The sequence below is a fragment of the Streptomyces sp. NPDC052773 genome (assembly GCF_044547145.1).
Lineage (GTDB): Bacteria > Actinomycetota > Actinomycetes > Streptomycetales > Streptomycetaceae > Streptomyces.
Map to the genome: position 1 here is coordinate 113,757 of NZ_JBITZX010000004.1, position 55,134 is coordinate 168,890.

The 55,134-nt window shown below is 72.8% G+C and carries 54 protein-coding genes and 1 pseudogene (2 of these 55 running past the window's edge); 28 read left to right on the forward strand and 27 right to left on the reverse strand.

Translation table 11 applies throughout. From position 1 onward, the window contains the following. The 4 genes in view from ACIG0D_RS10985 to ACIG0D_RS11000 are tightly spaced (each overlapping or abutting the next) and all read left to right on the forward strand, a layout consistent with a single transcriptional unit that may run on beyond the window. Window positions 1-231, forward strand: the 3' portion of a protein-coding gene (locus ACIG0D_RS10985) for an L-fuconate dehydratase (RefSeq protein ID WP_399798445.1). 1,119 nt of this gene lie to the left of the window's left edge; 231 of the gene's 1,350 nt are visible here — the last part of the coding sequence; its start codon lies beyond the left edge, outside the window; its stop codon occupies window positions 229-231. Then, the gene (locus tag ACIG0D_RS10990) at window positions 228-983 is read left to right on the forward strand and encodes an SDR family NAD(P)-dependent oxidoreductase (protein WP_399798447.1); all 756 of its coding nucleotides are present in this window, start codon (window positions 228-230) and stop codon (window positions 981-983) included. Before ACIG0D_RS10985 ends, ACIG0D_RS10990 begins: the two co-directional genes overlap by 4 nt. Then, a complete protein-coding gene (locus tag ACIG0D_RS10995) occupies window positions 980-1,939 on the forward strand; it encodes an aldo/keto reductase (RefSeq protein ID WP_399798450.1) in 960 nt (319 codons plus the stop codon). The genes ACIG0D_RS10990 and ACIG0D_RS10995 overlap by 4 nt, the downstream gene beginning before the upstream one ends. Next, window positions 1,936-2,775 (forward strand): amidohydrolase family protein, encoded by an 840-nt coding sequence (locus ACIG0D_RS11000; RefSeq protein WP_399798452.1) that lies wholly within the window; start codon window positions 1,936-1,938, stop codon window positions 2,773-2,775. Before ACIG0D_RS10995 ends, ACIG0D_RS11000 begins: the two co-directional genes overlap by 4 nt. On the opposite strand, the gene ACIG0D_RS11005 is transcribed toward ACIG0D_RS11000, so the two are convergent. Further along, window positions 2,763-4,184, reverse strand: a complete 1,422-nt coding sequence (locus tag ACIG0D_RS11005; protein ID WP_399798454.1) for a lipase maturation factor family protein — start codon at window positions 4,182-4,184, stop codon at window positions 2,763-2,765. The two genes, ACIG0D_RS11000 and ACIG0D_RS11005, sit on opposite strands and share 13 nt — an antisense overlap. A gap of 156 nt (window positions 4,185-4,340) precedes the next feature. On the opposite strand from ACIG0D_RS11005, the gene ACIG0D_RS11010 reads away from it, so the two are divergent. The 3 genes from ACIG0D_RS11010 (at window position 4,341) to ACIG0D_RS11020 (ending at window position 8,750) form a co-directional block, all read left to right on the forward strand. Beyond that, the gene (locus ACIG0D_RS11010; RefSeq protein WP_399798456.1) at window positions 4,341-5,657 is read left to right on the forward strand and encodes a DUF6777 domain-containing protein; all 1,317 of its coding nucleotides are present in this window, start codon (window positions 4,341-4,343) and stop codon (window positions 5,655-5,657) included. A gap of 69 nt (window positions 5,658-5,726) precedes the next feature. After that, a complete protein-coding gene (locus ACIG0D_RS11015) occupies window positions 5,727-7,823 on the forward strand; it encodes a SpoIIE family protein phosphatase (RefSeq protein ID WP_399798459.1) in 2,097 nt (698 codons plus the stop codon). A gap of 63 nt (window positions 7,824-7,886) precedes the next feature. Then, entirely contained in the window at window positions 7,887-8,750 is an 864-nt protein-coding gene (locus ACIG0D_RS11020) for an Fpg/Nei family DNA glycosylase (RefSeq protein ID WP_399798461.1), read from the forward strand. 19 nt (window positions 8,751-8,769) lie between these two features. Here ACIG0D_RS11020 and ACIG0D_RS11025 read toward each other — a convergent pair whose 3' ends face one another. Then, window positions 8,770-9,951: a PP2C family protein-serine/threonine phosphatase gene (locus ACIG0D_RS11025; protein WP_399798463.1), complete on the reverse strand. Its 1,182-nt coding sequence runs from the start codon at window positions 9,949-9,951 to the stop codon at window positions 8,770-8,772. Window positions 9,952-10,175: 224 nt separating this feature from the next. Here ACIG0D_RS11025 and ACIG0D_RS11030 point away from each other — a divergent pair, with 224 nt between their 5' ends. Next, window positions 10,176-10,721, forward strand: coding sequence for a sigma-70 family RNA polymerase sigma factor (locus ACIG0D_RS11030; RefSeq protein ID WP_399798465.1), 546 nt, complete (start codon window positions 10,176-10,178; stop codon window positions 10,719-10,721). A gap of 19 nt (window positions 10,722-10,740) precedes the next feature. On the opposite strand, the gene ACIG0D_RS11035 is transcribed toward ACIG0D_RS11030, so the two are convergent. The 3 genes from ACIG0D_RS11035 to ACIG0D_RS11045 form a co-directional block, all read right to left on the reverse strand. Then, window positions 10,741-11,394, reverse strand: a complete 654-nt coding sequence (locus ACIG0D_RS11035; RefSeq protein WP_399798467.1) for a zf-HC2 domain-containing protein — start codon at window positions 11,392-11,394, stop codon at window positions 10,741-10,743. A 415-nt stretch (window positions 11,395-11,809) separates the two neighbouring features. Further along, entirely contained in the window at window positions 11,810-12,325 is a 516-nt protein-coding gene (locus ACIG0D_RS11040) for a hypothetical protein (protein WP_399798469.1), read from the reverse strand. Between the two features lie 149 nt (window positions 12,326-12,474). Next, window positions 12,475-13,023: a sigma-70 family RNA polymerase sigma factor gene (locus ACIG0D_RS11045; RefSeq protein ID WP_399798472.1), complete on the reverse strand. Its 549-nt coding sequence runs from the start codon at window positions 13,021-13,023 to the stop codon at window positions 12,475-12,477. Between the two features lie 222 nt (window positions 13,024-13,245). Between ACIG0D_RS11045 and ACIG0D_RS11050 the strand changes: the two genes are divergently transcribed. Next, window positions 13,246-14,412 carry a CapA family protein gene (locus ACIG0D_RS11050; RefSeq protein WP_399798475.1) on the forward strand — a complete coding sequence of 389 codons (1,167 nt, stop codon included), beginning with the start codon at window positions 13,246-13,248 and terminating at the stop codon, window positions 14,410-14,412. 32 nt (window positions 14,413-14,444) lie between these two features. On the opposite strand, the gene ACIG0D_RS11055 is transcribed toward ACIG0D_RS11050, so the two are convergent. After that, window positions 14,445-14,924, reverse strand: a complete 480-nt coding sequence (locus ACIG0D_RS11055; RefSeq protein WP_399798477.1) for a MarR family winged helix-turn-helix transcriptional regulator — start codon at window positions 14,922-14,924, stop codon at window positions 14,445-14,447. Window positions 14,925-14,981: 57 nt separating this feature from the next. Here ACIG0D_RS11055 and ACIG0D_RS11060 point away from each other — a divergent pair, with 57 nt between their 5' ends. Further along, the gene (locus ACIG0D_RS11060) at window positions 14,982-15,809 is read left to right on the forward strand and encodes an alpha/beta fold hydrolase (protein WP_399798480.1); all 828 of its coding nucleotides are present in this window, start codon (window positions 14,982-14,984) and stop codon (window positions 15,807-15,809) included. A gap of 26 nt (window positions 15,810-15,835) precedes the next feature. Here ACIG0D_RS11060 and ACIG0D_RS11065 read toward each other — a convergent pair whose 3' ends face one another. The 4 genes from ACIG0D_RS11065 to ACIG0D_RS11080 form a co-directional block, all read right to left on the reverse strand. After that, a complete protein-coding gene (locus tag ACIG0D_RS11065) occupies window positions 15,836-16,177 on the reverse strand; it encodes a hypothetical protein (protein WP_399798483.1) in 342 nt (113 codons plus the stop codon). Between the two features lie 2 nt (window positions 16,178-16,179). Next, window positions 16,180-16,458 (reverse strand): hypothetical protein, encoded by a 279-nt coding sequence (locus ACIG0D_RS11070; RefSeq protein WP_399798485.1) that lies wholly within the window; start codon window positions 16,456-16,458, stop codon window positions 16,180-16,182. A gap of 247 nt (window positions 16,459-16,705) precedes the next feature. After that, window positions 16,706-18,115, reverse strand: a complete 1,410-nt coding sequence (locus ACIG0D_RS11075; RefSeq protein ID WP_399798487.1) for an amino acid permease — start codon at window positions 18,113-18,115, stop codon at window positions 16,706-16,708. A gap of 96 nt (window positions 18,116-18,211) precedes the next feature. After that, window positions 18,212-18,673, reverse strand: a complete 462-nt coding sequence (locus ACIG0D_RS11080) for a universal stress protein (RefSeq protein WP_365765746.1) — start codon at window positions 18,671-18,673, stop codon at window positions 18,212-18,214. A gap of 147 nt (window positions 18,674-18,820) precedes the next feature. Between ACIG0D_RS11080 and ACIG0D_RS11085 the strand changes: the two genes are divergently transcribed. Beyond that, entirely contained in the window at window positions 18,821-19,657 is an 837-nt protein-coding gene (locus tag ACIG0D_RS11085) for a polysaccharide deacetylase family protein (protein ID WP_399798489.1), read from the forward strand. 37 nt (window positions 19,658-19,694) lie between these two features. On the opposite strand, the gene ACIG0D_RS11090 is transcribed toward ACIG0D_RS11085, so the two are convergent. Beyond that, window positions 19,695-20,369, reverse strand: a complete 675-nt coding sequence (locus ACIG0D_RS11090; protein WP_399798491.1) for a class F sortase — start codon at window positions 20,367-20,369, stop codon at window positions 19,695-19,697. 866 nt (window positions 20,370-21,235) lie between these two features. Here ACIG0D_RS11090 and ACIG0D_RS11095 point away from each other — a divergent pair. Further along, window positions 21,236-21,649 (forward strand): annotated as a pseudogene (locus ACIG0D_RS11095) (hypothetical protein); the annotation flags it as partial. A 153-nt stretch (window positions 21,650-21,802) separates the two neighbouring features. Here ACIG0D_RS11095 and ACIG0D_RS11100 read toward each other — a convergent pair. The 3 genes from ACIG0D_RS11100 to ACIG0D_RS11110 form a co-directional block, all read right to left on the reverse strand. Next, on the reverse strand, window positions 21,803-22,048 hold the full coding sequence (locus tag ACIG0D_RS11100) for a hypothetical protein (RefSeq protein ID WP_399798494.1): 246 nt from the start codon (window positions 22,046-22,048) through the stop codon (window positions 21,803-21,805). A 234-nt stretch (window positions 22,049-22,282) separates the two neighbouring features. Next, window positions 22,283-23,047, reverse strand: a complete 765-nt coding sequence (locus ACIG0D_RS11105; RefSeq protein ID WP_399798496.1) for a DUF4239 domain-containing protein — start codon at window positions 23,045-23,047, stop codon at window positions 22,283-22,285. Window positions 23,048-23,063: 16 nt separating this feature from the next. Continuing rightward, the gene (locus ACIG0D_RS11110; protein WP_365766658.1) at window positions 23,064-23,192 is read right to left on the reverse strand and encodes a hypothetical protein; all 129 of its coding nucleotides are present in this window, start codon (window positions 23,190-23,192) and stop codon (window positions 23,064-23,066) included. 868 nt (window positions 23,193-24,060) lie between these two features. Between ACIG0D_RS11110 and ACIG0D_RS11115 the strand changes: the two genes are divergently transcribed. The 4 genes from ACIG0D_RS11115 (at window position 24,061) to ACIG0D_RS11130 (ending at window position 28,918) form a co-directional block, all read left to right on the forward strand. After that, a complete protein-coding gene (locus ACIG0D_RS11115; protein ID WP_399799259.1) occupies window positions 24,061-25,035 on the forward strand; it encodes an SCO0930 family lipoprotein in 975 nt (324 codons plus the stop codon). Between the two features lie 384 nt (window positions 25,036-25,419). Continuing rightward, complete coding sequence (locus tag ACIG0D_RS11120; protein ID WP_399798499.1) at window positions 25,420-26,232, forward strand: SAM-dependent methyltransferase; 813 nt, start codon at window positions 25,420-25,422, stop codon at window positions 26,230-26,232. Next, window positions 26,229-28,370 (forward strand): putative bifunctional diguanylate cyclase/phosphodiesterase, encoded by a 2,142-nt coding sequence (locus ACIG0D_RS11125; protein ID WP_399798501.1) that lies wholly within the window; start codon window positions 26,229-26,231, stop codon window positions 28,368-28,370. The genes ACIG0D_RS11120 and ACIG0D_RS11125 overlap by 4 nt, the downstream gene beginning before the upstream one ends. 95 nt (window positions 28,371-28,465) lie before the next feature. Continuing rightward, the gene (locus ACIG0D_RS11130) at window positions 28,466-28,918 is read left to right on the forward strand and encodes an ester cyclase (protein ID WP_399798502.1); all 453 of its coding nucleotides are present in this window, start codon (window positions 28,466-28,468) and stop codon (window positions 28,916-28,918) included. 126 nt (window positions 28,919-29,044) lie between these two features. On the opposite strand, the gene ACIG0D_RS11135 is transcribed toward ACIG0D_RS11130, so the two are convergent. Continuing rightward, on the reverse strand, window positions 29,045-29,929 hold the full coding sequence (locus ACIG0D_RS11135) for a LysR family transcriptional regulator (RefSeq protein ID WP_399798505.1): 885 nt from the start codon (window positions 29,927-29,929) through the stop codon (window positions 29,045-29,047). A gap of 120 nt (window positions 29,930-30,049) precedes the next feature. Here ACIG0D_RS11135 and ACIG0D_RS11140 point away from each other — a divergent pair, with 120 nt between their 5' ends. The 5 genes from ACIG0D_RS11140 to ACIG0D_RS11160 all read left to right on the forward strand — a co-directional run bounded on the left by ACIG0D_RS11140 (window position 30,050) and on the right by ACIG0D_RS11160 (window position 35,209). Next, window positions 30,050-30,721 (forward strand): succinate dehydrogenase, encoded by a 672-nt coding sequence (locus ACIG0D_RS11140; protein ID WP_399799262.1) that lies wholly within the window; start codon window positions 30,050-30,052, stop codon window positions 30,719-30,721. A gap of 2 nt (window positions 30,722-30,723) precedes the next feature. Beyond that, a complete protein-coding gene (locus tag ACIG0D_RS11145) occupies window positions 30,724-32,673 on the forward strand; it encodes a fumarate reductase/succinate dehydrogenase flavoprotein subunit (RefSeq protein ID WP_399798507.1) in 1,950 nt (649 codons plus the stop codon). Next, a complete protein-coding gene (locus ACIG0D_RS11150) occupies window positions 32,670-33,416 on the forward strand; it encodes a succinate dehydrogenase/fumarate reductase iron-sulfur subunit (protein WP_399798509.1) in 747 nt (248 codons plus the stop codon). Before ACIG0D_RS11145 ends, ACIG0D_RS11150 begins: the two co-directional genes overlap by 4 nt. Window positions 33,417-33,626: 210 nt before the next feature. Next, window positions 33,627-34,400: a GNAT family N-acyltransferase gene (locus ACIG0D_RS11155; RefSeq protein ID WP_399798511.1), complete on the forward strand. Its 774-nt coding sequence runs from the start codon at window positions 33,627-33,629 to the stop codon at window positions 34,398-34,400. Next, the gene (locus tag ACIG0D_RS11160) at window positions 34,400-35,209 is read left to right on the forward strand and encodes a lysophospholipid acyltransferase family protein (RefSeq protein WP_399798514.1); all 810 of its coding nucleotides are present in this window, start codon (window positions 34,400-34,402) and stop codon (window positions 35,207-35,209) included. Before ACIG0D_RS11155 ends, ACIG0D_RS11160 begins: the two co-directional genes overlap by 1 nt. Before the next feature lie 13 nt (window positions 35,210-35,222). On the opposite strand, the gene ACIG0D_RS11165 is transcribed toward ACIG0D_RS11160, so the two are convergent. Beyond that, window positions 35,223-37,553, reverse strand: a complete 2,331-nt coding sequence (locus ACIG0D_RS11165) for an ATP-binding cassette domain-containing protein (RefSeq protein WP_399798516.1) — start codon at window positions 37,551-37,553, stop codon at window positions 35,223-35,225. 50 nt (window positions 37,554-37,603) lie between these two features. Further along, window positions 37,604-38,647, reverse strand: a complete 1,044-nt coding sequence (locus ACIG0D_RS11170; protein ID WP_399798518.1) for an LLM class flavin-dependent oxidoreductase — start codon at window positions 38,645-38,647, stop codon at window positions 37,604-37,606. Between the two features lie 285 nt (window positions 38,648-38,932). Here ACIG0D_RS11170 and ACIG0D_RS11175 point away from each other — a divergent pair, with 285 nt between their 5' ends. Continuing rightward, a complete protein-coding gene (locus ACIG0D_RS11175; protein ID WP_399798521.1) occupies window positions 38,933-39,445 on the forward strand; it encodes a hypothetical protein in 513 nt (170 codons plus the stop codon). A gap of 22 nt (window positions 39,446-39,467) precedes the next feature. On the opposite strand, the gene ACIG0D_RS11180 is transcribed toward ACIG0D_RS11175, so the two are convergent. Continuing rightward, entirely contained in the window at window positions 39,468-39,683 is a 216-nt protein-coding gene (locus tag ACIG0D_RS11180) for a dodecin (protein ID WP_365767944.1), read from the reverse strand. Window positions 39,684-39,929: 246 nt separating this feature from the next. Here ACIG0D_RS11180 and ACIG0D_RS11185 point away from each other — a divergent pair, with 246 nt between their 5' ends. Then, window positions 39,930-41,162 carry an extracellular solute-binding protein gene (locus ACIG0D_RS11185; protein WP_399799264.1) on the forward strand — a complete coding sequence of 411 codons (1,233 nt, stop codon included), beginning with the start codon at window positions 39,930-39,932 and terminating at the stop codon, window positions 41,160-41,162. Between the two features lie 38 nt (window positions 41,163-41,200). Here ACIG0D_RS11185 and egtD read toward each other — a convergent pair whose 3' ends face one another. Genes egtD through egtA form a run of 4 tightly spaced genes read right to left on the reverse strand, consistent with a single transcriptional unit; the run spans window position 41,201 to window position 45,643 of the window. Continuing rightward, window positions 41,201-42,163 (reverse strand): L-histidine N(alpha)-methyltransferase, encoded by a 963-nt coding sequence (gene egtD, locus ACIG0D_RS11190; protein WP_399798524.1) that lies wholly within the window; start codon window positions 42,161-42,163, stop codon window positions 41,201-41,203. Next, complete coding sequence (gene egtC, locus ACIG0D_RS11195) at window positions 42,160-42,951, reverse strand: ergothioneine biosynthesis protein EgtC (protein WP_399798526.1); 792 nt, start codon at window positions 42,949-42,951, stop codon at window positions 42,160-42,162. The genes egtD and egtC overlap by 4 nt, the downstream gene beginning before the upstream one ends. Beyond that, complete coding sequence (egtB, locus tag ACIG0D_RS11200; protein WP_399798529.1) at window positions 42,951-44,309, reverse strand: ergothioneine biosynthesis protein EgtB; 1,359 nt, start codon at window positions 44,307-44,309, stop codon at window positions 42,951-42,953. Before egtB ends, egtC begins: the two co-directional genes overlap by 1 nt. Next, complete coding sequence (gene egtA / locus ACIG0D_RS11205; protein ID WP_399798531.1) at window positions 44,306-45,643, reverse strand: ergothioneine biosynthesis glutamate--cysteine ligase EgtA; 1,338 nt, start codon at window positions 45,641-45,643, stop codon at window positions 44,306-44,308. The genes egtB and egtA overlap by 4 nt, the downstream gene beginning before the upstream one ends. A gap of 301 nt (window positions 45,644-45,944) precedes the next feature. Here egtA and ACIG0D_RS11210 point away from each other — a divergent pair, with 301 nt between their 5' ends. Beyond that, window positions 45,945-46,802 carry a TIGR02452 family protein gene (locus tag ACIG0D_RS11210; RefSeq protein ID WP_399798533.1) on the forward strand — a complete coding sequence of 286 codons (858 nt, stop codon included), beginning with the start codon at window positions 45,945-45,947 and terminating at the stop codon, window positions 46,800-46,802. Here ACIG0D_RS11210 and ACIG0D_RS11215 read toward each other — a convergent pair. Together ACIG0D_RS11215 and ACIG0D_RS11220 are read right to left on the reverse strand one after the other, a co-directional pair. After that, the gene (locus ACIG0D_RS11215; RefSeq protein ID WP_399798535.1) at window positions 46,771-47,847 is read right to left on the reverse strand and encodes a glycoside hydrolase family 5 protein; all 1,077 of its coding nucleotides are present in this window, start codon (window positions 47,845-47,847) and stop codon (window positions 46,771-46,773) included. The two genes, ACIG0D_RS11210 and ACIG0D_RS11215, sit on opposite strands and share 32 nt — an antisense overlap. A gap of 155 nt (window positions 47,848-48,002) precedes the next feature. Next, window positions 48,003-49,427, reverse strand: a complete 1,425-nt coding sequence (locus ACIG0D_RS11220) for an amidase (RefSeq protein ID WP_399798538.1) — start codon at window positions 49,425-49,427, stop codon at window positions 48,003-48,005. Between the two features lie 251 nt (window positions 49,428-49,678). On the opposite strand from ACIG0D_RS11220, the gene ACIG0D_RS11225 reads away from it, so the two are divergent. Then, the gene (locus tag ACIG0D_RS11225) at window positions 49,679-50,479 is read left to right on the forward strand and encodes a methyltransferase (protein ID WP_399798540.1); all 801 of its coding nucleotides are present in this window, start codon (window positions 49,679-49,681) and stop codon (window positions 50,477-50,479) included. Here ACIG0D_RS11225 and ACIG0D_RS11230 read toward each other — a convergent pair. Continuing rightward, window positions 50,454-50,873, reverse strand: coding sequence for a VOC family protein (locus tag ACIG0D_RS11230; RefSeq protein WP_399798542.1), 420 nt, complete (start codon window positions 50,871-50,873; stop codon window positions 50,454-50,456). The two genes, ACIG0D_RS11225 and ACIG0D_RS11230, sit on opposite strands and share 26 nt — an antisense overlap. A gap of 369 nt (window positions 50,874-51,242) precedes the next feature. Between ACIG0D_RS11230 and ACIG0D_RS11235 the strand changes: the two genes are divergently transcribed. Both ACIG0D_RS11235 and ACIG0D_RS11240 read left to right on the forward strand, forming a co-directional pair. Continuing rightward, window positions 51,243-52,055, forward strand: a complete 813-nt coding sequence (locus ACIG0D_RS11235; protein WP_399799266.1) for a methylenetetrahydrofolate reductase — start codon at window positions 51,243-51,245, stop codon at window positions 52,053-52,055. A gap of 60 nt (window positions 52,056-52,115) precedes the next feature. Further along, the gene (locus tag ACIG0D_RS11240) at window positions 52,116-53,084 is read left to right on the forward strand and encodes a TerC family protein (RefSeq protein WP_399798545.1); all 969 of its coding nucleotides are present in this window, start codon (window positions 52,116-52,118) and stop codon (window positions 53,082-53,084) included. Here the strand turns inward: ACIG0D_RS11240 and ACIG0D_RS11245 are convergent. Together ACIG0D_RS11245 and ACIG0D_RS11250 are read right to left on the reverse strand one after the other, a co-directional pair. Beyond that, window positions 53,077-54,087, reverse strand: a complete 1,011-nt coding sequence (locus ACIG0D_RS11245) for an FkbM family methyltransferase (protein WP_399798548.1) — start codon at window positions 54,085-54,087, stop codon at window positions 53,077-53,079. The genes ACIG0D_RS11240 and ACIG0D_RS11245 overlap by 8 nt on opposite strands. A gap of 174 nt (window positions 54,088-54,261) precedes the next feature. Beyond that, a complete protein-coding gene (locus ACIG0D_RS11250; protein WP_399798550.1) occupies window positions 54,262-54,816 on the reverse strand; it encodes an NAD(P)H-dependent oxidoreductase in 555 nt (184 codons plus the stop codon). 116 nt (window positions 54,817-54,932) lie between these two features. Here ACIG0D_RS11250 and ACIG0D_RS11255 point away from each other — a divergent pair, with 116 nt between their 5' ends. Beyond that, on the forward strand, window positions 54,933-55,134 hold the 5' end (the start) of the coding sequence (locus ACIG0D_RS11255) for a TetR/AcrR family transcriptional regulator (RefSeq protein WP_399798553.1). It continues 491 nt past the right edge of the window; the window shows 202 of its 693 coding nt (coding positions 1-202); its start codon is at window positions 54,933-54,935; its stop codon lies beyond the right edge, outside the window.

A 55,134-nucleotide genomic window follows, 5' to 3' on the forward strand; every position in this document is an offset into this window, starting at 1 on the left:
TACCTGGCGGTCTCCGGCACCACCGAGGACCGCGTCATCGAGTACGTCGACCACCTCCACGACCACTTCCTCGACCCGGTGGTCATCCGGGACGGGCACTACACCGCACCCACCGCGCCCGGCTTCTCGGCCGCCCTGCGGCCCGAGTCGATCGCGCGGTACACGTTCCCCGGCGGCGCCTTCTGGGCCGCCGACCTCGCCGAGCGCACGCGGAAGGGGCAACCGGAATGAGCGAGTTCGAGGGCCTGAGGGCCCTGGTGACGGGCGGCGCCTCCGGCATCGGCCGGGCCACCGCCGAGCTGCTGGCCGAGCGCGGCGCCCGCGTCGCCGTCCTCGACCTGGACCCCGCCACGGTCCGGGCGCCCCTGCCGGCATACCGCGCGGACGTCACCGACGACACCTCCGTGCGCCGGGCCGTCTCGGCCGCCGCCGAGGACCTCGGCGGGCTGGACATCCTCGTCAACAACGCGGGCGTCGGCGCCCAGGGCACCGTCGAGGACAACGACGACGCCGAATGGCACCACGTCCTCGACGTCAACGTCGTCGGCATGGTCCGCACCGCCCGCGCCGCCCTGCCCCATCTGCGCCGGTCCTCGCACGCCGCCGTCGTCAACACCTGCTCCATCGCCGCCACCGCGGGCCTGCCGCAACGGGCCCTCTACAGCGCGACCAAGGGCGCCGTGCACGCCCTCACCCTCGCCATGGCCGCCGACCACGTCCGCGAGGGCATCCGCGTCAACTGCGTCAACCCCGGAACCGTGGACACCCCCTGGGTCGGCCGCCTCCTCGACTCCGCCGCCGACCCGGCCGCCGAACGCGCCGCCCTGGAGGCCCGCCAGCCCACCGGCCGCCTGGTCACCGCCGCCGAAGTCGCCGGCGCCATCGCCTACTTGGCGAGCCCGCTGTCCGGCGCCACCACCGGCACCGCGCTCGCCGTCGACGGCGGCATGCAGGGACTGCGCCCGCGCCCGGCGGCCCGATGAGCGCCGCACTCGCCTTCGGCGCAGCCGCCATCGGCAACCTCTACACCGAGGTCACCGACGAGCAGGCGTACGCCGCCGTGGCCGCCGCCTGGCGCCAGGGCATCCGCGCCTTCGACACCGCCCCGCACTACGGCCTCGGCCTCTCCGAACGCCGCCTCGGCGCCGCCCTGCGCGCACACCCCCGCGACGCCTACACCCTCTCCACCAAGGTCGGCCGCCGCCTGGAGCCCGCCGACGGCACCGGCGACGACCTCGCACACGGCTTCGCGGTCCCCGCCACCCACCGCCGCGTCCGGGACTTCACCGCCGACGGCATCCGCCGCACCCTCGACGCCAGCCTGGCACGGCTCGGCGTCGACCGCGTCGACACCGTCTACCTCCACGACCCCGACGACCACGCCGACCAGGCCTTCCGCGAGGGCTACCCGGCGCTGGAGCGGCTGCGCGCCGAAGGCGTCGTCGGCGCCATCGGCGCGGGCATGAACCAGACCGCGATGCTCACCCGCTTCGTCCGCGACACCGACGTGGACGTGGTGCTGTGCGCCGGCCGCTACACCCTCCTCGACCAGAGCGCCCTCACCGACCTCCTGCCCGCCGCGGCCGACCGCGGCACGGCCGTCGTCCTCGGCGGCCCCTTCAACTCCGGGCTGCTGGCCGACCCCAAGCCGACCGCGACCTACGACTACGCCCAGGCACCCCCGGAGCTGCTGGAGCGCGCCCTGCGGCTGAAGGCGCTCGCCGAGGACCACGGCACCTCCCTGCGCGCCGCCGCCCTGGCCTTCTGCGCCGCGCACCCGGCCGTCACCGCCGTCCTCGTCGGCGCCCGCTCCGCCGCCGAGGTCGACGACTGCGCCGCCCAGTTCCGCCGCCCCGTCCCGGCGGCCTTCTGGCAGGAGCTGCGGCACACCGGCCTGCTGCCCGCCGAAGCGCCCGTGCCCGGTGAGGATCCGCGGTGATCGTCGACGCCCACCACCACCTCTGGGACCTGTCCGTCCGCGACCAGGACTGGATCACCGGCCCCGAACTCGCCCCACTCCGCCGCGCCTTCACCGTCGACGACCTCCGCGCCGAGACCACCACAGCCGGAGTCGGCCGCACGGTCCTCGTCCAGACGGTCACCGTGCCGGCGGAGACCCCCGAGCTGCTGGCCCTCGCCGACGGCCACGACCTCATCGCGGGCGTCGTGGGCTGGACCGACCTCACCCGCCCCGACGTCGCCGACGAACTCGCCCGCCTGCGCGCGCTCCCCGGCGGCCGGCACCTCAAGGGCATCCGCCACCAGATCCAGGCCGAACCCGACCCGGAGTGGCTGCTGCGCCCGGACGTACGGCGCGGCCTCGCCGCCCTCGCCGACGCCGGGATCGTCCACGACCTGGTCGTACGGCCCCACCAGCTGCCCGCCTGCGTCCGGGCCGCCGCCGCGCACCCCGACCTCATCTTCGTCCTCGACCACCTGGGCAAACCGCCCGTCGCCGCCGGCGCGACCGAACCCTGGGCGGGCTCCGTGCGCGCCCTCGCGGCCCTGCCGAACACCGTCTGCAAGCTCTCCGGCCTGGTCACCGAGGCCGACCTCGCCTCGTGGACGGTCGACGACCTGCGCCCGTACGCCGACGTGGTCCTCGACGCGTTCGGCCCGCACCGGCTGATGTTCGGCTCCGACTGGCCGGTGTGCACGCTCGCGGCGACCTACGGCGAGGTGCTGACCACGGCCGCCGAGCTGACCGCCGCGCTGAGCGAGGCCGAACGCGCCGAGGTCTTCGCGGGAACCGCCACCCGCGTCTACGGCCTCTGAGCCGACCCGGCGAGACGGGTCGGCGGCAGGAACTCCCGCACATAGGTCCGGTGCCAGCACGCGCCGGTCTCCCGCAACTCCCGCCAGGTGGTGTAGCGGTAGCGGAACAGGCGGGCGCGGATGTGGCGGGGCGGCTCGTCGGGCGGGAACGGGCAGCGGCGCAGCAGCTTCAGGGTGTCGCGGTCGTTCTCCAGCAGCCGCTCCACCAGCGCGCCGAACCAGGTCCCCGCGTAGGCGGGCGACAGCGCGGCGAACCACATCATCCAGTCAAGCCGCAGGTGGTACGGCGCGAACTGGCGCGGCCAGTGCCGGGGGTCGCCGGGCTTGCCCTTGAACTCGTACTCCCGCCAGTCGGAGTCCTCGCGCGGCACGGCCTCCGCGGTGCCCTCGATCACCACCTCGTAGCGCACGCGGCTGACGCTGCCGAACGCGCCGTAGGTGTTGACCAGGTGGAGCGGGTCGAAGGACCGGTTCATGACCTGGCGGCGGGAGACCATGTTCGCCACGGGCCGGTAGCTCAGGAACAGCAGCAGCGCGGCCACCGCGAGCACCACCACCACGTACCACAGCGGCGCGTCCGGCACCCGCGGCGGATCGGCGGGGAACCGCACCGCGGACAGGGCCAGCACGATGGTGATCCAGTTCAGCCAGGAGAAGTTGCCGGACAGCACCAGCCACAGTTGGGTGACGATCATCAGCGAGGCGGCGGCCGAGGCGACCGGCTGCGGGGTGAACAGCAGGAAGGGCACCGCGAGCTGGGTGACGTGGTTGGCGGCCACCTCCACCCGGTGCAGGGGCTTCGGCAGATGGTGGAAGAACCAGCTCAGCGGGCCCGGCATCGGCTGGGTCTCGTGGTGGTGGTCCAGGCAGGTCAGTTTCCGCCAGCATGCGTCGCCGCGCAGCTTGATCAGGCCCGCGCCGAACTCCACCCGGAACAGGATCCAGCGCAGCAGGAACAGCACCACGACCGGTGGCGCCACCTCGTCGTTGCCGAGGAACACCGCGAGGAACCCGGTCTCCAGCAGCAGCGACTCCCAGCCGAACCCGTACCAGGTCTGGCCGACGTTGACGATCGACAGGTACAGCACCCACGGGACCAGCCACAGCAGCATCGCCGCCCACAGCGGCAGCAGCCCGTCGACGCCCGCGAGGAGCGCCGCCGAGACCGCGACGCCCGTCCAGGCGCAGCCGGCGAAGAAGCGGTCCGAGTAGTGCAGTTGGAACAGGCTGGGCGCCTGCCGGAAGGGCACCCGGGCGACGAAGCGGGGGATCGGCAGCATCCCGCGCGAGCCGAGCAGCGCCCGGAACTGCAGCGCCGCGGTCAGGAACGCGACCAGGTAGACGGCGGCCAGCGCCCGCTGGAAGACCAGCCGGCTCAGCCAGTAGTCGGATGCGGTGAACCAGTCCACGGCCGTTGCACTCCTCTCCCTCCATTCTGGTGCCGCACCCGCGGAGGTGACCGTCCGTGGTCGCGTCCTCCGCTTGCGTGACCCAAGTGAGTGAAGCAGACAATGGGGGCGAGTTGCCCACAACAGGGTCGTCAGGCCCGGACAAGGCGGGAGAACGTGGTACGCGGATCCACCGGAACACTCGCCGCGGCCTGCGCGCTCTCGGCGGCGCTCCTCGTCGTCGCCGGCTGCGGCGGTGACGGCGGCGGCGGGAACAGCGCCGGAGCGGCGGGAGAGGTCGTCCTCGAACCGGCCGCGGCCGAGGGGCCGGACCCCTTCACGAAGTCCACGGCCACCGCCCCGGCCGCGTCCCCGCCCGTCACCCGTACGCCGGACACCGCCCCGGACACCCCCGGCGCGCGCCCCCGCTCCTACCCCGGCTCCACACCCGGCCTGTACGGCGGCGCTCGGCGGCAGGGCAGCTGCGACGTCGAACGGCAGATCGACCAGCTCCGGGCCGACCAGGGCAAGGCCCGCGCCTTCGCCGAGATCGCCGGCGTCCCGCAGGACTCCGTCCCGGCCTACCTGCGCGGCCTGACCTCGGTCGTGCTGCGCGCCGACACCCGCGTGACCAACCACGGCTACCGCGCCGGCCGGGCCGCCGGCTACCAGTCCGTCCTCCAGGCGGGCACCCCCGTCCTGGTCGACGACCGGGGCGTGCCCCGGGTCCGCTGCGCCTGCGGCAACCCGCTCACCCCGCCCCGGGAACAGCGCGGCACGCCCGCCCATCGCGGCACCCCGTGGACCGGCTACCGGCCCGCCGGGGCGATCGTGGTGACACCGGCGCCGCAGGTGGTCACCCACCTCACGATCATCGACATCGCCGACAAGGCGTGGATCGAGCGGCGGATCGGCCACGACACCCGCCACGACAAGCTCGTACCCCGCCCCGACGCCGGGACGACGATCCCCGTGCCGCCGGGCGGGACGCCGACCCGGCCCTCGCCGCCCACGTCCACGCCCCCGGGCGACGGCCCGCCGAAGCGGACGCCGGGCAGCGGGGAGTCTGAGGCGTCCCGGGGCGAGCCGCACCGGGAGGGGCATGACACCCCGCCGGGCGAGCAGCCCTCGCCCGGGTTTTCGCCCGGGGAACCGGGCAGGGGCTGCGCCACCCCGGCCGTGACCGTCACGCCGGGCCTCGCCGCGGAGGCGGACGCGCCCGCGCCGGCTTCCTGCCCGACCGCGACCGCCACCGTCACCGCCCACCCGCCGGCGGACCCGCCCGCCGACCGGCCCGCCCCGGAGTCCGAGCCCGAGCCCCAGCCGCCCCCGGCCTCCCCGGACGGGACCGGCCCCGAGGCCGTGCCGGACACCCCGGACACCCCGGACACTCCGAACACTCCGGACGCGCCCGACGGCGACGGCCCGACCCCGGACGCCACGGAGGCCGCCGACATCATCTTCGGCAGCCCGACGGATGTGTTCCTGAGCTGAGGCACGGGAGGGAGAAAAGAGGTGGTCCCAGAATTCGAAGAATCGGTTGAATCCTGGCAAGGTGGGCGCATGGCTGATCGGGGAGCGAGCGCGCTGTCACTCCCGGAGGACTGGCCCGCCCACCCGGACCCGATTCTGGCGCTCAACCGCATGGGCAGCTTCGACTGGGACCTGGACACCGGTCTGTTCCACATGGACCCCCAGGCCCACGAGGTCTTCGACCTGCGCCCGGACGAATACGACGGCCACCCCCAGTCACTGTCCGTCCGCGTCCCGACGGACGAGGCGCTCCGCCTGGACGCCCTCGTCGCCCAGGCCATCAAGGACGGCAGCGACAACTACGGCGCCTACTTCCGCCTGCGCTGCCGCGACGGCAGCCTGCGCTGGACCCACACCCAGGGCTACATACGGCGCGACGACACCGGCCGCCCGCGCCGCATCATCGGCATCGTCCGCGACGCCACCCGGGAGCTGAGCGAGATCGAGGCGCGCGGCGCCCAGGGCGTCGTCGAGGACGGCCCGCAGGACCGGGGCAGCGTGGTCCAGGCCACCACCGCCGCCCTCGCCCACGCCCGCACCGTCCAGGACGTCATCGACGTGCTGAAGGACTCCGACGGCGTCACCCACCTGGGCGCGGCCAGCCTGGTGATGGGCCTGGTCGAGGCCGGCCGCATCCGGCTGATCGCCGAGGGCCCCAAGGGCAGCCGGGTGCCCGGCACCGAGGTCACCCGGATCGACGAGCCGTACCCGATGAGCGAGGTCGTCCGCACCCTCAGCCCCCGCTTCATCGAGTCACCGGAGGAGTTCGCGGCCGGCTACCCCGTCCTGTGGCCGCACATCACCGACCTCGCCATCACCTCGGCCGCCTATCTGCCGCTGATCGTCCAGGCCCGTCCCATCGGCGCGATGGGACTGCTCTACGACGACCGGCGCGGTTTCACGCCCGAAGAACGGGACATCCTCGTCGCGCTCGGCAGCAGCATCGCGCAGAGCCTGCAGCGGGCCATGTTCTACGAACAGGAGAAGGACCTCGCCACCGGCCTCCAGCAGGCCATGCTGCCGCGCACCATCCCCAGCGTCCCCGGCGCCGACGTCGCCGTGCGCTACCGCTCCGGCAGCTCCACCGGCACCCTCGGCCGGGACATCGGCGGCGACTGGTACGACCTGATCCCGCTCCCGGGCGGCCGGGTCGGCGCCGTCATCGGCGACGTCCAGGGCCACGACACCCACGCCGCCGCCGTCATGGGCCAGCTGCGGATCGTGCTGCGCGCCTACGCCGCCGAGGGCCACACCCCCGCCACCGTGATGGCCCGCGCCTCCGTCTTCCTGCACGAACTCGACACCGACCGCTTCGCCACCTGCCTGTACGCGGAGGCCGACCTCGCCACCGGAGTGGTCCAGGTGGTGCGCGCCGGGCACATCGACCCGCTGCTGCGGGCCGCCGACGGCAGCTGCCGCCGGGTCACCGTGGAAGGCGGCCTGCCGCTCGGCCTGTCCGCCGAGTTCGGCAGCCTCGACTATCCCGTCGGCACCCTCGAACTCGACCCCGGCCACACCCTGCTGCTGTTCACCGACGGCCTCGTCGAGACACCCGGCGCCGACCTCGACGACGGCATGAAGGCCCTCACCGGGCTGGTCGCCTCCGGCCCCCCGGACGTCTGGAAACTCGCCGACCGGCTCATCGAGGCGGCCGAGGAGCGCGGCGGCGACGACGACGTGGCCCTGCTCCTGCTGCGCCGGCGCGGCGTGGACACCCCCAGGGCCGGCGGCCGACTCCAGCAGCACGTCGCCCCCGGCGATCCCGAGGCCCTCACCGGCGCCCGGCACATGATCCGCTCCGCCGTGCGCGCCTGGGGCGCCGGGGACCGCGCCGACGAGATCGAACTCGTCGCCGACGAGCTGATCACCAACGCCCTGATGCACACCGAGGGCGCCGCGATCGTCACCCTCAGGGTCCTCACCGGCCCCGAACGTCGGCTGCGCGTCGAGGTCGAGGACACCTCCAGCGCCCTGCCGCGCCGCCGCGAGGCCGGCGAGTCCGGGGTCTCCGGCCGCGGCCTGCTCCTGGTCGACCTGCTCACCGAGGTGTGGGGTGTGGAGGCGCGGGGCGGCGGCAAGTGCGTGTGGTGCGAGTTCACCGTGCCGGACCACGCGGAGCGCGGCTGAGCGGGAAGGCGGAGGGGGCCGATCCCGGGTGAGGCTGTCGGTGCCGGGTGGCAGTCTGGACGTATGCCGGAACTCCCCGAGGTCGAAGCGCTCAAGGACTTCCTGACCGAGCACCTGGTCGGACACGAGATCGTCCGCGTGCTGCCGGTGGCGATCAGCGTCCTGAAGACGTACGACCCGCCGCTCACCGCCGTCGAGGGCCACGAGGTCACCGCCGTGCGGCGGTACGGCAAGTTCCTCGACCTCGCCACGGACGGCGGCCCGCACCTGGTCACCCATCTGGCCCGCGCGGGCTGGCTCCAGTGGAAGGACCGGCTGCCCGACGGCCCGCCCCGCCCCGGCAAGGGCCCCCTCGCCCTGCGGGTCGCCCTGGAGACCGGCGCCGGCTTCGATCTCACCGAGGCCGGCACCCAGAAGCGGCTCGCGGTGTACGTCGTCCACGACCCCCGGGAGGTCCCCGGAGTGGCCCGGCTCGGCCCCGACCCGCTCGCCGACGACTTCGACGAGGCCCGCTTCACGGCCCTGCTGGCCGGGGAGCGGCGCCGGCTCAAGGGTGCCTTGCGCGACCAGAGCCTGATCGCCGGGGTGGGCAACGCCTACAGCGACGAGATCCTGCACGCGGCGAAGATGTCCCCGTTCAAGCTCGCGGCGTCCCTCACCCCGCAGGAGACCACGCGGCTGTACGAGGCGCTGCGCACCACCCTCACCGAGGCGGTCGAACGCTCACGGGGCCTGGCCGCCGGACGGCTCAAGGCCGAGAAGAAGAGCGGCCTGCGGGTCCACGGCCGCACCGGCGAGCCCTGCCCCGTGTGCGGCGACACCATCCGCGAGGTCTCCTTCAGCGACTCCTCGCTGCAGTACTGCCCGACGTGCCAGACGGGCGGCAAGCCGCTCGCGGACCGCAGACTGTCCCGCCTGCTGAAGTAGGACGGCGGGTGAGCACGGCTCACCGGGTCGGCGGCCACCACTCGATCAGCACGATCGTCGCGTCGTCCCGCAGCCGGTCGGGCTGGGCGTCGAGGATCGAGTGGATCAGCCGGCGCAGCGTCTCCGGCGCCAGCTCACCGGCGGCGGTGGCCCGGATGACCTCGTCGGCGAAGCGCTCCAGGCCGAACTCCTCGCCGTCCCGCGTGCGCGCCTCGGTGACGCCGTCCGTGTAGAGCAGCACCCGGTCGCCGGGGTGCAGATCGATCTCGTGGCTCAGCCGGGCCCGCCCGGCGAGCAGCGCCGGCAGCCCCATCGGCGGATCCGCCTCGCGCACCATCGCGTCCGCCACCAGCCGCTGGTCCCGGATGAGCAGCGGCGCCGGATGCCCGCAGTTGCTCCAGCGCAGCACACCGCTCGCCAGGTCCAGCTGAGTGAGCACGCCCGTGCAGAACTGGTCCGGGAGCCACTGCGTCAGCGCGTCGTCGACGCACTTCACCAGGTCCGGCAGATCGGCGCCGGCACGCCGGGCGTTGCGGCAGGCGGCCAGCGACACCGCCGTGGTCAGCCCGGACGCGAGGTTGTGGCCCATGGCGTCGAGGACGGAGGCGTACAGCGTGGTCTCGGTGAGGGAGTGGTCGAAGGCGTCCCCGCCGAGTTCGTACGCCGGCTCCAGCACGGCCGTGGACACCACGTGCGTGTTGCCGATCGTGCGCGGCGGCAGGAAGGCGCGCAGCATCTCCGCGGGCAGCCGCATCGGCTCGGTCCTGGTCCGCCGTACGAAGGAGTCCTTGTACGCCCGCTTGGAGGTGACCATCATCGCCAGCAGGGTGGCGAGGCTGCGGCTGCGGCGCAGGGTGGCCGGGGTGAGCGAGGGCTGGTGCACCCCGAGCACACCCAGCCGCTCCGCGCCGTCCACCAGCGGCAGCCACGCCGTCATCCCGCCGGTCTCGGACTCCTCCACGCGCAGCGACTGGGTGCGGTAGGACCAGCCGGCCAGCGACTCGTCGATGGGCAGCGCGGAGGCGACATCGGTCAGCGGGACGAGCTGGCGCTGCTGGAGATCGGCGAGGTAGACCACGGAGTGCTGGAGGCCGAGCGCGGCGGAGCAGCGGGCCACCGCGGTGGACAGGTCCAGCGCGGGGGTCTCGGGGTCGGCGAGGAACTCCTCCAGAAGACCGCCGGCGCTCTCTGCCGTCGCCACCGTCTCTCCCCTCGTCCGGGACCGCGGGCGCGGTCGGGTCGCGTCCCCCAGCAGTCTCACACCGTGGCCCGCGGCCCGCCCGACGGCCGGGGCGGCGGGACGGCCGGCACCGCCGTACGGGTGAGAGGTCCCACCGGAAGGGGACCAAAGTCCCGAACGCCCCCGACACCCGCACCGGCTTCCGCCTCCTGGTCACCCTGCCGGACGGCCCGCAGCGCGAGCGGGTGCGGGACGAGGTGCTGCGGGCGTGGCTGCCCATGGCGTACCGGATCGCCGGGAGCTTCCGTGAGAAGGGCGAGAGCCTGGAGGATCTGCGGCAGGTGGCCGCGCTCGGCCAGAGCTACAGTGCCCTGTCCCTGTACGCGCCGAACGCCGAGCCCGGCGCCGACGGCACCAGCCTCGCGGCCATCCTCGGCGCACCGGACCACGGCTTCCAGCTCGTGGTGGACCGCGAGAGCGTCAAGGAGGCGGTAGGCCGGCTGCCGTCCCGTGAGCGGGCCCTCCTCTACCTGCGCTTCTTCGAGGACTGGCCGCAGGCGCGGATCGCCGAACGCCTCGGCATCTCCCAGATGCACGTCTCCCGGCTGCTCAGCCAGACCTGCGCCCGCCTGCGCCGCGAGACGCTGCACCCGGGGGAGTGGGAGACCGGCCGGGGTGGATCGGTCAGCGGCGGGGGTGATCGGCTGTCGGCCGGGGTTGATCGGTCAGCGGCGGAGGCGGATCGGTTGACGGCGGGGTCCGGTCGGTTGACAGTCGGGTCAGGTCGGTAGACGGTGGGGGACGGCCGGTTCACGGCGGGTCGAGCACCACCAGCCGCTCCCCGCTCTCCGCACGCACCTCGTAGCGGTCGATCTGGTCGGGGTGCAGGGCCGCCGAGCCCTCCACGGTGGTCTCACCGGCCTCGTGCCGGTGCACGGCCCAGGTGGTCACGGTCTGCTCCGAGCCGTCGTGGCCCACGGCGACCAGCCGGCAGGTGCGGGGCCCCGCCCCGTCCCTGACCTTCAGCTCCACCCGGCTGCCCGACGCCGCGTCCTCGGCGGTGACCTGCGCCCACACCCCGGAACGCGCGTCGGTCGCCTCGATCCGGGCCGGCGGTTCAGGGCTGCCGCCCTGGGCGGCGAGCGTGAGCCACGGCCCGGCCACGGCGGCCACGACCGTCGCGGCGACCGCGAAGAGCGTGCGCCGGCGCCGGGCGCGGCGGTGGGCCCGCACGTCCCCGAGCAGCCGGTCCAGCAGCCGCGGCCCGGGCCGGACCGCCGGGTGCACCAGCCGCGGGGTGGCCCGCCGGTAGAGCATCAACTGCCGTGTCACCGGCCCGAATTCGGCGACATGTGACGTACAGCGGGGGCATTCCATGAGGTGGTCCTCGAAGTGGAAGGCCTCCGCCTCGTCCAGCACGCCGAGCGCGTAGGCGCCGACGTCGCGATGCCTTTCCAGGGACATGCCGCATCCTCGTGCCGTGGGTGGGGGTGGGGTCGGTCTGTGCACCCACCGGTACGCACGGCACGCACGAATCACTCAAGCCGCGGACACAATAGCGGCCGAGTGATTCGGAGCCGCCGGCCCCGAGGATTGGTCGGACGGCAATATTTTCCGGGAGCCGGAGCCGGAGCCGGAGCCGGAGCCGGAGCCGGAGCCGGAGCGGGGAGCGCGGCTGCCCGGGACCCGGGCGTCAGCCAGGAACCGGACCGGAGCCAGGAACCAGACCGGAGTCAGGCACCGGACCGCAGCCAGGAGCCGGACCGAACCCCCGGACCCGGGCGGGAGCCAGGGAGCCGGACCGATCCCCGGACGCCGACGAAGCCAGGCGCCGGAGCCGCAAAGGTGCGCCGGAGCCGCGAAGGTAAGCGGGCGAACCCTAGAAAAGATGGATGGCGAGATGCCCCAGCGGCAGCCCCAGCTGCCACGCCGGTGTCCACACCTTGGGCCCGTCCTCCTCGCCGATCACCGGCCCGCCGCCCGGCACGGCGTTCAGGTCGGGCGCGAGCAGCTCCGTCTCCTCCAGCCAGCGCCAGGCCGCCGCCGCGAGTTCCAGGTCCGGGGCGGGCCCGCCCTGCTCCGCGGCCTGCGCGGTGAGCTGCGCCATGCGCTCGCGCACCCAGTCCTGCCAGGGCTGGTCGTACGCCGTGAGGGACAGCCAGGTGTCGAGCTGGGAGACGACCCGGATGCCGGACAGCTCGCCGTCGGTGTCGGCGAGGAAGACGGTGAGCGCCAGCGCGTCCCGGCCCGCCCGGAACTCGAACGACGTCGGCGGCATCAGATCGCCGTGACGCAGCAGTTCGTCGGCGATGTACTCGGCGTACAACCACGCCATGGGGACGGTCAGTTCTCCGCCGTCGGCGCCGTCCGTGCTCTGATGACCTCTGTGCTGCATCCCTTCCTGCCTTCCTCCGGTGCGTGCGCGTCGCCCGACCCCGGGCCCGGGGGAGCTGTCCCCGTCCGGAAGCACGGATGAGGACAGCCGATTACTCAACGGGGGGCATCGGCAAGGCGCTTTACGGAGGTTTGACTCGGCCTTCGGTTTCACCGCAGGTCGGGTGCGTATCCCGGAAGCACCCGACGCAGGGCGCGCAGCGCGTAGAACGCGCGGGACTTCACGGTACCGGGCGGAATCCCCAGCGTTTCCGCGGCTTCCGCCACACTGGCCCCCTGGAAGTACACGAGCACCAGGACTTCACGGTGTTCCGGAGTGAGTGTCTTCACAGCCTCGCGGACGTCCAGCATCGCCGCGGCCCGCTCGGCGTGGTCGGACATCACGCGGGCGTTCTCCAGGACCGCGTCCCCGACCTCCGCCGGGCGCGCCTGCCGGGCCCGCCGGGCGTCGATCGCGAGCCGCCGGGCCACGGTCAGCAGCCAGGGCCGTACGGAGTCGAAGTCCGCGGCGCGCAGCGCCTCGGGATGCTGCCAGGCACGCACCAGCGTCTCCTGGACCAGGTCCTCGGCGCGCTGCCGGTCGCCGTCGCAGAGCCGGAGCAGCAGCGCGAAGAGGGGCCGGCCGTGCTCCCGCTGCAGTGCGGCGAGCTCGTGCTCGGCGGTCGTCGTCCCGTGGGTGAGAGTGGTTCCGGCCGTCATGGCCGTATGGCATCGCAGGGCGTCGCCGCGGGACAGGGCACGCACACGGATCTGCGACGGACGGTCGAACCCGTCGGCGAACGGTACGACGAACGGTCCCCGGCGCCGCGAGGCGCCGCCGACCGCGCACACCGGACGGGTTAAGAGGCCCCTGGGACTGTTTGCCGCCTTGTACAGCTTCGTACCTATTTGTGGGTAAATACGACCGCACTGGGGAAGCTGATGATCGTTCGCATCGCACGCAGACGGCAGGTGGCCCTGGCCCTGACGGCGCTTCTCGCCGCGGCCGCCGCCTGCCAGGCCCAGCACCAGGAACAGCAGGCCGAGCCCGGCCGCGCCGCGCCCACCGCCGCCGACCCCCGCGGATTCACCCTCGTCGCCTCCGGCGACATCCTGCCGCACCGCTCGATCATCGACCGGGCGCGGTTCGACGCGGGCGGCCGGGGCTACGACTTCCGGCCGATGCTCTCCGGCATCCGCCCCGTCGTCGCCCGCGCCGACCTGGCGCTGTGTCACATGGAGACCGTCTACGGCGCGAACGGCGACTACACCGGCTACCCCGCCTTCAAGTCCCCGCCCGAGATCGCCGAAAGCCTCGCCGCCACCGGCTACGACGGCTGCTCCACCGCCTCCAACCACAGCCTCGACGACGGCGCCGAGGGCATCCGCCGCACCCTGGACGCCCTCGACCGGGCGGGCGTACGGCACGCCGGGTCGGCGCGCGCCGAGGAGGAGGCGCGGGCCGTCACGCTCCTGCACGCCGGTGCGGCGCGGGTCGCCCACCTCGCCTACACCTACGGCACCAACGACCGGTCGCTGCCCGCCGGGCAGCCCTGGGCGGTGAACCTGATCGACGAGACCCGGATCATCGCCGACGCGCGGGCCGCTCGGCAGGCGGGCGCCGACGTGGTCGTCGTCTCCCTGCACTGGGGCACCGAATGGCAGGACGAGCCCGACCGCCAACAGCTCGCCCTGGCCGACGCGCTCACCGCCTCCACCACCCGGGGCCGCCCCGACATCGACCTGGTCCTCGGCACCCACGCCCATGTCCCGCAGGCCTACGAGAAGGTCAACGGCACCTGGGTGGTCTACGGCATGGGCGACCAGGTCGCGGGCCAGATGTACAACCACTCGGGCGCCCCCGACCCGCGCGGCAACCAGTCCACCCTCGGCCGCTTCACCTTCGCCCCGCCCGCCCGGCCCGGCGGGCGCTGGGAGGTGACCCGCGCCGAGTTCGTCCCGCAGCTCTTCGACATCGACGCCGGCCGGGCGGTCAACCTCAACCAGGCCCTCGCCCAGGGCGCCGACGTGCGCTGGGTCCGCGACCGCATCCGTGGCGTGGTGCTCAGCCGGGGCGCGGCACAGGACGGGCTGGTGATGGGGCAGTAGCCGCCGTAGGGCCGGGGCAGGGCCGGGGCCGGTCAGTTCACGTCGACGTGGTCGAAGACCTTCAGCATCTCGCCGAGCACCCGCAGACACGCCGCCACCTCGGCCTCGGTCAGATCGCCGCCGACCTCCCGCAGCACCATGTGCTCGCGGGCGAGGACGGCGGTGATCGCCGCCCGGCCCTCGTCCGTGAGCCGGATCAGCGAGGAGCGCCGGTGCGCGGGGTTGGGGATGCTCTCCACCAGGCCGCGCGCCGCCGCGTCGTTGACCATCCGCTGGACGAACTGGCGGCTGATCGCCTGTGCGCGGCCCATCTGGGGCACGGTCATCGGCCCGTGCTTGTGGAGCAGGTCCAGTACGGCCCGGACGCCGACGGACAGGCCCTCGATGGCCTCGCCCTCCTCCACTTTGCGCTGCACGCGCCGGTAGAGCGGACCGACCAGATCGAACACCTCGGCGAGGCGACGGCCGAGTTCGTCGGGCGGAAGCTTGCCACTGCGATCGCTGTCGTTCACCCGGCCATCATGACATCCCAGTTGTCAAAATCCGGCGAAGATGACACCTTGGTTGTCATGACTGCTCCCGCGGACCTCCGCTTCTTCCCCTCTGCCGACGGCGACCTCGCCTACCTCGACACGGGCTCCGGGGACCCCGTGGTCCTGCTCCACTGCGGATTCGTCGACCACCGGTTCTGGGCCGCCCAGATCCCGGCCCTCGCCGCCGGATACCGGGTGATCGTCCCCGACGTACGCGGCCACGGCTGGTCCGCCAACGCCACGCAGCCGTTCCGCTGGGCCGACGACCTCACCGGCCTGCTGCGCCACCTCGGCACCGGGCCCGCGGTCCTGGTCGGTGTGTCGATGGGCGGCGTGATCGCCACCGACACCCTGCTGGACCACCCGGACCTGGTGCGCGCGGCGGTCGTCGGCGGCTCCGCGACCGGCGACTGGCAGTACACGGACGACTGGCACCGCGGGATCCAGGCCGAGTACGCCCGCACGATGGCCGCCGGCGACATCGAGGGCTGGCTGGACGCCTTCCTGCGCGTCGCCCCGGGAGAGCACCGTACCGCCGACGACCTCGACCCGGCCATCCCGCGCCGACTGCGGGAGATGGCCCTGCACACGATCTCCAAGCACACGCCCGACGAGAAGGACTGGCTCGTCCACTCGACCGACAACTGGTCCCGCGTGGCCGGGATCCGCGTCCCCGTGCACACCGTCAACGGCAGCCTGGAACCCGCCGACCTGCTCGCCGCCGCCGAACGCCTCTCCGCCGCCACCCCCGGCGGCCGCTCCGTGACGATCGACGGCACCGGCCACTACCCGAACCTGGAGAAGCCGGAGGAGTACAACCGCATCCTGCTCGACCTCCTGCGTACCCTCTATGGCACCCTGTAGGGCGACGAACGGGGCGGGGCGGAGGGTCACACGTCCACGTTCACTCCGCCCGGGAAGGCCTCCGTGTCGTGCTGACGCATCGTCACCGTCTTCCACGCGGCGGTCGAGCCGATGTTCAGGCAGGAGTCGAACCTGTACGTATAGGTGTAGACGGGCCCGTAGCGGCCCTCCCACTTCCGCCCGTCGTCGGACTCGGCGTACCAGTAGAAGTACCGCTGGTTGTTGGGCGCGAGGAGGATGCGCTCGTAGGGCTTGATGCGCCACCAGCCCATCGTCCGGTACTTCCCGTACTGCCCGCACGCCTGCGGGTCCCAGTACATGCCGACCACCTGGATCGTCGACGAATGACTGTTGCGGAAGTATGGCATGATCACGCTCCTTGCTGCCGTGACGCCGCTATGTGCTCGCGCCACCGTTCCGCCAGCGTGTTCCGCGGCACCTCGTCCTCCGGCACGACCGGAGGCCTCCGCACCGCCGTGCCCTGCGCGCCACCGGCCGCCTGGGCCTCGTCCTCCCGGACGTCGTCCTCGTGGACCGTCGGGTCGAGCCCGCTGCGGGCGTCCTCCTCCGGTGCCTCCTGGAGCAGTTCGACAGCGGGCTCGAAGTTCTGCAGGGGCGCCGGGGAGCCGGACGGTTGATTGTTGGACATGGCGAAACACCCCATCGCTCGGTGCTGATGCCGGTATGTCCGGAACCGTCCGGGGCACGCGTGCCCGGGGAAAGTGGGTGATTGACCGTTGAAAGGCCGTCCCGGCCCGGCATCTGATGGTGGAGCGGTTCGACGGGAGATCACAGCCGGCGACTCCCGGTCGGGCCGGCTCCTCTCCCTTCGATGCTCCTCCGGTTCCCGCCGTCCTGCATCCGGAGAACCGAGGGAGCACCGGGGAAGAACCGTGTCAGCGGGCCAGCTTGGAGTGCCGGTAGGAGTAGGCGAAATAGATCACGAGCCCGAGCGCGAACCACACGGCGAACCGCGCCCACGTCTGCCAATGCAGGAACGTGATCAGCCAGATGGAGAAGACCACACCCACGGCCGGCACGAACGGCATCCAGGGCGTACGGAAGGTGCGCGGCAGTTCGGGCTGCCGGTAGCGCAGCACGATCACCGCGACGCACACCACGACGAAGGCCAGCAGAATGCCGATGTTGGTCAACTCGGCCGCCTCACCGATCGGCAGGAACCCGGCGATGGCGGCCGACGCCACACCGACGATCCAGGTCACCCGCGTCGGCACATGCCGGGTCGGGTGCGTCTTGGCGAACCACGGCGGCAGCAGTCCGTCCCGGGACATGGCGAACCAGACCCGGGTGACTCCCAGCATGAACGTGAACATGACGGTCAGAATGCCGATGATCGCGCCCACCGCGATCACGTCCGCCAGCCCGCTCAGCCCCACCGACTTGAACGCGGTGGAGAAGCCGCTCTCCTTGTCGATCTCCGAGTAGTGCTGCATCCCGGTCAGCACCAGACAGGCCGCCACGTACAGCACCATCGAGATCGCCAGCGAGTAGATGATCGCCTTCGGCATGTGCCGCTGGGCGTCCTTCGACTCCTCGGCCGCGGTCGACATCGCGTCGTAGCCGAACACCGCGAAGAACACGGTCGCCGCACCGGTGAACGCGCCGCCCACCCCGTACGGGAAGAAGGGGTTGTAGTTCGCGGTGTTGATGTGGAACACGCCGACGCCGATGACCAGCAGCACCACCAGCACCTTCAGTACCACGACCACCGTCTCGAACCGGGCCGCGTTCTTGATGCCGAGGTTGAGCAGATACGCGATCAGCAGACACAGCAGCGCCGCGAACAGGTCGATCCGATGGCCCTCACCGGTGCCGGGCGCCCCCAGCATCCAGTCCGGCAGATCGGCGCCCATCTCGCCCACCAGGAAGCTGAAATAGCCGGAGATACCGATCGCGACCACCGCCACGATCGCCGTGTACTCCAGCAGCAGGTCCCAGCCGATGAACCAGCCCGCCAGTTCACCGAGGACCGCGTAACCGTAGGTGTAGGCGGAGCCCGCCTTCGGGATCAGACCCGCGAACTCCGCGTACGACAGCGCCGCCGCGGCGCTCGCCACACCGGCGACGAGGAACGAGACGAGAACCGCCGGGCCCGCCGTCCCGTTGGCCACCGTGCCGGCGAGGGTGAAGATCCCCGCGCCGATGATGCCGCCGACCCCGATGGCGGTCAGCTGGCCCAGCCCGAGAGAGCGGTCGAGGCGGGTGCCCTCACCCACCTCCGTCTCCTCGATGTGTTCGATGGGTTTGCGGCGGAGAATCCCCTCGCCCGCCCGGAGCCCGGCCACACGCCTCACCTCTTCACGATCGGCAATCGGCTGACGGCGGATCATCATGGCCCAGCGGCAGGGGCGAGGGAAGACGCCACGCACGGGGTGCGCCCGTTACGGCACCACCGTCACCGGCCACCGTCCGGCCTTCACCAACCGGATCGCGACGGAGCCCACGATCCGGTGGCCGGCCTGCTCCGACGCGCCCACCACGACGGCGTCGGCCTTCAGCTCGTCGGCGGCCTTCACCAGACCGCTGTACGGATCACCGCGGAACGTGTGGAACTCCCAGCGGACGTCGAATATCCCCTTGACCCGCTCGGCGGCGTCCCGGATCTGCGCCACCAGATCCTCGGCGATCTCCTCGGTCGTGCCGGCCACCGGTGCCCCGAGCACCGCGCCCGCCCCCAGTACCGGCTGCACGTACACCACGGCCAGCAGTGCGTGCTGCCGCCGGGCCAGACCACCCGCGTAGGCCGCCGCCCGCAACGAGGAGTCGGAGCCGTCGACCCCGACCAGGATCACCTTCGGCCCGTCCGTGCCGCGCTCGAACCGGTGTGAGTGCTGTTCCGTCACGGCCCGAGGCTACCGGAACCGGCGATTCCCGCCGCCGGGGGCGGGGCGTACGGCGCGACGGCCCGGCATCGGCCGCACGAGTGGATTGGTGCCGCCGCACCGGTGTCACCGTGGTGCGTCGAGGGCGCGGCGGGCGACTGATGAGTCATGAAGAAGGATCAGTTGCCCACCCGCCGACGGGTGTTGCTCGCCGGTGCCGCCGCCGTGGGCGCGGCCGGCACCGCCGGGGTGTTCGCCCTCGGCCCGGGCGAGAAGGCCGCCCGCTCCGCCGCGCCGGCCGCCGGCCCCGCGGCCCGCCGCCCGCTGAAGCCCTCCGCATACCGCCTCCAGCCCCTGACCGGCTACGGCCCGCCCCGGGCCGCGCCCGGCCGCACCCCGGTCCGGCGCAGACCGCTGCTCAGCGTCTCCGGCCTCGGCCGCACCATGGTGCTGACCTTCGACGACGGCCCCGACCCCCGCTACACCCCGGACATCCTGGACACCCTGCGCGCCTACGACGTCCCCGCGATGTTCTTCGTCTGCGGCCAGATGGCCGCCGCCCACCCCGGCCTGCTCGAGCGGATGGCCGACGAGGGCCACATCGTCGGCAACCACACCTGGTCGCACCCGCTGCTCACCCGGCTCACCCATGCCCGGATCCGCAGCGAGATGGAACGCACCTCCGCGATCGTCGAGCAGACCTACGGCGAGTGGCCCCGCTGGTTCCGCGCCCCCTACGGCGCCTGGAACCGGGCCGCCTTCCAGATCGGCGCCGAACTCGGCATGGAACCCCTCGCCTGGACCGTCGACACCCTCGACTGGACCGAACCGGGCACCCGCACCATCGTCGACCGGGTCGCGGACGGCGCCGCCCCCGGCGTCGTGGTGCTCTCCCACGACGCCGGGGGCGACCGGTCGCAGAGCGTGCGGGCGCTGCGCCGCTATCTGCCGCGGCTGCTGGACGCCGGCTACCACATCACGGTGCCCCGCAGACACCAGGTGTGACGGCCGGCGCCCGCCGCCCCGCCGGGTCGGGGCCCGCTCAGCGGACCTCGACCAGGCGGGCGAAGGCCACGACGTTCCCGTCGTAGCCGTTCTGCTGGGAGAAACCCCCACCGCAGGTGATGACCCGGAGTTCCGGAGCGCCCTTGGAGGCGTACACCCGGTCGCCGGGGAAGTTGTTCTTCTCGAACACCTCGATGCCGTAGATCTCGAATACGGCCGTCTTTCCGTCCCCCCGCGCGATCTCGACGCGATTTCCCTTCTTCAGCGCGCCGAGCCCGTAGAACACGGCGGGGCCCTGCTTGTTGTCGACATGGCCGACGACGACGGCGGTGCCCTTCTCGCCGGGCGAGACCGCGCCGGTGAACCAGCCCGCGAGATTCGGATCCTCCGCCGGCGGTGCGTCCACCCAGCCCTCGGCGTCCAGACCGACCGGAATCATCGGCGCGTCCACCTGGATCGCGGGAATCCGCACCCGGTTCGGCACGGCGTACGGCAGTGGCTGCGCGGCCTGCCCGAAGGTGCCGGTGGAGACGGCGCTGTCCGCGGCCGCCGCCGACGCGGGCTGCGGCGGACCCACGTCGAACTCCCCAGAACCATTCCGAATGAGCGCGAGACCGGTCAGCAGAACAAGCGCTATCACGCCCCACGGGGCGCGTTTCCTCCGCCGCTCCTCCGCTTCGGCCAGCTCGGCGGGCAGCTCGGATGCAGACATTCGCCATCCCCTCTCGACGCGGCCGTCGCCGTGTCATTTCGCGCATACGAGAACGCTAAATGCCGTCCGGGAAACCGGCGACGGGGCAGAGGCGAACGGGTGGCCCGCGAGAAGGCCCGGTGCGCCATCCGAGTTGCCGTGAACAGGAATTTTCTGACGGTCCGTGACCTGCGGCAATATCCGATTGTGCGGTTTTCGTTCGGCGTGTTGCCTCACCAGGACGGACCATCGCCGAAATGCGGGTCCCGGCGGGGCGACTGAGGGTCTTTTCCGGGAGACGCTTTCTCGCCGATCCACCGGGGACGGGCCCCGGGGCGTCTTCCGCGGAGGATCACATGCGTAACTCTCGTGCCCTGGCGGTCTCCGCCGCCGCGGTCGCCGCCTTCGGCCTCGCCGCCCCCGCCGCGGTCGCGTGGGACGGCTCGGGCGGAATCGTGGGCGGCAACGGCGACCAGAGCTTCAACCAGGGAGACAACGGCTGGCAGGGCTTCGACCAAGGCGGCGACGGCGGCCAGGGGGGCAACGGCAACCAGGGCGGGGACGGCAACCAGGGCGGGAACGGCGGGGACGGCAACCAGGGTGGGAACGGGGGTCAGGGCGGGCACGGGAACCAGGGTGGCAACGGGGGGCAGGGCGGCAACGGCAACCAGGGTGGGAACGGCGGGAACGGCAACCAGGGTGGGAACGGCGGGCACGGCAATCAGGGCGGCAACGGGGGCCAGGGAGGCAACGGCAACCAGGGCGGCAACGGAGGACAGGGCGGCAACGGCAACCAGGGTGGGAACGGCGGGCACGGCAACCAGGGCGGGAACGGGGGTCAGGGAGGCAACGGCAACCAGGGCGGGCGCGGGAACCAGGGCGGCAACGGCCACTTCGGCAGCCCGAGCAACATCGTCGCGATGCCCAGCGTCATCGCCCCCGGCGGACAGATGACGATCACCGTCGACGGCTGCCCCCACGGAGGCACCGCCTCCTCCCAGGCGTTCCCGACCACCCGGCTCACCCCGATCAGCGGCGCCAACCACACCGCCCGGGGCACCGCCACGATCCACGCGAACGCCCGCCCGGGCCAGTACGACATCACGGTCAACTGCTCCGGCCGTACCCTCACCCGCCCGGCCGCCTTCACCGTCCTCGGCGGCGTGCGTGGCGGTATCGGCGGCAGCAGTTCCACCGGCGCCACGCCCACCGACATCGCCATCGGCGGTGGACTGGTCGCGGCGGCCGTCATCGGCGGCGGGGTGTTCTGGATGCGGCGCCGCTCCGAGAAGCGGATCTGATCCGGAACGAGACGGACCGGCCGCCTTTCCCCCGGCGGCCGGGCGGATCCGTCGGGACATCGCGCACGTACACAGGCCTTCGCCCCGGCTCCCTCCCTGGGAGACCGGGGCGAAGGCCTGTGCGCACATGTGCCGCTGTGCTCGGCGGAGCGGTCAGGCGTCGTCCCCGCCGGCGCGCCGGCGGGAGAAGCGGTACGCCGCGCCGAGCGAGCCCGCGATGAGCGCCGCGCCCAGGCCGATCTCGTGGAGGTCGAACCCACCGGCGCCGCCCTCACCGGCGTGCGGCAGTACGGCGACCCGGAAACCGGTCTCCGCGCCGCGCGCGTGGGCGGCGGGGGCGGTGAGGGAGAGGGTGGTGAGGCCCAGCAGTGCGGCCGAAGCGACGCGTATCGCGCGCATGATGATCCTCGGGTTCCCGAGGAGCAGGCTGCGGACCGTTTCCGCGTACGCCGGAAATGCACCTCGGTGACCGAAACGCCAGGAACGCCTGTACGTGCACGCGATCGGAGTCGCACGAATGGGGCAACCGTGTGGGCCGCTCAGGCGGGGGCGGTCCCGCGGCCGGGGGACGGCGATGGCGTGGCGCCCGCCGTCCCCCGCTGCCCGGGGCCCCGTCCGGCCCTTGAGGGCACGTCAGCGTGTGGCTTCGGGGAAGAGGTCGAGGAACGGATCCGCCGTCGCGGAGATGCCCCGGCTGTACGGCGCGTCGAAGTCCCAGATGAGGAAGAGCAGGAAGGCGATCAGCGCGGAGAACAGCACGGCCAGGATCAGCTCGCGCGGAGTGCGCCGGATCTGCAGGGCGAGGATCATCCCGATGGTGATCACCGCCCCGATGATCAGGCCGAACCACACCACGCCCGGCATGGTCGGCGCGGCCGAGTCAGCGCGGGCGTTGCGCGCCTGGTCGGCGGCGGTGACCTGGTCCATGAGCGGCTGGTAGGCCTGGGCCTCGAAATCGGTGCGCGGCTCGTAGTCGGTGACATCCATGCGGATGCGGTTCAGCAGCTCGTCGCCGCGCTCGGTGACCTTGTTGTGGTCGGTCATCGACTTCCACTCGGTGGTGACGACGTGTCCGACGTAGGTGTTGACGTCCTCCCGGATGCGGTCGCGGATCTCCGGCGGGTAGACCCGTACCCGTTCCGAGATCTCGTGCAGCGCCTGGGCCTCGGCGCGGACGTGGTCCTGCGCGGCGCCGCGCGCCTCCCAGACGCCCGCGATGGCCAGGCCCAGGACGATGGCGTAGACGACACCGATCCACATCGTCATGTACTCGATGACGTCCGGAGTCTCGGTGGGGTCCTCGTCGTCGCTCGCGGTGCGGTCGCGCAGCACGGTGATGAGGACCACCACCACACAGGCGGCCACCATCGCGAGGGTGAGAACAAGCCATTCCGGCAACGGATTCCTCCAGGGATCAGCGCGGGCGCAGCGCGGCGACCGCGACCACCGCGGGGACGGTGATGAGCAGGACGTGGGTGAGCGGAGAGGTGGTGTTCCGGATCGGCCGCGGGCGCGGCGGAGTGCGGTACTCCGGATAGCTCACCGGGGTCGCGGAGGGACGCGGGGTCGGCGTGGGTTTCGGAGCCGGGGCGGGTGGGGGAGGGGGCGTCGGCGCGGGGCGCGCGGGTGCGGGCCGGGGAGCCGGCGGGGGTGGTGGCGGAGGGGGAGGCGGGGGCGGCGGGGGCTCGGGCGGCCGGGGTGTGGGGGCCGGCTTCGGAGGCGGCTTCGGGGTGGGCTTCGGAGGCGGGGTGGGGGTGGGCGTCGGTGTGGGGGCCGGCTTCGGCGGGGGTGGCTTCGGGGTGGGGGTCGGGGACGGTGTGGGGGTCGGGGACGGTGTGGGGGTCGGTGTCGGGGTCGGGCACGTGAGACTTCCCGCGACCGACACCGCCTCCGTGCCGCCCGGCCCGGTCGAGGCCCAGGCGCAGGCATCGGCGACCGCCACGCCGGCCGGCGCGCCGACGAGGGCCCACGTCAGCGCCGTCAGGGTCAACACCCTTGCGGCCATGGGGAAATGCGTCGGTTCGGATCCATGCACGCCGGAGATCATGAGCCTTCCATCACACCGACACGCCCGGCCGCCGGGGGAATGCCTCGAAGGGGGGAAACGCCGACGCGCGGGTTTGAACCCCGCCTCCCCCGCACGTTCGACTTCCCGAACGCCGGGACGGGCGGGCCGAGAGGAGGCCGGGGGAAGTGGGGGCAGTCGGGGGGGCGGCGCCCGAGAGGAAGCCAGGGGAAGCGGGGGAAGCCGGGGGCGGCGCCCGCGAGGAAGCCGGGGAACCGGGGTGGTGCCGGCAAGAAATTCCGCACGCCCGTTGAACACACTGCGTCGCCCGCCCGTACCCCCTGTCGAGCGGCGGCGCAGCAGGGCGCTGCGACTGCAACAGCCTTGTATATTTGGGGAGTTGACGATGAAGACCTCCTGGCGGAGCGCCTCACTCGCGGCGGGTGCCGTGGTCGTGCTGGCGTTGACGACGGCGTGCGGCCAGGACGGCGGCGGTACCCAGCCGGCCAGTCAGAACGTCGGCGCGACGGCAGCGGCCGGCGGCTACGGCGGCACCGGCACCAGTACCGGGATCGGGAACGGCACGGCGGGCGCCGAAGCCGGGGCGGGGGCGGAGGGACAGCAGGACGCCGCCGCTCAGGCCGCCCCCGCCGGCAAGCTCGGTGTCACCGTCGACGCGGAACTCGGCCGCGTCCTCACCGACGCCGACGGCCGTACCCTGTACCGCTTCGACGAGGACACCGCCGAACCGCCCAAGTCCAACTGCGACGGCGACTGCGCCACCGCCTGGCCCCCGGTCCCCGCGGACGACGCCTCGGCCGGCGCGGGCATCGACAAGGCGCTGCTCGGCGAGGTCACCCGCACCGACGGCACCAAGCAGCTCACGATCGGCGGCTGGCCCGCCTACCGCTACGCCAAGGACGCCAAGGCCGGTGACACCAAGGGCCAGGGTGTCGGCGGCACTTGGTACGCCCTCGCCCCGGACGGCAAGAAGGCCACCCTCGCCGATCTGCCCGGACTGTCCACCCGCAAGGACCCCAAGCTCGGCGAGATCGTCGTCGACAAGAACGGCATGACGGTCTACCGCTTCATGAAGGACGAGGCCTGGCCGAAGCCCGTCTCCGCGTGCACCGGCGCCTGCCTCCAGAACTGGCCCGTCGTCGCCCCGGTCGAGACCAACGACACCGAAGGGGTGCAGAAGAAGGGCCTGATGAGCTTCACCCGCCCGGACGGGACCAAGCAGCAGACCGTCAACTGCTGGCCCATCTACACCTTCAGCGGTGACAACGCCCCGGGTGACACCAACGGCCAAGGCGTGGGCGGCACCTGGTTCGCCGTGGCGCCGGACGGAAAGCCGGTCGGCGCGCCGGAGAAGGAGTAACTCCTCGCTCCTCCTCGCTCGTCCACCCTCCTCGCTCGTCCACCCTCCTTGCTCCGCCACCCTCCTCCCCTCCGCCCCCTGCCGCTCTCCGCGGCAGGGGGCGGACCGGTTTGCCGCCCTTGCCGCGACTCTTCGGCAATCCCCTCGTTCTTCTCCTTCTCCTCCATCCGCTCCCTTCCGCTCCTTCTTCCCGCCTTCTTCCCTCGCTCCGGAACTCTCCGGAATGCCACCGGTACTCGGCGTCGCGGATTGCCGCATCCCATTCGGCACGTGCCGCAGGCAGTGACCGGGAACGGATGGTGAATTTCCGTTTCGGCTCGCTCCTTTGGCGGGCGATCAGTAGCCTCAGCTCGAACACCGGATCGCCTATGCCTGGAGAGATAGATGGAGCGTCCCGCCTGGGCCCCACGGAGCATCGACATCTCGGTGCCGAGCGTTTCGCGCATCTACGACTACTACCTGGGCGGTTCGCACAACTTCGAGGTGGACCGGGAAGCGGCCCGCAAGGCCATGGAGTTCATGCCGGGACTCCCCAAGATCATGCAGGCGAACCGCGCCTTCATGCGCCGCGCGGTCCGCTACGCCGTGGACCAGGGCATCACCCAGTTCCTGGACATCGGCTCCGGCATCCCGACCTTCGGCAACGTCCACGAGGTCGCCCAGGCGGCCAGCCCCGGCGCCCGCGTCGTCTACGTCGACCACGACCCGGTGGCGGTCGCGCACAGCCAGGCGGTCCTGGAGGGCAACGAGCACGCGGACGTGGTCGCCGCGGACCTGCGCAAGCCGCAGGACATCCTGTCCAGCCCCCAGGTCGCCCGGCTGCTGGACCTGGACCGCCCGGTCGCCCTTCTCCTCGTTGCCATACTGCACTTCGTGGAGGACGCGGACGACCCGTACGGCGCGGTGGCGCAGTTGAGCGACGCACTGGCGCCCGGCAGCCTGCTGGTACTCACGCATGCCTCGTACGAGGGAATCCCCCTGCCGGCGGAGCGGGCCGGGGGTGCGGTGGACGTATACAAGGACATTCGCAACCCGCTGATCATGCGCTCGCGCGAGGAGATCGCGCGGTTCTTCGAGGGGTACGACATGGTGGAACCCGGACTGGTGCCGATGCCGCACTGGCGGCCGGACACCGCACCGGAGGACGAGGATCCGTATGCCTTCTCCGGTTTCGCCGGCGTGGGGCGTACGGCGTGAGCGCGGAGCCGGACGGGCCGGAGGACAGACTGCGCCGGTTCGCGACGATCTGGAGCCGGGCGGTCTTCCCGGTGACCGTCACGTCGCTGACCCGGCCGGAGTTCGAGGCGCGGCTGCTGCCGCTCGCCCGGCGGCTGAGCGAGGCGCTGCGGGCCCGCGCCTTCGACGCCGCCGAGGGACGGGCCGTGGGCGCCGCGCTCGTCGACGCGCACTGCACCGACCCGGAGGCGCTCAGCCGCACCCTGGACTGCGTGGACGCCTACCTGGTGCTCTACTGCGGAGAGGGCGGCAACCAGGAGGATCTGCGGGCCCGTTCGTCCCGCCTCCAGCACGCCATGGCCGCCGGGTTCGCCCAGGCGCTGCGCGAACGGACGCTGGCCGAGCAGGAGTCCATCGCCCAGGCCGCGCTGCGCGCCCAAGGGGTGGTCGCCCAGGCGCTGCACGCCAGCGAGGCCCGCTTCCGCGCGGTGTTCGAGGGGGCCGCGATAGGGATCGGCATCGCCGACCTGGACGGCAACATCCTGGAGGTCAACGGCGCCCTGCTGCGGATGTTCGGCGGCGGCGAGCAGAACGTGCGTGGCCGCAACGTCCGCGACTGGACGCACGCCGAGGACGCGCCCCAGGTCTGGCGGCTCTACGAGGAACTGGTGCGCGGCGAACGCGAGCACTACCACGTGGAGAAGGCCTTCTACCGGCCCGACGGAACGGTCCTGTGGACCAACCTCACCGTCTCCCTGCTGCGCGACCCCGACGGCAACCCGCAGTACCAGCTCGCGCTGATGGAGGACACCACCGAGCGCCGGCTGCTCAATCTGCGGCTGCGCTACGAGGCCACCCACGACGCCCTCACCGGGCTGCCCAACCGCACCCTGTTCTTCGAACGCCTGGAGAAGGCCCTCAACGCGGGCCCCGGCCAGCGCTTCGGGCTGTGCTACCTCGACCTCGACGGCTTCAAGACCATCAATGACAGCCTCGGTCACGCGGCCGGCGACCGGCTCCTCGTCGAGGTCGCCGACCGGCTGCAGGCCTGCGCCACGGCGCCCGGCGAGATGGTCGCCCGGCTCGGCGGCGACGAGTTCGTGGCGCTGACCACGGGGCGCGACACCCAGCGCGAGGTCGACGAGCTGGCCTCCCGGATCATGAACGCGCTGGTCGCACCGGTCCGGATCGACGGCCGGGAGCTGACCGTGCGCGGCTCCATCGGCATCGTCGAGGGCCCGGCGGGGGAGCGGAGCGCGGCGGAGGTGCTGCGCAGCGCCGACATCACCATGTACCGGGCGAAGTCGGCCGGCGGCAACCGCTTCGAGCTGGCCGACGCCGAGGCCGACGCCCGCGCGATCACCCGGCACGGGCTCACCACCGCGCTGCCGGCCGCCCTGGAGCGCGGGGAGTTCTTCATCGAGTACCAGCCGCTGGTGCACCTCGGTGACGGCAGCGTACGCGGCGCCGAGGCCCTGGTTCGCTGGCTGCACCCGCAGCACGGCGTCCTCGGCCCCGACCGGTTCATCCCGCTCGCCGAGCACACCGGCCTCATCGTCCCGCTGGGCCGCTGGGTCCTCGAGCAGTCCGTACGGCAGGCGAAGGAGTGGCGCGAGCGCTACGCCGGCACGACCACCGCCCCGTTGCGGATCAACGTCAACCTCTCCCCCTGCCAGCTCACCCACCCCGGCCTGGTCCAGGACACCGTGGACATCCTGGAGGCGGCCGGCGTCACCCCCGACGCGCTCTGCCTCGAGGTCACCGAGTCCGCCCTGATCGGCGCCGACGACGACCTGCTCAAGCCGCTGCGCCGGCTCGCCGAGATGGGCGTCGACATCGCCCTGGACGACTTCGGCACGGGCTACTCCAACCTCGCCAACCTGCGCCGCCTCCCGGTGAGCATCCTCAAGCTGGACCGCTCCTTCACTCAGAGCATGCAGCAGTTCCCGGCCGACCCCGTCGACCTCAAGATCGTCGAAGGCATCGTCTCCCTCGCCCACAGCCTGAACCTCACGGTCACGGTCGAGGGCGTCGAGACGGGCGCCCAGGCCGATCAGCTCCGCATACTCGGCTGCGACACGGCACAGGGCTGGTACTACGCCCGTCCGGGCCCGCCGGAGCGCCTGCACGAGCTGGCGATGGCGGACGCGACCGGCTGAGCACCCGGGCGGTGACCATACCCGGTGGCCGCCCGGGTGGCCGCTTCCTACGATCGAGGGGGAGGACCCGAGCGGGCCCGGCTGGGAGCACGGGTATGGACACCACCGAGATGCGCCGCCTCTTCGAGGCCCATCGCGAGGCGGAGGCGGCCCGGGACATCGACGGCATCCTCGGCACCTTCGTCACCGACTGCTTCCTGGAGACGAAGGCGCTCGGGCTGCGCAGCCAGGGCAGGGACGCGGTGCGCGCCGCCTATCAGTCGCAGTACTTCACCGCGTTCCCCGACCTCGCCCCCGAGGACGAGGGCATCACCTTCGGCGACGACGTCCTCGCCGTATGGGGCACGCTGCGCGGCACCAGCCGGGGCGAGTGGCTGGGCGTACCACCGGGCGGCGGCACCTTCACGGTGCCCTTCGCCAACATCGTCCCCTTCCGTGACGGCCTGATGGCGGGCGAGGCGATCTACTTCGACCTGGCGACCCTGTGCGACCAGGCGAACATCCCCCTGTCGGAGATCCGAAAGGCAGCAGCCCACCGCCGACCGTAAGCACCGCGCCCCCGCCAGGGGCGCGCCCCTCAGGGGGCGCGGGGAACTGCGCGACCAGCCACAACGCCGCCGCACCCCGGCACGGCGCCGCACCGCAACGGCGAACCCCGGGCACGCGCCCCACGCTCACCGTTCCAGCAACATCCGCTGCAACTCCCGCGCGGCCCGCGGCGGAGCCACATCGCTGCGGTGGGCCAGCGCGATCGTGCGGTGCAGCCCCGGCCGCGCCAGCGGAGTGACCCGCAGACCCCGCCCGGACCGCGCCGCCACCATCCGGGGTACGACCGCCACGCCCAGCCCCGCCCGCACGAACCCCAGCACCGCGTCCATCTCCCCGCCCTCCACCGCGAAGTCCGGCTCGAAGCCCTCGGCGCGGCACGCGGCCACGGTCAGTTCCCGCAGGTCGTAGCCGTGCCGGAACATCACCAGGCGTTCGCCCTCCAAGTCGGCGATCCGCACGGTGCGCCGCCCGTCGCCGGGCCGGGGCGCGTCCGGCGAGGAGACGACGACCAGGTCCTCGCGCAGCAGCTCCACGGTGGTCAGCGCCGGCGAGGGCGTCGGCAGGGGCAGCACGACCAGGGCCAGGTCGAGCGCGCCGCGGGCGAGAAGCCGTACGAGATCGTGCGAGCCGCCCTCCTCGATCAGTAGCCGGATGCCGGGGTAGCGGTCGTGGAAGGCGCGCAGCACGTCCGGGAGCAGCCCCGTGCACAGGCTCGGAGTCGCGCCCAGGCGGACCCGCCCGCGCCGCAGCTGCACCAGTTCCTGCACCTCGTGCCGGGCGGTGTCCGCGTCGGCGAGGATCCGCCGGGCCAGCGGCAGCAGGGCCTGCCCGGCGTCGGTGAGCGTGATGTTGCCGCGCGCCCGCAGGAAGAGATCCGCGCCCAGCTCCCGCTCCAGCGCCTTGATCTGCTGGGACAGCGACGGCTGGGCGACGTGCACGAGTTCGGCGGCCCGGGTGAAGTGCCGGGTCTCGGCGACGGCCACGAAGTACTGAAGCTGCTGGAACTGCACCCACCCATCATAGGGTCGCCCTATCGAATCAAGCCGGACCATGTCTTGGACCGATGAGGTGTCCGGCGCCTAGCGTGCTGTGACATGGCTCTGGCAACGCGGACGGACCGACGGCCGTCCTTGGCGCGCACGATGTGGGACAGCACCGTCGGCAAGAAGACAGTGATGGCCGTCAGCGGCGTGATCATGCTGCTGTACCTGGTCGCCCATGTGATCGGCAACCTGAAGATCTTCTTCGGCCCGGAGGAGTTCAACCGCTACGGGCACTGGCTGCGCACGGTCGGTGAGCCGTTCATGCACTACGAGTGGACGCTGTGGCTGATCCGTATCGTCCTGCTCGCCGCGGTCGTCGCCCACGCCGTCTCCGCGTACCAGCTCAGCCGCCGCGACATCAAGGCGCGCCCCAGCAAGTACGTGCACAAGAAGCCGCGCGCCTCCTACGCGACGCGCACCATGCGCTGGGGCGGGATCATCCTCGGCCTGTTCATCGTCTGGCACGTCCTGGACCTGACCACCGGCCACACCCACCCGGGCGGCTTCCAGGAGGGCCACCCCTACGAGAACGTCGTCGACACCTTCTCCACCTGGTACGGCAACGTCATCTACATCGTCGCGATGCTCGCCCTCGGCCTGCACATCCGGCACGGCTTCTGGAGCGCCGCGCAGACCCTGGGCGTCTCCAGCCGCACCCGCGACCGCGCCCTGAAGACCATCGCCAACGTCCTCGCGCTGCTGCTCACGGCCGGTTTCATCGCCGTACCCGTGGGCGTCATGACCGGAGTGGTGAGCTGAACATGACCGACTACACCGACTACACGACCGGCGCACCCGTCGTCGACACCAAGGCCCCGTCCGGGCCGATCCACGAGCGCTGGGACAAGCGCCGCTTCGAGGCCAAGCTGGTCAACCCCGCCAACCGGCGCAAGCACACGGTGATCGTCGTCGGCACCGGCCTCGCGGGCGGCTCCGCCGGCGCCACCCTCGCCGAACAGGGCTACCACGTCGTCCAGTTCTGCTACCAGGACTCCCCGCGCCGCGCCCACTCCATCGCCGCGCAAGGCGGCATCAACGCGGCGAAGAACTACCGCAACGACGGCGACTCCATCCACCGCCTCTTCTACGACACCGTCAAGGGCGGCGACTTCCGCGCCCGCGAGTCCAACGTCCACCGGCTCGCGCAGATCTCCGTCGAGATCATCGACCAGTGCGTGGCCCAGGGCGTGCCGTTCGCCCGCGAGTACGGCGGCCTGCTCGACACCCGCTCCTTCGGCGGCGTCCAGGTCTCGCGGACCTTCTACGCCCGCGGCCAGACGGGCCAGCAGCTCCTCCTCGGCGCCTACCAGGCGCTCAGCCGGCAGATCGCCGCGGGCAACGTCGAGATGCACCCGCGCACCGAGATGCTCGATCTGATCGTCGTCGACGGGCGGGCCCGCGGCATCGTCGCCCGCGACCTGATCACCGGCAAGATCGACACGTACTTCGCGGACGCGGTCGTCCTCGCCTCCGGCGGCTACGGCAACGTCTTCTACCTGTCGACGAACGCCATGAACTCCAACGCGACCGCCATCTGGCGGGCGCACCGGCGCGGCGCCTACTTCGCCAACCCCTGCTTCACCCAGATCCACCCCACCTGCATCCCGCGCACCGGCGACCACCAGTCCAAGCTCACGCTGATGAGCGAGTCGCTGCGCAACGACGGCCGCATCTGGGTGCCCAAGGCCAAGGGCGACACCCGGCCGCCGCACCAGATCCCCGAGGACGAGCGCGACTACTACCTGGAGCGCATCTACCCCTCCTTCGGCAACCTCGTCCCGCGCGACATCGCCTCCCGCGCCGCGAAGAACGTCTGCGACGAGGGCAGGGGAGTGGGCCCCGGCGGGCAGGGCGTCTACCTCGACTTCGCCGACGCCATCAGGCGCATGGGCCGCAAGGCCGTCGAGGCCAAGTACGGCAACCTCTTCGACATGTACCAGCGGATCACCGACGAGGATCCGTACGAGGTGCCGATGCGGATCTACCCGGCCGTGCACTACACGATGGGCGGGCTGTGGGTGGACTACGACCTCCAGACCACCATCCCCGGCCTGTTCGCGATCGGCGAGGCCAACTTCTCCGACCACGGCGCCAACCGCCTCGGCGCCTCCGCGCTGATGCAGGGCCTCGCCGACGGCTACTTCGTGCTGCCGGCCACCCTCAACGACTACCTGGCCCGCAACCCGCGCACCGAGCAGATCACCCCGGACCACCCGGCGGTCCAGGAGGTGCTGGCCGAGACCGAGGACCGGATCAGCCTGCTGCTCTCCGTCGACGGCGACCGCACCCCCGACTCCTTCCACCGCGAACTGGGCGAACTCATGTGGGAGTTCTGCGGCATGGCCCGCACCGACGCCGGGCTGCGCAAGGCACTGGAGCGGATCCCGCAGATCCGCGACGAGTTCTGGCGGCGCATCAAGGTCCCCGGCACCGGCGAGGAGTTCAACCAGTCGCTGGAGAAGGCCAACCGCATCGTCGACTACCTCGAGCTCGCCGAGCTGATGTGCCTCGACGCGCTGCACCGCACCGAGTCCTGCGGCGGCCACTTCCGCGAGGAGTCCCAGACCCCGGACGGCGAGGCCGCCCGCAAGGACGACGCGTTCTCCTACGCCGCCGCCTGGGAGTTCACCGGCACCGGCGAGGCCCCCGTCCTGCACAAGGAAGACCTGGTCTTCGAGTACGTCCACCCCACCCAGCGGAGCTACGCATGAAGCTCACCCTGCGCGTCTGGCGGCAGAAGAACGCCGACGCCGACGGCGCCATGTCCACGTACGAGGTGGACGGCATCTCGCCCGACATGTCGTTCCTGGAGATGCTGGACACCCTCAACGAGGAACTCATCCTCAAGGGCGAGGACCCCGTCGCCTTCGACCACGACTGCCGCGAGGGCATCTGCGGCGCGTGCTCGCTGGTGATCAACGGTGACGCGCACGGACCCGAGCGCACCACCACCTGCCAGCTGCACATGCGGTCCTTCAAGGACGGCGACACCATCGACATCGAGCCCTGGCGGGCAGCGGCCTTCCCGGTCATCAAGGACCTGGTCGTGGACCGCTCGGCCTTCGACCGGATCATCCAGGCCGGCGGGTACATCACCGCGCCGACCGGCTCCGCCCCGGAGGCGCACGCCACCCCGGTGCCGAAGCCGGACGCCGACTACGCCTTCGAGCACGCCGAGTGCATCGGCTGCGGCGCGTGCGTCGCCGCCTGCCCCAACGGCGCGGCGATGCTGTTCACCTCCGCCAAGGTCAACCACCTCAACGTGCTGCCGCAGGGGGCGCCCGAGCGGGAGACGCGGGTGCTGGACATGGTGGCGCAGATGGACGAGGAGGGGTTCGGCGGGTGCACGCTGACGGGGGAGTGCGCGACCGCCTGCCCGAAGGGCATCCCGCTGATGTCGATCACCAACATGAACAAGGAGTGGCTGCGGGCCGCGCGGAAGGTGAAGCGGTAGCGCCGTAGGGGGTTCCGCCGCCGGGCGGGCCCGGGGAGCGCCGTGATGGTTCACCCGGCTCCCCGCGCCCCCGGAGACAGTGCCCGCGCCCGGCATTTCAACAGCTCCACACTCTCACTCCTGGTACCGGTCACTCGGACGCCAACCGGCGTCGGAAGAAACGGGGGGTACCGCCTCCGCCCCCCTTTCCGGCCGTACCAGGAGTGAGCCATGACCGGCGTGTCCACGCTCGACCGTCCCCCGCAGCCCGCGGCGCCCACCCGCTACACCGTCACCCTCGCCCGCGACGAGGACGACGTGCGTGCCGCGCAGCGGCTGCGGCACGACGTCTTCGCCGGGGAGATGGGCGCCCTGCTGACCAGCCCGCAGCCGGGACTCGACATGGACGCCTTCGACGCCTACTGCGATCACCTGCTGGTGCGCGAGGAGTTCACCGGCGAGGTCGTCGGCACCTACCGGCTGCTGCCGCCCGAACGGGCCGCGGTGGCGGGACGGCTGTACTCGGAGGGCGAGTTCGACCTCACCCCGCTCGCCGCGATCCGGCCCGGCCTGGTCGAGGTCGGCCGCTCCTGTGTCCACCCGGACCACCGGGACGGAGCGGTGATCGGCCTGATCTGGGCCGGCATAGCCCGCTACATGACCGACCGGGGCCACGAGTGGCTGGCGGGCTGCTGCTCGATCCCGCTGGCCGACGGCGGCGCCCTCGCGGCGGCCACCTGGGACCGGGTGCGGGAACGCAACCTCGCCCCCGAGGAGTACCGCGTACGGCCGCTGCTGCCGTGGTCGGCCGAGGGCGTGGCCCGCCCCGCCGGCCGCACCGAACTGCCGCCGCTGCTGCGCGGCTACGTCCGCCTCGGCGCCTGGGTGTGCGGGGAACCCGCCCTCGACGCGGACTTCGGCGTCGCCGACCTGTACGTGCTGCTGTCGATGCGCCGGGTCGACCCGCGCTATCTTCGGCACTTCCTCTCCCTCGTCCCGGCCTGATGAGCGCCTGGCTGCCCACCGCCCCCTGCACCCCGCGGGCCTGTGTCACCGCGACCGGCGGCGCCAGGGCCGTACCGCGCGCCGTGCTGCGGCTCACGGCGGTCGCGGTGCTGCTGCTCGCCGGGATCGCGCTGTCGCCGCTCGGCAGGAGGATCCCGGCGCACCTGGTGCGCCGGTGGTGCCGGGCGATCGTGCGGGCGGCGGGGGTGCGGGTCCGGATCACCGGGGCCGCGCCGCCCGGCGGCGGGGTGCTGCTGGTCGCCAACCACATCTCCTGGCTGGACATCCCGCTGCTGGCCGCCGTCCGCCCGGCCCGGATGCTCGCCAAGACCGAGATACGGCGGTGGCCGGTCGCCGGACCGCTCGCCGCGCGCGGCGGGGCGCTGTTCATCGAGCGGGACCGGCTGCGCGCCCTGCCGCAGACGGTCGCGCGGATCGCCGCGGCGCTGCGGGCCGGGGCGGCGGTCGGGGTGTTCCCCGAGGGCAGCACCTGGTGCGGGCGCGCGCAGGGCGAGTTCCGGCGGGCGGTGTTCCAGGCCGCGCTGGACGCGGGCGTGCCCGTGCAGCCGGTGCGGCTGCGCTACCGCCTCGCCGACGGCTCGCCCGGCACCGCCGCCGCCTTCGTCGGCGACGATCCGCTCCTCGCGTCGCTGTGGCGGGTCGCGTCGGCCCGGCACCTGGTCGCCGAGGTCGACGTACGGCCCCTCATCCCGCCCGGCGCGTATCCCGACCGCCGTTCCCTGGCCCGCGCCGCCCAGCCCACCCGCACCCCGGAGCCGGGCTGGACCCACGCCGCCCTGGTGGCCTGAGGGGGCTCCCGCCTCACGGCAGCGCGCGGGCCAGATACGGCGCCGTCCGGCTCTCCCCGGCCCGCGCCACCTCGGCGGGCGGGCCCGCCGCCACGATCCGGCCGCCCTCCGCGCCGCCGCCGGGACCCAGGTCGATCACCCAGTCCGCGCCCGCGACCACCGACATGTCGTGCTCGACGACGATCACGGTGTGCCCGGCGTCCACCAGCCCGTGCAGCTGCCGCATCAGCACCTCCACGTCGGCCGGGTGGAGCCCGGTCGTCGGCTCGTCCAGGAGGTACAGGGTGTGCGCCCGGCGCCCGCGCTGCAGCTCGCTCGCCAGCTTGATGCGCTGCGCCTCCCCGCCGGACAGCTCGGTCGCGGGCTGCCCGAGGCGCAGATAGCCGAGGCCGACATCGAGCAGGGTGCGCAGGCTGCGGGCCACGGCCGGGGTGTCGGCGAAGAACTCCGCCGCCGACTCGACGGTCAGGTCCAGCACCTCGGCGATGTTCCGGCCCCGGTACGTCACCTCGAGCGTCTCGGCGTTGTAGCGGGCACCGCCGCAGTCCGGGCACGGCGTGTACGTGCTCGGCAGGAACAGCAGTTCCACGCTGACGAACCCCTCGCCCTGGCAGGTCTCGCAGCGCCCTCCCGCGACGTTGAACGAGAACCGGCCGACGCCGTACCCCCGCTCCCGTGCCGCGTCCGTCGCCGCGAACACCTTGCGCACCACGTCGAACAGTCCCGTGTACGTCGCCAGGTTCGACCGCGGGGTCCGGCCGATCGGTTTCTGATCCACCGTCACCAGCCGTCCCACGCCCGGCAGTTCCTGGGTGATCTCCCCGATGAGCGTGGACTTGCCGGACCCCGACACCCCGGTGACCGCCGTGAACACCCCCAGCGGGAACTCGGCCGTCACCCCGCGCAGGTTGTGCCGGGTGACGGGCCCGACCTTCACCTGCCCGCGCGGCCGGCGCACCTCACGCGCCGCCGTGGGGGAGCCGTCGAAGAGGAAGCGGGCCGTCGCCGACCCGGCGACCGAGGCCAGCCCGTCCACCGGGCCGCTGTACAGCACCCGTCCGCCGTGCTCGCCCGCGCGCGGCCCCACGTCCACGATCCAGTCGGCGCCCCGCACCACGTCCAGATGGTGCTCGACCACGAACACCGAGTTCCCGGCCGCCTTCAGCCGCTCCAGCACCGTGCGCAGGGACTCCGTGTCCGCCGGGTGCAGGCCAGCGGACGGTTCGTCGAGGACGTACACCACCCCGAACAGCCCCGACCGCAGCTGGGTGGCGAGCCGCAGCCGCTGCAACTCGCCCGCCGAGAGGGTGGGCGTCGCCCGGTCCAGGCTGAGATAGCCGAGGCCCAGCTCGACGACCGGGGCGATCCGCGCCTTCAGATCCTCGGTGAGCACCCGCGCGGGCTCGTCGGTCGCCTCCAGCACGTCCGCCAGCTCCGCGAGCGGCAGCGCCGCCAGCTCGGCGATGGTACGGCCCGCGAAGGTCACCGCCAGCGCCTCCGGCCGCAGCCGGCTGCCCCCGCACCCGGGACAGGGGGCGCTGGTCAGGAACCGCTCCGCCTTGGCCCGCAGGGTAGGGCTCTTGGAGTCCGCGAAGGTCTTCATGACGTACCGCCGGGCGCTCGTGTACGCGCCCTGGTACGGCCGCTGGATCCGGTCCGCGTCCCGCACCGGGTGCACGGTCACCACCGGCTGCTCGTCGGTGAACAGGATCCACTCCCGCTGCTCGGCGGGCAGCTCACGCCACGGGCGGTCCACGTCGTAGCCGAGCGTGTCGAGGATGTCGCGCAGGTTCTTGCCCTGCCAGGCGCCCGGCCAGGCGGCGATCGCGCCCTCCCGGATCGACAGCGACGGGTCGGGGACCAGCAGCTCCTCGGTCGTACGGTGCACCCGCCCGAGCCCGTGGCACTGCGGGCACGCCCCGGCCGCCGTGTTCGGCGAGAAGGCGTCCGAGTCCAGTCGCTCGGCGCCCGGCGGATGGTCGCCCGCGCGGGAGAACAGCATCCGCAGCGAGTTCGACAGGTTGGTGACCGTGCCGACCGAGGAGCGCGAGGTGGGCGCCGAGCGGCGCTGCTCCAGCGACACGGCCGGCGGCAGCCCCGTGATCTCGCCGACCTTGGGCGCGCCGACCTGGTGGATCAGCCGGCGGGCGTACGGGGCGACCGACTCGAAGTAGCGCCGCTGCGCCTCCGCGTAGATCGTGCCGAACGCCAGCGACGACTTCCCGGAGCCCGAGACGCCCGTGAACACCGCCACCACGTCCCGGGGGATGTCGACGTCGACCCCCTTGAGGTTGTGCTCGCGGGCGCCGCGGACGCGGACGTACGGGTCGTGCGGGCTGCTCATGCGGGGGAACTCCGTGCGCGCCTGAGGGGAGGGGGACAAACCCCGCGATTCTACGCCGGGGCGTCCCCGAACGCCGGGGTGCCCCCGTGCGCCGGTGCCAGTCCCGCGATCCGGGCCAGCCGCCGGTATGAGTCCAGCAGCGCGTCACGGTCGTACCCGCTGGTCGTGACCAGGACCTCCTGCGCGTCCGTCTCCTTCAGCACCCGCTCCAGCTCCCCGGCGACCTCCTCCTCGGTGCCCGCGAGCTGCCCGGTGAGCCCGGACTCGTAGAAGCCGCGCTCCTTCTCGGTCATCGTCCGCGCCGCCACCCGCTCGGCGGGCGGCAGCGGCGGGAAGGTGCCGTGGGTGCGTGAGTACGCCATCGACCACGCCTCCGGGACCAGCAGCCGCCGGGCCTCCTCACGGGTCGCCGCCACGGCGATCGTGCCGGAGATCACCACGTACGGCTCGCTCGCCCAGGGCGACGGACGGAAGTGCGCGCGGTAGTGCTCGACGCCGCGCAGCATCTTCTCCCGGTCGCGCAGGTCGCCGATGACCATCGGCAGGCCCGCGCGGGCCGCGATCGCCGCGCCCTCGCCCATCGCGAGCACGAACGGCGGCACGGTCAGGCCCTCGGCGGGACGCGCGTGCACGCCCGTCGGGGAGGTGCCGCGGAACCAGCCCAGCAGCTCGGTCAGTTGGGCCTCGAAGTCCTCGGCGTCCCCCTTGTCCCGGCCCAGCGCCTTGCGCACCGCGCCGGTGAAGCCGACCGAGCGGCCGAGACCCATGTCGATCCGGCCGGGGAACAGCGACTCCAGCACGCCGAACTGCTCGGCGACGACGAGTGGCCGGTGGTTGGGCAGCATCACGCCGCCGGTGCCCACCCGGATCGTCCGGGTGGCGCCCGCCACGGCGGCGGCCAGCACGGTCGGTGCGGAACCGGCGACGCCGGGCACGCCGTGGTGCTCCGACACCCAGAACCGGTGGTAGCCGAGCCGCTCCGCCTCCTGCGCGAACCGCACGGTGTCGCGCAGCGCCTCGCCGACCGGGCGTCCCTCCCGGGTGCGGGAGCGGTCGAGCACGGAGAAACGGGTGGAGGTGATCACGGAACTCACACCAGGTTCAACACGTGCGGCCCGCGCGCATTCCCGGGAGGCGGACGCCCCGCGCGCCCCCGGGGCGGGACCGCCCCGCCGTAAATGGTTGGCATGCGCGCGACGCCCCGGCCTACGGTGAGAGGCAGGTGCCCGGTGCGCCGGTCACGCGTTCTTCGTGGTTCGACTCCATGCAGGACCGCCCCTGGTCCTGTCGCCCTTCGGGGGCAGCGCGTAGCCACCCCGACCTCGGGCACCGCATTCCGTCCCGCCTCAGGGGGCGAGACGCCCCCTAGGGTGGGGGCTGTGACGAACAGCAACAGCAAGGCCCCGGACGGCACCAAGCTCCCGCTGGCCGTGTTCGACCTGGACAACACCCTCGCCGACACCGCGCACCGGCAGCGGTTCCTGGAGCGCAAGCCCCGCGACTGGGACGGCTTCTTCGCCGCCGCGCCGCAGGACCCGCCGCTGCCGGAGGGTGTCGCGCTGGCGCGGGAGAGCGCCCGCGAGTGCGAGGTCGTCTACCTGACCGGGCGGCCCGAGCGCTGCCGCCGCGACACGCTCGACTGGCTGGCCGGGCACGGGCTGCCCGAGGGGCGGGTGTACATGCGCCGCGACGACGACCGCCGGCCCGCCCGCTTCACCAAGCTGGCCATCCTGCGCCGCCTCGCCCGCACCCGGGAGATCCGGGTCCTGGTGGACGACGACGAACTGGTGTGCGCCGACGCGGAGCGAGCCGGTTTCACCGTACTGCGGGCCCGCTGGGCCACTCCTTCCACCGCGCTGAAGGTCGCGCAGGAGCGGGAGGGGCGGACGTAAGGGCGGACGTAACCCCGGCGGATCAGTCCGCGTCCTCCAGCCGGAAGCCCACCTTCAGGCCGACCTGCCAGTGGGCGATCTGCCCGTTCTCGATCTGGCCCCGGACCTGGGTGACCTCGAACCAGTCGAGGTTGCGCAGGGTCTGCGAGGCGCGGGTGATGCCGTTGCGGACGGCCTGGTCCACGCCCTCGGGGGAGGTGCCGACGATCTCGGTGACCCGGTAGGTGTGGTTCGACATGGGGTGCTCCTCTCCGCTGTGACGGCTGTGTCACACGTCACTCCACCGTGCCCCAAGCTGCGGCGGTCCGCGAGACGTCGGCCTCCCGGGCCGTATCCCTTGACCTCCGCATTGGTCCATACCAAAATCCAGCACACCCGTACGAGCCCTGGGCTCGTCCCCCCACGTCGGGCTTCCCTCTCCCTGTCCGCAGACAGAACAGGACCCCTCGTGAGACGTCGCCGCATGCTCGCCCTCTCCTGCGTCATGACCGCCTCGCTCGTCACCGGCTGCGGTGTCCTCCCGGGCGACGGCGGCCCGCAGCGGCGCACCGTCACCGTCTGGCTGATGAAGGACAGTGCCTCCAAGGAGTTCCTGGACCGCTTCACCGAGGAGTTCGAACGCACCCACGGCGACCTCGACCTGGACATCCGCATCCAGGAATGGACCGGCATCGGCGACAAGGTGCACGCCGCCCTGGAGTCCGACACCGCCGACGCCCCCGATGTGATCGAGGTCGGCAACACCCAGGTCCCGCAGTACATCGAGGGCGGCGGGCTGCTCGACCTGACCCTGGAGTCGATGCGGGACTGGGGCATGGACGACTGGCTGCCCGGCCTCGCCGAACCGGGGCGGCAGCTCTCCGCGCAGTACGGCATCCCCTGGTACGCCGCCAACCGCGTCGTCATCTACCGCAAGGACCTCTTCGAGCAGGCCGGGATCACCGCCCCGCCCAAGACCCGCGAGGAGTGGCTGGAGATCACCGGGAAACTGAACTCCGGCGGCACCCAGGGCATCTACCTCGCCGGACAGGACTGGTACACGCTCGCCGGGTTCGTCTGGGACGAGGGCGGCGACCTCGCCGAGGAGGACGGCGGCACCTGGCGCGGCAGCCTCGACACCCCGGCCGCCCTGCGCGGCATGGACTTCTACCGCCGCCTCCAGGCCCTCGGCGACGGCCCCGTCGACGCCGACGAGGAACACCCGCCGCAGGCCGGGGTGTTCGCCGGCGGCCGGGTCGCGCAGATCGTTGCCGTGCCGGGCCTCGCCCGGGCAGTCGTACGGCAGAACCCGGACCTGGAGGGCAAGCTGGGCTTCTTCCCCGTGCCCGGCAAGAGCGCCGGCAGGCCCGGCGCCGTCTTCACCGGCGGCTCCGACCTCGTCGTACCGCGCAACACCGACGTCCGCGACGGCGCGATCGCCGTCGTCGAGGCCCTCACCGGCGCCGAGTGGAACACCGAACTCGCCCGCACCATGAACTACGTGCCCAACAAGACCACCCTGGCCGACGAGGTCGCGGACGAGGAGGGCGTCGCCGCCATGGCCGCGGGCGCGGCCCGGGGCCGGGCGACACCCAGCACCCCCGAGTGGGCGAACGTCGAGGCGGACAACCCGATCAAGGAGTACATGACGAAGGTGCTCACCGGCGCCGACCCGGCGACCGAGGCCCGCCGCGCCTCACGCCGCATCACGGAGGCACTGGCGGCACCGGCGAGCTGACTCCCGCCGCCGCTGCTACGGCAGGACGCTTGCCGCTGCTACGGCACGACGCTCAGCGACAGCGCGAAACGGCCCTCGCCGTCCGTCCACCAGTGGGACAGCTCCAGCCCGGCGGCGGCCAGTTCCGCGCGCACCCCCTCCTTCCGGAACTTCGCCGACACCTCGGTGCGCAGCTCTTCGCCCGCCGCGAAGTCCACGGCGAGGTCGAGCGCGGGGATCTTCACGGTCTGCGCCTGCCGGGAGCGCAGCCGCATCTCGATCCACTCCCGCTCGGCGTCCCACAGCGCGACATGGTCGAAGGCACCGGGCTCGAAGTCGGCGCCCAGCTCACGGTTGACGACGGCCAGGACGTTCCGGTTGAACGCGGCCGTCACCCCCGCCGCGTCGTCGTACGCCCGCACCAGCACCCGCTCGTCCTTGACCAGGTCGGTGCCGAGCAGCAGCGCGTCGCCGGGGGAGAGCAGGGCGCGCACCGAGGCCAGGAACACGGCCCGCTCGGCGGGCAGCAGATTGCCGATGGTGCCGCCGAGGAACGCCAGCAGCCGCGGCCCCGGCGTGTCCGGCAGCTCCAGCCGGGCGGTGAAGTCGGCGATCAGCGCGTGCACGGACAGACCGGGCCGCTCCGCGACGAGCGCCTGCCCGGCCTGGGTGAGGGCGCTCTCGCTGACGTCGACCGGCACATAGACCCGCAGGCCGCCGAAGGCGTCGAGCAGATGCCGGGTCTTGTCGGAGGAGCCGGAGCCCAGCTCGACCAGGGTGCGGGCGCCGGTCGCGGCGGCGATGTCGGCGGCGCGGTCGATCAGGATCTCCCGTTCCGCGCGCGTCGGGTAGTACTCGGGCAGCTCGGTGATCTTCTCGAACAGCTCGCTGCCGTGCGCGTCGTAGAACCACTTCGGCGGCAGCGTCTTGGGCGTGGCGGTCAGGCCGTGCAGGACGTCCGCGCGCAGGGCGGCCTCGGTGGCGTCCTCGGGGAGGGTGCGGGTGAGAAGGAACGGGCTCACGTGTGGGGCTCCTTCGGTGGTGCGGGGGCGGGGGCGTGGCTCGGCTCCTTGAGCGGGGCGAGGCGCACCTCGGTGGGGTCCGCGGTGACCAGCGTGCGGTCCGGGACCTGGGTCCAGCGCGGATCGTCGTCGTACGGCTCCGACGCCACGACCGTGCCGCCGCCGGGGCGGACCAGGTACCACAGGGTGTCGCCCCAGGTGGTGGCGGTGACGGTGGCGCCGTCGGTGAGCAGCAGGTTGAGCCGGGAGCCGGGGGCCGCCGCGGCGACCTCCGGGACGGTGTCGGCGAGCGCCCGGCCCGGATCGTCCCCGGCGCGCAGCCGGGCCAGGACCAGCGCCCAGACCAGCGCCGAGTCGTTACGGGCCTCCAGCGACAGCAGGTCCTCCGGCGGCAGGCTCCGGGACAGCCCGGCCAGGGAGCCCGGCCAGCCCGTGACCGCGCCGTTGTGGCTGAACAGCCACCGGCCCGAGGCGTACGGCGCCGCGGCGGCCTCGGCGTCCGCACCCGCGAGCGTCGCGTCCCGCACCGCGGCGAGCAGCGCCCCGGTGCGCACGACCCGCGCCAGGTCGGCGAAGGACTGGTCGGCCCAGATGGGCCCGGCGCGCCGGTAGCGGGCGGGCACCGGGTCACCCTCGGCGTACCAGCCGACGCCGAAGCCGTCGGCGTTGACCGTGCCGTACCGCTGGTGGCGCGGCGCCCACGACTGGCGGTACAGCGCGTGCGGCGGCGCCACCAGCAGCGCGCCGAGCGGCTCGGCGGGCCCGACATAGGCGAGGTGACGGCACATCAGACGTCCTGCGAGCGGGCCGTGCGGAAGCCGGAGAAGATCTGCCGCCGGATCGGATAGTCCCAGTTGCGGAAGGTGCCCCGGCAGGCCACCGGGTCCACGGCGAACGAACCGCCGCGCAGCACCTTGTGGTCCGGCCCGAAGAACACCTCCGAGTACTCCTTGTACGGGAACGCCCGGAATCCCGGGTACGGCAGGAAGTCGCTCGCCGTCCACTCCCACACGTCACCGATCAACTGCCGTACGCCGAGCGGCGACTCACCGGCCGGGTAGCTCCCGGCGGGCGCCGGGCGCAGATGCCGCTGGCCGAGGTTGGCGTGCTCGGGTCCGGGGTCGGCGTCGCCCCACGGATAGCGCCGGGAGCGGCCGGTCGCCGGGTCGAAGCGGGCCGCCTTCTCCCACTCGGCCTCGGTGGGCAGCCGCCGCCCGGCCCAGCGGGCGTACGCGTCCGCCTCGTACCAGCACACGTGCAGCACCGGCTCGTCCGGCGGCACCACCTCGGTCACCCCGAACCGGCGGCGCAGCCACTGCCCGCCGTCGCGGCGCCAGTACAGCGGCGCGGTGATGGAGTGACGGCGGATGTGCGCCCATCCCTCGGCGGTCCACCAGCGCGGGTCGTCGTAGCCGCCGTCCTCGATGAACGCCTGGTAGGCGGCGTTCGTCACCGGGGTCGTGTCGATGAAGAAGGGCGGTATCTCGCGGCGGTGCGCGGGCCGTTCGTTGTCCAGCGCCCAGGGCTCCGCGGAGGTGCCCATGGTGAACGGGCCGCCGGGGACGAGGACTTCGGCCGGGCCGGTGTACAGGGGGACGGGCTCCGGATCGGGGGCGGTGAGCGCCTGCGGGCCCTTGCGCAGCTGATGGGTGATCAGCATGGTCTCGTCGTGCTGCTGTTCGTGCTGCGCGACCATCCCGAAGGCGAACCCCGCCTCGGTGAGCCGGGTGCCCTGGAAGGCGGTGCCCTCCAGCACGTCCAGCACCCGGCGGCGCACCTGCGCGGCGTACGCGCGGGCCTCGGCGGGCGGCAGCAGCGGCAGCGACGGACGCTCCGCGCGCGGATGTTCGAAGGCGTCGTAGAGGCTGTCGATCTCCGGCCGGATCGCCTCCTGCCCGGCGACCGCCCGCAGCAGCCACAGCTCCTCCTGGTTGCCGATGTGCGCGAGATCCCACACCAGCGGGGACATCAGCGGGGAGTGCTGGGCGGTCAGGTCCGGGTCGTCGACGCAGCTGGTCAGCAGGGTGGTGCGGTCGCGTGCGGTGGTCAGCGAGGCGAGGGCGCGCTCGCGGAAGGCCTCGGGGTCGGTCCCGGCAGCGGCGTGAGGGGTGGTCTCGGAGACGGTCTCGGGGGCGGTGTCGGTCATGAGCGCAGGTCCTTCCCGTGCGGGACGGTGGGCTGTCCGGCCGGGCGCGGCCCGGACCCGGGGAGGTCTTCGCCGAGCAGCCGGTCGAGCAGGTCGTCGGCGGGGCAGCGGCCGTGGACGACATAGCGGTCCCGGTAGGCCGCGACGGCGGCCGTCACCCCGGGCGAGGCGCCGAGCCGGGGCAGCGCGTCCAGCGCCGCCGCGAAGCAGACCTCGGCCGCCTCGCGCAGCTCCGGGTCGGCGAGCCCGTCCCGGGCCGCGGCGTACCACAGCGGGTTGTGCGGCGCGGGCCGGCCGAGGGCGCGCTCGGCCAGCGGCTTGACCGTGCGGTAGGCGGTCTCCGCGGCCTCCGGATCGTCGAAGAGCGCCGTCGTCACGGCCACCGGCACGATCCAGCCGTCCTCTCCGGGCTGTGCGTCGATCATCCGCAGCTCCAGATGGCCGCGCGGTCTGACCGGCGGGAACAGCGTCGTCAGGTGGTAGTCGAGGTCGTCGCCGGTCGGTGGCCGGGGCGCGCCCGACCGGGTCCACTCGCGGAACGTCAGCCCGTCGGGTACGTCCCAGGGGCCGCCCTCGCGGCGGACGCACATCACCGGCGCGTCCAGCACCCGCCGGGCCCAGGCGCCGCGCGGATCGGCGTCCAGCATGGGCGCGCCCGCCCGTCCGGCGCCGATCTGCGCCCACCGCAGCTGGCGGGTGGACACCCAGCCCGTGGGCCGCCGCCCGGCCATCGGGGAGTTGGCGAACGCGGCCACCAGGACCGCGCCGAGCTGGTGGGCCAGCCACCAGCGCCGCACATGACCGAGCGGGCCGGGCTCCTCGTATCCGGCGTCCAGGCAGACCTGCACGGACGCCGAGGCGCACATCATGGCGCGGCCGGCCGGTCCGGTGCGGTCGAGGAAGGTCTCCATCGCGTCGTAGCGCGGCTCGCGCAGGAACCGGCTCGGCGCGTGCCAGGGGTCGTGGCCGAGGCCGACGAGGCCGAGTCCCCGTTCGCGCAGGACCGCGCGGACGGCGTCCAGATCGGCGGAGACGGTGCGCACGCACTCCATGAGGGAGGCGGCGGGCGGCGAGCTCAGCTCCAGCTGGCCGCCGGGTTCCACGGTGAGCGCCGACGCCAGGGGCGTGGCGCGCAGGGCGGCGTAGGCCGCTTCGAGTCGTTCGGGTGTCACGGGGAGCTGCGGTTGCCGCAGCTCGTGGACCAGCCACTCCAGCTCGACACCGACGGAGCGGGGCGGTCCGGTCTTGAAGCAGATACCGCGGACCAGTGCCTCCACCTCGGCTTCGGTGACGGCGGCGCGGGTCTGCGTACAGTCGCTTGCCGCATCGGACATGTCGGGATCCCTTCTGAGGTTCCTCCATGCCGCCGGTCGGGGCCCGTGGGGCCCGCCGGCACACACTTGTCCCACCCAAGACCCTGACGCGCGTTCGTACAAGGGGGCAAATCGGGACGATCGGAACGGGATGTCAGGACCGTCCGGTGCTGACGGCCTGTGTTTCCGGGCGGGACGCCCGCCGTTTCCGGGGCCGGGAAACTCTGTTGCACCGCAGGACCAGGATCGCTCAGGATCAGTTCATGAGCACGACGGGGGAGGCCGCGCGGCGCGCGGCCACGGCGCCGACGGGGGTGGCGCCGTGAGCGCGCGCCTGCGCGGCATCGCACGCGAGACGGAACAGATCGTGGCGGCCGGGGGCTACCGGTCGCCCGGCGGCCACGAGATCTCCCTCGCGGACGCGATCGAGGCGGCCCGGTCGGGCACCAGGATGCTGGGCCCCGGTCCGGTGCCCCTGCCGGTCCCGGTGGCGTCCGCGCCGACCACGGACACCCTGGTCGAGGTCACCGGCGAGAGCAGCCTGGAGGCCGCCCGCCGCCTCGGCGCCGCGACGGCGGTCCTGAACTTCGCCTCGGCCCGCAACCCCGGCGGCGGCTACCTCAACGGCGCCCAGGCCCAGGAAGAGGCCCTGTGCCGCGCCTCCGCGCTGTACACCTGTCTGCTGCGGGCCCCCGAGTTCTACGACCACCACCGCACCCACCGCGACCCGTTCTACACGGACCGTGTCATCCACAGCCCGGCCGTGCCGGTCTTCCGTGACGACCGGGGCCGGCTGCTCGACGAGCCGTTCACCGCCGGGTTCCTGACCGCGGCGGCCCCCAACGCGGGCGTCGTACGGCGCACCGCGCCCGACCGCGCGGCCGAGCTGCCGCACGCCCTGACCCGCCGCGCCGAGCGGGTCCTGGAGACCGCCGCGGCCCACGGTCACCGGCGTCTGGTGCTGGGCGCCTGGGGCTGCGGGGTGTTCCGGAACGACCCGGCGCGGGTCGCGGGCGCGTTCCGCGGGCTGCTGGGGCCCGGCGGCCGGTTCGCGGGCGCGTTCGAGCACGTGGTGTTCGGAGTGCTGGACCGCACCCCCGGCGCGGTCGTCCGGGAGGCGTTCGCCCGGGCGTTCCCGGAGCGGCGGCTCAGCCCGTCGGGAAGTCGTCCGGCGTCCTGATCCGGTCGCGGATCCAGACCCCGGCGGGCTTGAGCGAGGCGGTGCCCGCCCAGGGGCCGCCCGCGTCGCACGTACCGCTCTTGAAGACCGCCCCCGAGCGGTGGTCGTCGGAGAAGTTCCAGTTGACCCAGCTGATCTTCTTGCGCGCCATCAGGTCCAGGTACTGCTGGGTGCGGCTGAAATTGTTCGGGCCGTCCCCGCTGGCCTCCTGGGTGCCGAACTCGGTGACGAAGACGGGGATGCGGTCCGAGGCCCGGTCGAGCGCGCTCAGGTACTCCTGGCCGTGCGACGCCGCGTAGAAGTGGAACGTGTACATGATGTTGCTCGCCCGGACCGGGTTGTCGACGACATCCCGCTCGTCGCGGCCGTCCGAGATGCCGAGCGAGGCCCAGCCGTGCGTGCCGATCAGGATCGGCGTGTCCGGGTCCTGGGCGCGGATCACCGGGATCAGCTGCTCAGCGTACGACTTGATGCGCGACCAGCTGACGCCGTTGGGCTCGTTGGCGATGTCGTAGAGCAGGTTGGTCTTGCCGCGGTGGCGCCGGGCGATCTCCGTGAAGAACGTCTTGGCGCGCTCCAGGTTGTGGTGCGGGTCGCCGGGGGTGAGCTGGTGCCAGTCGACGAGGGCGTACATGCCGCGGGCCGTGGCCATCTCGATGAGCTGGTGCACCCGGTCGGTGAACTTCCGCGGGTTCGTCTCGTAGCCGCCCTCCTGGACGTAGAGCGAGATCCGCAGCACGTCGGCGTTCCAGTCGCCGGCCAGCGCGTTCAGTGAGCCGTCGGTCAGGCACTGGCTGTACCACTGCAGCCCGTGGCTGCTCATGCCGCGCAACTGGACCGGCTTGCCGTACTGGTTGCAGAGCTTGAGGCCGCACACCTTGAGGCGGCCGTTGACGGCGGCGGGGGTGGCCGCTGTCGGAGTGGCGGCGGTGGGGCTGTTCGCTGTGGGTGCGGTGGGAGAGCCGGTCGCCGAGGCGGGGGTGGGGGACGCGCCGAGTCCGGCGAGCGTCGCGGCGGCGAGAAGAGTGAGCAGAGGCCTGCGCATGACATCCTCCGGTGGGGGGTGCACTGTTAGGAAGGTTTCCTTACGGTCACGATCACCGGGAACGTAGCGCTATGACTGGACACGGTCAATAGGTCGGTGTGGCGGTCATGCCGTCGCGCCGGGAAGGGTGGACGCTCAGGCCCGGAGCGGCCGGCTCATGCCGCGGGGAACTCCGTCAACGAGCGTTCCGGAGGCCGCAGTTCATGCCAGCGCAGCTCCGCCTCCAGCTGGGCGGCGAGCGACACCAGCAGCGGTTCGCTGTGCGCCGGACCGAGCAGCTGCGCGCCCACGGGAAGCCCGCCGTCCACGAAACCGGCGGGCACGCCGACCCCCGGCCAGCCCAGCACGTTCCACGGCCAGGCGTACGGGCACGCGGCGATCATCGCCCGGTCGGTGGCCAGCGGGCCCAGACCGAACAGGGCGCCGATCCGGGGCGGGGGAGTCGCCGTCGTGGGCGCGAGCACCACGTCGTACGACGTGAAGAAGGCGCCGATACGACGGTGCAGCACCGCCTCCGCCCGCCGCGCCGCCCTCAGCGGGACCCCGCCGAGCAGCCGGCCCAGCCGGGCGGCGCCGCGGGTGCGCGGGTCGAGCAGCGCCGGCTCGGGCGCGTCGCGCACCCATTCGGCGATACCGGCCGTCGCCCGGGGCACGAAGGTCAGCCCGATCTGCCCGTACGGCGGGTCGGCCTCCTCCACGACATGCCCCAACGCGCTCAGCTTCTCGGCGAGTTCGGTCACCCGGGCCCGGACCCGCGGGTCCAGCCGGGCCGGCAGCGCGGTGAACGGCGGAGTGAGGGAGAGGGCGATACGCAGCCGGCCGGGGTCGCGGCCGACCGCCTCGAAGACCTTCAGGGCGGGCGGGCGGTGCGGGTCGCGCGGGTGGTTGCCGCTCGCCGCGTCCAGCAGCAGGGCCGCGTCCGCGACCGTGCGGGCCAGCGGGCCGTTGACCGTGATGCCCTGGAACGACTCGCCGCGCGGCCAGGTCGAGATGCGCCCGCGCTGCGGCTTGATGCCGATCAGATGGGTCCAGGAGGCGGGGATGCGCACCGAACCGGCCCCGTCGGAGCCGAGCGCGGCCGGGACCAGCCCTGCCGCCACGGCGGCGGCGCTGCCGCCGGAGGAGCCACCCGGCGTGTGCTCCAGGCTCCACGGGTTGTGGGTGGCGCCGAACGCGGGCCCCTCGGTGAACGGCCACTGCCCCAGCTCACAGGTGTTGGTCTTGCCGACGATCACGGCACCGGCCGCCCGCAGCCGCCGTACCGCCTCGCCGTCCTCGGCGACCGGCGGGAACGTTCCCCGGCAGCCGAACGCGGTCGGCTCGCCCGCCACGTCCATGTCGTCCTTGACCGCGACGGGCACCCCGAGCAGCGGCCGGCGTCCGCCCGCGGCCAGCTCCCGGTCCGCCGCCTTCGCCTCGGCGAGCGCCGCCTCGGCACGGACGAGCCGGAAGGCGTTGACCGAACCCTGGGTCGCCTTGATGCGCGCCAGCGCCTCGGCGACCACGGCCTGGGACGTCACCTCACCGGCGGCCAGGGCGCGAGCGGTCTCCGCCAGACCGGCGGCAGGGGTGAACGTCATACGGGCCTCCTCCGGGGGCGCGTTGTCTACCGAACGGTAACGTTTCGTGGCCGGGCGGGGAACGCCCCTGCCGGCAGCGGCCGTTCACCGCGGGCCACGGCGTTTCCGGTTGAAGGAACGGCCTCGCGTAAACCGGGCGTGGCAGGCGGAGGCGGCGATGCGGGCCGGCCGCGAGCCGGACGCGCGATGGCGCGGTGTGACCGGTTGCTCCCAGAATGGTGTCGAACCCGTCGGACGGAGGCCACACCGCCATGACCCAGGACGCCACCTCCCCGAGCAAGCTGCGCAGCAACCGCGCCGCCCTGCCCCACAAGGTCGGCTACGCCCTGCGCCACCCGGCGCGCATAGCCCCGTACGTCCGCCGGGCGGGCCGGGACGCCTGGCTGCGCCTGAAGCATCCCGACCACATCGGCTACTACCGGGCGGTGATGGCCTCCGACACCCGCCGCAGCCCGGAGGCGGCGGTCGGCAGCCGCAGCCACGACCGCTGGCTGGCGCTGGGCCTCATGCAGTTCGAGTACCTGCTGGAACACGGGCTGCGCCCCGAACACCGGATGCTGGACATCGGCTGCGGCAACCTGCGCGGCGGCTGGCGCTTCATCGACTACCTCGACGCGGGCCACTACTACGGCATCGACATCTCCCCGGACATCCTCATCGCCGCGAAGAAGACGCTGGCCGAGCGCGGCCTGCAGGACAAGCTCCCGCACCTGACCATCACGGGCGACCTGAAGCTGGAGTTCCTGCCGGGCGACCACTTCGACGTCGTCCACGCGCACAGCGTCTTCTCCCACTCCCCGATCGAAGTGATCGACGAATGCCTGGCCCACGTCGGCCGCGTCCTGAAGCCCACCGGCTTCTTCGACTTCACCTTCGACCGCACCGAGGGCACCGAACACCAGGTGCTGCGCGAGGACTTCTACTACCGCACCGACACCCTGCTGACCCTGGCCCACCGCCACGGCCTGCACGCCCGCTTCATGGACGACTGGGAGAAGCGGCCGCACGGGCAGTCGAAGATCCGCGTCAGCCGTTCGCCGCTTCCCCTGTGATGTCGACCATCCAGGTGACGCCGAACCGGTCCGTGCACATGCCGAACACATCGCCCCACATCTGCCGCTCCAGCGGCACGGGCACGGAGCCGTCGGCGGACAGCTTCTCCCAGTAGCCGCGCAGTTCGGCGTCGTCGTCACCACTGAGGCTGACGGCGAAGGCGTTGCCGGGCGTGTACGTGGATCCGGGCGGGGTGTCGGCGCCCATCAGGGTGAAGCCGGCCGGGGTCTCCAGCATGCCGTGCATGATCTTGTCGGCCTCCGGGGCGTCCGGCCGGCCGAACTCGCCGAAGGTGCTGAGCTTGAGCGTGCCGCCGAACACCTCCCGGTAGAACTCCATGGCCTGCCGGGCGTCGCCGTCGAAGCTGAGGTACGGGTTGAGGCGCGAGGGCATGAATCCTCCCAAATCCGGACGAGTCCTCGAACCGCCGCAGCGTAACCCGGGCTTCGGCCATCGGCTCGGCTCCCCGCCGTAGCGGATTCCACGAGGCGCCCCCGCCCCGCTCCCGCTCCCCGCCTGGGCCCTCCCCGCGCCGCTCGCCGTCCCGCCCGCACCGGCCCTGCGCCGCCCGCGTACCCTGTTGCGCCGCGACGCCGGAGCGCCGCCCACCAGGCACCGCTCCGCTCGGCGAGCCGTCGTACCCGACGCCGAAGGAGCTCGATGAACCCCGGCCCCACCGCCCCCGGCCCCGCCGCCCCCGCCCCCGGCCCCGCCGCGCCCCGCGCCGTGCGTGCCGCGCTGCTGGAGGACTTCTCCCTGGAGATGACCGGCAAGGACGTGCCGCAGCTGGAGGAGGCGCGGCATCTCATCCCGCCGGGCACCCGGATCAACGTGACCTTCCTCGGCAACGAGGACCTGGGCACGCGGCTGGCGGCGGCGCGGGCCGTGAAGCGGCTCGGCTTTCTTCCGGTGCCGCACCTCGCGGCCCGCCGGATCGGCTCGCGGGCCGAGCTGGAGGAGTTCCTGGCCGGGCTGCGGGCCGACGGGACCGGGGAGCGGGTGTTCGTCGTCGGGGGAGACCCGGCCCGGCCGCACGGGCCGTACGAGGACGCGCTGGCCGTGATCCGCACCGGACTCCTGGAGCGTCACGGCGTCCGCCACGTCGGCATCAGCGGCTACCCGGAGGGCCACCCCGCGATCACCGACCGGGTGCTGTGGGCGGCGCTCGCCGACAAGAGCGCGGCGCTCGCCGGGAAGGGGCTGGGCGGCCAGGTCGTCACCCAGTTCGGCTTCGACGTCGACCCGGTGCTCGCCTGGGTCGCCGAGACCCGCCAGCGCGGCATCGACCTGCCGATCCGGATCGGCGTGCCCGGCCCGGCCGGGGTGCGGCGGCTGGTGTCGTACGCCACCCGCTTCGGCGTCGGCACCAGCGCCTCCATCGCCCGCAAGTACGGGTTCTCCCTGACCAACCTCATGGGTACGGCCGGCCCCGACCGCTTTCTGCGGGCGCTCGCCGAGGGCTACGACCCGGACGTCCACGGCGAGGTGAAGGTGCACTTCTACACCTTCGGCGGGCTCCGGGCGACCGCTGAGTGGGCCGCGCGGTTCCGGGCGGAGCCGGCGGCGGGCGCCTGACGCGGTGCTCTGTGACGATGCTGGGAGGCCCCGGCCCCACGTCGCCCCAGGAGCACCGCCGTGAACGTCTCCTTCACCGTCTGGCTGCTGAGCGTCGCCGTCCTCTGTGTCCTCGTCGCCGTCGACTTCCTGATCGGCCGCAAGCCCCATGAGGTCTCGCTGCGGGAGGCCGGCGTCTGGACGGTGGTGTGGATCGTCCTGGCCTGCGCCTTCGGTGTCGGGCTCGGCATGACCGGCGGCTGGGGACCGGCCGGGGAGTTCTTCGCCGGATACATCACCGAGAAGTCGCTGAGCGTCGACAACCTCTTCGTCTTCGTTCTGATCATGGCGAAGTTCGCGGTGCCGCCGCAGTACCAGCAGCGCGTGCTGATGGTCGGCGTGCTGATGGCCCTGGTGCTGCGGGCCGGCTTCATCGCCGCCGGCGCCGCGATCATCTCCGCGTTCTCGTGGGTGTTCTACCTCTTCGGCGCCTTCCTGATCTGGACCGCGTGGAAACTGATCCAGGACGCCCGGAAGGAGGAGCACGAGGAGGAGTACGAGGAGAACAAGCTGCTCAAGTCCGTCGAGCGCCGCTTCGGTGTCGCCGACCGGTACCACGGCACGAGGCTGTGGGTCGAGCAGAACGGCAAGCGGGTCATGACCCCGATGCTGGTCGTGATGCTCGCCATCGGCTCCACGGACGTGCTGTTCGCCCTGGACTCCATCCCCGCGATCTACGGACTGACCCAGGACCCGTACATCGTGTTCACCGCCAACGCCTTCGCCCTGATGGGTCTGCGGCAGCTGTACTTCCTCATCGGTGGCCTGCTGAAGAAGCTGGTCCACCTGTCGTACGGCCTGTCGGTCATCCTGGGCTTCATCGGCGTGAAGCTGGTGCTGCACGCGCTGCACGAGTCCGGGGTCCACGTGCCCGAGATCAGCATCCCGGTCTCCCTCGGCTTCATCGTGCTGGTGCTCGCGGTCACCACGGTCACCAGTCTGCGGGCCGCCAAGCGGCCGGAGACGGGAGAGAAGCGCCCCGTCAGCTAGCGGGCTCGGGTGCCGCCTTGGCGCGCATCATCACGCAGTCGAACTCGACCACCCGGCCCGTGGCCGCATCCCGGGTCACCGGGTACATCCCGGTGATCTCGAAGCCGCCCGCCTCGTACGTCGCGATGGCCTCGCCCATCCGCGGGCTGCCCTCGTACAGCCGCAGGACGGCCACCTCCGACTGCAGGCCCACGAAATCCGCGACGCGCTCCCCGGCGCCGGCGAACACCTCCAGGTCGTAGCCCTGGGTGTCCATCTTCAGGAAGGGGCGCGGGTCGGCGATGCCGTCGAGCGCCTCGTCCATCAGCGTGTCCAGCCGCCGGATCTCGATCTGCTCGGTGCGGGTGGTGGCGAACCGGCGGTAGCGGTCGCGGCCGTAGTCGCTGGGCGGGAGCAGCGAGTTCATGGTGTTCCAGCCGGTGTGGATGGTGCTCACCGTGTCCTCGCGGCCCAGCCCGCAGTGGCGCACCTGCCAGTCGGGGTCGTCGCGGGCGGCATCCCGCAGGCGGGCGAAGGCATCGGCGGTCGGTTCGAAGGAGACGATCCGGCCGCGATAGCCGAGCCGGCGCAGCCGCCCGGCGTACTGCCCGGCGTTGGCGCCGACGTCGAAGACGCAGTTCACCCCGTACAGCTCGAGCATCGCGGCCACGTGCTGGGTGCACAGATACTCGGCGGCGGCCAGTTGGATCCGGCGCTCGTCCGCCGGGGCGCGCCGGTCCAGCAGCAGCCGTGCGCCGGTGTCGCCGAGCCGGACGCCGGTCCACTCCCGGACCCGCTCGCCGGCCCGCGCCGACCGGTCGCGCAGCACCACCCAGGTGTCCTTGCCGGCGCCCGCCACCGTGTACTGGCCGTTGTCGCGGGCCACCACATCGGCCCCCGGCTCCAGCGGGATGCGGGTGCGTCCGCCGCGCCGGGAGACCACCGCGGTCCCGGGCCCCAGGTCGATCACCTTCAGTCCGAGACGGGGCAGGAATGTGAGCAGTCTTCGGTAGAGGGTCTGCATGCGCCCACCCTCGCAGAGTTGGCGTGAAAAGATCCCTGGTTTGAACAAGCTTCAACGAACATATGACGGGCGGACGCCGCCGCGACGAGCCTGCCGGGCATGGCCAGGGGGCCGGAGCGGTGTGCTCCGGCCCCCTTGAGGCGGTGCGGCGCGGGTGCGGTGTTGCGGTGCGGGTCAGGCCGCCACGGCCTCGCCGTGCAGTCGGGCCACGACCTCGGTGAGCTGCGCGGCCACCTCGGCGTCGTCGGCCGGGTGGGTCTCGGCGAAACGCTGGAGCGAGCCGGGGATCGAGAGCTTGACGTCCTCCAGTACCTTGGCGCCCGCGACGCCGACCGACTTGCGGGTGTCGTCGTGCGCCCAGACGCCGCCGTACTGGCCGAACGCGGTGCCGACCACGGCGACCGACTTGCCGACGATGGCGCCGGCGCCGTACGGGCGGGACAGCCAGTCGATGGCGTTCTTCAGCACCGCCGGCATGGTGCCGTTGTACTCGGGCGTGAACAGCAGCAGCGCGTCGGCGGCGGCGACGGCCTCGCGCAGCCGGACGGCGGCGGCCGGCACGGCGCCCTCGACGTCGATGTCCTCGTTGTAGAACGGGATCTCGGCCAGACCCTCGAACACCTGGATGTCGACGCCCTCGGGGGCGTGCTTCACGGCGGCCTCGGCGAGCTGGCGGTTGTGCGAACCGGCGCGGAGGCTGCCGACGAGCGCGAGGATGCGAACGGACATGGGGTAACTCCCGATGACTGAGGAAAACGGCGGTTGAGTGGGCCGGGGCCCTATCCGGACCGGGGTCCGTTTAAAGTTGTAGCACCTAACCGGACCACGGTCCAGTTTCATTCCCGATGCTTTACGCTGTCTTCATGTCCGCCTCCCTCCCGCCCTTCCCGCCGCACCAGGAGCCCGTCGGCGCCCCCGAGTTGCTGGAGCTCGGCGTCTCGGGACAGGACCCCTGCCTGCGCGCCGACGCCGCACGCAACCGGGCGCGGCTGCTGGAGGCCGCCGCGAAGCTGATCGCCGAGCACGGCGCGGCCGGCGTCACCATGG

Excerpts from the sequence above, each read along its gene's own strand:
- ACIG0D_RS11145 (WP_399798507.1), top strand. The coding sequence starts at position 30,724 with ATGACCGACTACACCGACTACACGACCGGCGCACCCGTCGTCGACACC.
- ACIG0D_RS11045 (WP_399798472.1), bottom strand. The coding sequence starts at position 13,023 with ATGACGGCCGGAACCACTCTCACCCACGGGACGACGACCGCCGAGCAC.
- egtB (WP_399798529.1), bottom strand. The coding sequence starts at position 44,309 with ATGACCGACACCGCCCCCGAGACCGTCTCCGAGACCACCCCTCACGCC.
- ACIG0D_RS11070 (WP_399798485.1), bottom strand. The coding sequence starts at position 16,458 with ATGTCCAACAATCAACCGTCCGGCTCCCCGGCGCCCCTGCAGAACTTC.
- ACIG0D_RS11160 (WP_399798514.1), top strand. The coding sequence starts at position 34,400 with ATGAGCGCCTGGCTGCCCACCGCCCCCTGCACCCCGCGGGCCTGTGTC.
- ACIG0D_RS11065 (WP_399798483.1), bottom strand. The coding sequence starts at position 16,177 with ATGCCATACTTCCGCAACAGTCATTCGTCGACGATCCAGGTGGTCGGC.
- ACIG0D_RS11120 (WP_399798499.1), top strand. The coding sequence starts at position 25,420 with ATGGAGCGTCCCGCCTGGGCCCCACGGAGCATCGACATCTCGGTGCCG.
- ACIG0D_RS11060 (WP_399798480.1), top strand. The coding sequence starts at position 14,982 with ATGACTGCTCCCGCGGACCTCCGCTTCTTCCCCTCTGCCGACGGCGAC.
- ACIG0D_RS11015 (WP_399798459.1), top strand. The coding sequence starts at position 5,727 with ATGGCTGATCGGGGAGCGAGCGCGCTGTCACTCCCGGAGGACTGGCCC.
- ACIG0D_RS11250 (WP_399798550.1), bottom strand. The coding sequence starts at position 54,816 with ATGTCCGTTCGCATCCTCGCGCTCGTCGGCAGCCTCCGCGCCGGTTCG.
- ACIG0D_RS11090 (WP_399798491.1), bottom strand. The coding sequence starts at position 20,369 with ATGTCTGCATCCGAGCTGCCCGCCGAGCTGGCCGAAGCGGAGGAGCGG.
- ACIG0D_RS11050 (WP_399798475.1), top strand. The coding sequence starts at position 13,246 with ATGATCGTTCGCATCGCACGCAGACGGCAGGTGGCCCTGGCCCTGACG.
- ACIG0D_RS11220 (WP_399798538.1), bottom strand. The coding sequence starts at position 49,427 with ATGACGTTCACCCCTGCCGCCGGTCTGGCGGAGACCGCTCGCGCCCTG.
- ACIG0D_RS10995 (WP_399798450.1), top strand. The coding sequence starts at position 980 with ATGAGCGCCGCACTCGCCTTCGGCGCAGCCGCCATCGGCAACCTCTAC.
- egtA (WP_399798531.1), bottom strand. The coding sequence starts at position 45,643 with ATGTCCGATGCGGCAAGCGACTGTACGCAGACCCGCGCCGCCGTCACC.
- ACIG0D_RS11245 (WP_399798548.1), bottom strand. The coding sequence starts at position 54,087 with ATGCAGACCCTCTACCGAAGACTGCTCACATTCCTGCCCCGTCTCGGA.
- ACIG0D_RS11150 (WP_399798509.1), top strand. The coding sequence starts at position 32,670 with ATGAAGCTCACCCTGCGCGTCTGGCGGCAGAAGAACGCCGACGCCGAC.
- ACIG0D_RS11040 (WP_399798469.1), bottom strand. The coding sequence starts at position 12,325 with ATGCAGCACAGAGGTCATCAGAGCACGGACGGCGCCGACGGCGGAGAA.
- ACIG0D_RS11130 (WP_399798502.1), top strand. The coding sequence starts at position 28,466 with ATGGACACCACCGAGATGCGCCGCCTCTTCGAGGCCCATCGCGAGGCG.
- egtC (WP_399798526.1), bottom strand. The coding sequence starts at position 42,951 with ATGTGCCGTCACCTCGCCTATGTCGGGCCCGCCGAGCCGCTCGGCGCG.
- ACIG0D_RS11100 (WP_399798494.1), bottom strand. The coding sequence starts at position 22,048 with ATGCGCGCGATACGCGTCGCTTCGGCCGCACTGCTGGGCCTCACCACC.
- ACIG0D_RS11225 (WP_399798540.1), top strand. The coding sequence starts at position 49,679 with ATGACCCAGGACGCCACCTCCCCGAGCAAGCTGCGCAGCAACCGCGCC.
- ACIG0D_RS10990 (WP_399798447.1), top strand. The coding sequence starts at position 228 with ATGAGCGAGTTCGAGGGCCTGAGGGCCCTGGTGACGGGCGGCGCCTCC.
- ACIG0D_RS11180 (WP_365767944.1), bottom strand. The coding sequence starts at position 39,683 with ATGTCGAACCACACCTACCGGGTCACCGAGATCGTCGGCACCTCCCCC.
- ACIG0D_RS11165 (WP_399798516.1), bottom strand. The coding sequence starts at position 37,553 with ATGAGCAGCCCGCACGACCCGTACGTCCGCGTCCGCGGCGCCCGCGAG.
- ACIG0D_RS11235 (WP_399799266.1), top strand. The coding sequence starts at position 51,243 with ATGACCGGCAAGGACGTGCCGCAGCTGGAGGAGGCGCGGCATCTCATC.
- ACIG0D_RS11155 (WP_399798511.1), top strand. The coding sequence starts at position 33,627 with ATGACCGGCGTGTCCACGCTCGACCGTCCCCCGCAGCCCGCGGCGCCC.
- ACIG0D_RS11230 (WP_399798542.1), bottom strand. The coding sequence starts at position 50,873 with ATGCCCTCGCGCCTCAACCCGTACCTCAGCTTCGACGGCGACGCCCGG.
- ACIG0D_RS11215 (WP_399798535.1), bottom strand. The coding sequence starts at position 47,847 with ATGCGCAGGCCTCTGCTCACTCTTCTCGCCGCCGCGACGCTCGCCGGA.
- ACIG0D_RS11035 (WP_399798467.1), bottom strand. The coding sequence starts at position 11,394 with ATGTCCCTGGAAAGGCATCGCGACGTCGGCGCCTACGCGCTCGGCGTG.
- ACIG0D_RS11185 (WP_399799264.1), top strand. The coding sequence starts at position 39,930 with ATGACCGCCTCGCTCGTCACCGGCTGCGGTGTCCTCCCGGGCGACGGC.
- ACIG0D_RS11115 (WP_399799259.1), top strand. The coding sequence starts at position 24,061 with ATGAAGACCTCCTGGCGGAGCGCCTCACTCGCGGCGGGTGCCGTGGTC.
- ACIG0D_RS11020 (WP_399798461.1), top strand. The coding sequence starts at position 7,887 with ATGCCGGAACTCCCCGAGGTCGAAGCGCTCAAGGACTTCCTGACCGAG.
- ACIG0D_RS11085 (WP_399798489.1), top strand. The coding sequence starts at position 18,821 with ATGAAGAAGGATCAGTTGCCCACCCGCCGACGGGTGTTGCTCGCCGGT.